Annotated in this window: 56 protein-coding genes (1 of these 56 running past the window's edge); 27 read left to right on the forward strand and 29 right to left on the reverse strand. The window is 70.2% G+C overall.

Annotated elements, in window-relative coordinates:
- Window positions 1–296, reverse strand: partial view of a pirin family protein gene (locus tag LQF12_RS09720; RefSeq protein WP_231052736.1) — the 5' portion only. 691 nt of this gene lie to the left of the window's left edge; the window shows 296 of its 987 coding nt (coding positions 1–296); its start codon is at window positions 294–296; its stop codon lies beyond the left edge, outside the window.
- Window positions 293–709, reverse strand: coding sequence for a DUF488 domain-containing protein (locus LQF12_RS09725; protein WP_231052737.1), 417 nt, complete (start codon window positions 707–709; stop codon window positions 293–295). The genes LQF12_RS09720 and LQF12_RS09725 overlap by 4 nt, the downstream gene beginning before the upstream one ends.
- A gap of 366 nt (window positions 710–1,075) precedes the next feature.
- Between LQF12_RS09725 and LQF12_RS09730 the strand changes: the two genes are divergently transcribed.
- From LQF12_RS09730 to LQF12_RS09740, 3 genes are all read left to right on the forward strand, one after another.
- The gene (locus tag LQF12_RS09730) at window positions 1,076–1,375 is read left to right on the forward strand and encodes a DUF1540 domain-containing protein (protein WP_231052738.1); all 300 of its coding nucleotides are present in this window, start codon (window positions 1,076–1,078) and stop codon (window positions 1,373–1,375) included.
- A gap of 247 nt (window positions 1,376–1,622) precedes the next feature.
- Window positions 1,623–6,035, forward strand: coding sequence for a lamin tail domain-containing protein (locus LQF12_RS09735; RefSeq protein ID WP_231052739.1), 4,413 nt, complete (start codon window positions 1,623–1,625; stop codon window positions 6,033–6,035).
- A gap of 88 nt (window positions 6,036–6,123) precedes the next feature.
- Entirely contained in the window at window positions 6,124–6,900 is a 777-nt protein-coding gene (locus LQF12_RS09740; RefSeq protein WP_231052740.1) for a class I SAM-dependent DNA methyltransferase, read from the forward strand.
- Window positions 6,901–6,950: 50 nt separating this feature from the next.
- Here the strand turns inward: LQF12_RS09740 and LQF12_RS09745 are convergent, their stop codons facing one another.
- Complete coding sequence (locus LQF12_RS09745) at window positions 6,951–7,871, reverse strand: exodeoxyribonuclease III (protein ID WP_231052741.1); 921 nt, start codon at window positions 7,869–7,871, stop codon at window positions 6,951–6,953.
- 70 nt (window positions 7,872–7,941) lie between these two features.
- Between LQF12_RS09745 and LQF12_RS09750 the strand changes: the two genes are divergently transcribed.
- Window positions 7,942–8,355 carry an adenosine deaminase gene (locus LQF12_RS09750; protein WP_231052742.1) on the forward strand — a complete coding sequence of 138 codons (414 nt, stop codon included), beginning with the start codon at window positions 7,942–7,944 and terminating at the stop codon, window positions 8,353–8,355.
- A gap of 32 nt (window positions 8,356–8,387) precedes the next feature.
- Here LQF12_RS09750 and LQF12_RS09755 read toward each other — a convergent pair whose 3' ends face one another.
- The 3 genes from LQF12_RS09755 to LQF12_RS09765 are packed head-to-tail and all read right to left on the reverse strand — an operon-like array spanning window position 8,388 to window position 12,092.
- Entirely contained in the window at window positions 8,388–9,824 is a 1,437-nt protein-coding gene (locus LQF12_RS09755; protein ID WP_231052743.1) for a glucose-6-phosphate dehydrogenase, read from the reverse strand.
- Window positions 9,821–11,644, reverse strand: coding sequence for a glycoside hydrolase family 15 protein (locus LQF12_RS09760; protein ID WP_290370679.1), 1,824 nt, complete (start codon window positions 11,642–11,644; stop codon window positions 9,821–9,823). The genes LQF12_RS09755 and LQF12_RS09760 overlap by 4 nt, the downstream gene beginning before the upstream one ends.
- Window positions 11,645–11,675: 31 nt before the next feature.
- A complete protein-coding gene (locus LQF12_RS09765; RefSeq protein WP_231052745.1) occupies window positions 11,676–12,092 on the reverse strand; it encodes a nitroreductase/quinone reductase family protein in 417 nt (138 codons plus the stop codon).
- Between the two features lie 82 nt (window positions 12,093–12,174).
- Between LQF12_RS09765 and LQF12_RS09770 the strand changes: the two genes are divergently transcribed.
- Window positions 12,175–12,930 (forward strand): M23 family metallopeptidase, encoded by a 756-nt coding sequence (locus LQF12_RS09770; protein WP_231052746.1) that lies wholly within the window; start codon window positions 12,175–12,177, stop codon window positions 12,928–12,930.
- 1 nt (window position 12,931) lies between these two features.
- On the opposite strand, the gene LQF12_RS09775 is transcribed toward LQF12_RS09770, so the two are convergent.
- The 4 genes from LQF12_RS09775 to LQF12_RS09790 form a co-directional block, all read right to left on the reverse strand.
- Window positions 12,932–13,729, reverse strand: a complete 798-nt coding sequence (locus LQF12_RS09775; RefSeq protein WP_231052747.1) for an ABC transporter ATP-binding protein — start codon at window positions 13,727–13,729, stop codon at window positions 12,932–12,934.
- Window positions 13,726–14,814: a FecCD family ABC transporter permease gene (locus tag LQF12_RS09780; RefSeq protein WP_231052748.1), complete on the reverse strand. Its 1,089-nt coding sequence runs from the start codon at window positions 14,812–14,814 to the stop codon at window positions 13,726–13,728. Before LQF12_RS09780 ends, LQF12_RS09775 begins: the two co-directional genes overlap by 4 nt.
- A complete protein-coding gene (locus tag LQF12_RS09785; RefSeq protein WP_231055579.1) occupies window positions 14,811–15,788 on the reverse strand; it encodes a FecCD family ABC transporter permease in 978 nt (325 codons plus the stop codon). Before LQF12_RS09785 ends, LQF12_RS09780 begins: the two co-directional genes overlap by 4 nt.
- 114 nt (window positions 15,789–15,902) lie before the next feature.
- On the reverse strand, window positions 15,903–16,982 hold the full coding sequence (locus LQF12_RS09790; protein ID WP_231052749.1) for an ABC transporter substrate-binding protein: 1,080 nt from the start codon (window positions 16,980–16,982) through the stop codon (window positions 15,903–15,905).
- A gap of 231 nt (window positions 16,983–17,213) precedes the next feature.
- On the opposite strand from LQF12_RS09790, the gene LQF12_RS09795 reads away from it, so the two are divergent.
- Genes LQF12_RS09795 through LQF12_RS09810 form a run of 4 tightly spaced genes read left to right on the forward strand, consistent with a single transcriptional unit; the run spans window position 17,214 to window position 20,039 of the window.
- On the forward strand, window positions 17,214–18,314 hold the full coding sequence (locus LQF12_RS09795; protein ID WP_231052750.1) for an S-(hydroxymethyl)mycothiol dehydrogenase: 1,101 nt from the start codon (window positions 17,214–17,216) through the stop codon (window positions 18,312–18,314).
- Window positions 18,314–18,925, forward strand: a complete 612-nt coding sequence (locus LQF12_RS09800; RefSeq protein ID WP_231052751.1) for an MBL fold metallo-hydrolase — start codon at window positions 18,314–18,316, stop codon at window positions 18,923–18,925. The genes LQF12_RS09795 and LQF12_RS09800 overlap by 1 nt, the downstream gene beginning before the upstream one ends.
- Window positions 18,922–19,353 carry a CidA/LrgA family protein gene (locus LQF12_RS09805; protein ID WP_231052752.1) on the forward strand — a complete coding sequence of 144 codons (432 nt, stop codon included), beginning with the start codon at window positions 18,922–18,924 and terminating at the stop codon, window positions 19,351–19,353. Before LQF12_RS09800 ends, LQF12_RS09805 begins: the two co-directional genes overlap by 4 nt.
- Complete coding sequence (locus tag LQF12_RS09810; protein ID WP_231052753.1) at window positions 19,350–20,039, forward strand: LrgB family protein; 690 nt, start codon at window positions 19,350–19,352, stop codon at window positions 20,037–20,039. The genes LQF12_RS09805 and LQF12_RS09810 overlap by 4 nt, the downstream gene beginning before the upstream one ends.
- A 6-nt stretch (window positions 20,040–20,045) precedes the next feature.
- On the opposite strand, the gene LQF12_RS09815 is transcribed toward LQF12_RS09810, so the two are convergent.
- From LQF12_RS09815 to LQF12_RS09845, 7 genes are all read right to left on the reverse strand, one after another.
- Entirely contained in the window at window positions 20,046–20,585 is a 540-nt protein-coding gene (locus tag LQF12_RS09815; protein ID WP_231052754.1) for a DUF6318 family protein, read from the reverse strand.
- Window positions 20,586–20,648: 63 nt separating this feature from the next.
- Entirely contained in the window at window positions 20,649–21,638 is a 990-nt protein-coding gene (locus LQF12_RS09820; RefSeq protein ID WP_231052755.1) for a class I mannose-6-phosphate isomerase, read from the reverse strand.
- A complete protein-coding gene (locus tag LQF12_RS09825) occupies window positions 21,635–22,837 on the reverse strand; it encodes an ADP-dependent glucokinase/phosphofructokinase (protein ID WP_231052756.1) in 1,203 nt (400 codons plus the stop codon). The genes LQF12_RS09820 and LQF12_RS09825 overlap by 4 nt, the downstream gene beginning before the upstream one ends.
- Window positions 22,837–23,727 (reverse strand): ketose-bisphosphate aldolase, encoded by an 891-nt coding sequence (locus tag LQF12_RS09830; protein ID WP_231052757.1) that lies wholly within the window; start codon window positions 23,725–23,727, stop codon window positions 22,837–22,839. The genes LQF12_RS09825 and LQF12_RS09830 overlap by 1 nt, the downstream gene beginning before the upstream one ends.
- 29 nt (window positions 23,728–23,756) lie before the next feature.
- Entirely contained in the window at window positions 23,757–24,623 is an 867-nt protein-coding gene (locus LQF12_RS09835; protein ID WP_231052758.1) for a carbohydrate ABC transporter permease, read from the reverse strand.
- Window positions 24,620–25,477: a carbohydrate ABC transporter permease gene (locus LQF12_RS09840; RefSeq protein WP_231052759.1), complete on the reverse strand. Its 858-nt coding sequence runs from the start codon at window positions 25,475–25,477 to the stop codon at window positions 24,620–24,622. The genes LQF12_RS09835 and LQF12_RS09840 overlap by 4 nt, the downstream gene beginning before the upstream one ends.
- 163 nt (window positions 25,478–25,640) lie before the next feature.
- Entirely contained in the window at window positions 25,641–26,924 is a 1,284-nt protein-coding gene (locus tag LQF12_RS09845; protein WP_231052760.1) for an ABC transporter substrate-binding protein, read from the reverse strand.
- Between the two features lie 193 nt (window positions 26,925–27,117).
- Here LQF12_RS09845 and LQF12_RS09850 point away from each other — a divergent pair, with 193 nt between their 5' ends.
- Window positions 27,118–27,933, forward strand: a complete 816-nt coding sequence (locus LQF12_RS09850; protein WP_231052761.1) for a DeoR/GlpR family DNA-binding transcription regulator — start codon at window positions 27,118–27,120, stop codon at window positions 27,931–27,933.
- A 445-nt stretch (window positions 27,934–28,378) separates the two neighbouring features.
- On the opposite strand, the gene LQF12_RS09855 is transcribed toward LQF12_RS09850, so the two are convergent.
- The 3 genes from LQF12_RS09855 to LQF12_RS09870 all read right to left on the reverse strand — a co-directional run bounded on the left by LQF12_RS09855 (window position 28,379) and on the right by LQF12_RS09870 (window position 31,048).
- The gene (locus tag LQF12_RS09855; RefSeq protein ID WP_231052762.1) at window positions 28,379–29,212 is read right to left on the reverse strand and encodes a PKD domain-containing protein; all 834 of its coding nucleotides are present in this window, start codon (window positions 29,210–29,212) and stop codon (window positions 28,379–28,381) included.
- Window positions 29,209–29,640, reverse strand: a complete 432-nt coding sequence (locus LQF12_RS09860) for a DUF6318 family protein (protein ID WP_290370680.1) — start codon at window positions 29,638–29,640, stop codon at window positions 29,209–29,211. The genes LQF12_RS09855 and LQF12_RS09860 overlap by 4 nt, the downstream gene beginning before the upstream one ends.
- A 223-nt stretch (window positions 29,641–29,863) precedes the next feature.
- Window positions 29,864–31,048 (reverse strand): MFS transporter, encoded by a 1,185-nt coding sequence (locus tag LQF12_RS09870; RefSeq protein WP_231052763.1) that lies wholly within the window; start codon window positions 31,046–31,048, stop codon window positions 29,864–29,866.
- Between the two features lie 129 nt (window positions 31,049–31,177).
- On the opposite strand from LQF12_RS09870, the gene LQF12_RS09875 reads away from it, so the two are divergent.
- Together LQF12_RS09875 and LQF12_RS16495 are read left to right on the forward strand one after the other, a co-directional pair.
- Window positions 31,178–32,890, forward strand: a complete 1,713-nt coding sequence (locus LQF12_RS09875; RefSeq protein WP_231052764.1) for a carbon starvation CstA family protein — start codon at window positions 31,178–31,180, stop codon at window positions 32,888–32,890.
- Window positions 32,850–33,311 (forward strand): PIN domain-containing protein, encoded by a 462-nt coding sequence (locus tag LQF12_RS16495; protein ID WP_354004668.1) that lies wholly within the window; start codon window positions 32,850–32,852, stop codon window positions 33,309–33,311. The genes LQF12_RS09875 and LQF12_RS16495 overlap by 41 nt, the downstream gene beginning before the upstream one ends.
- Before the next feature lie 12 nt (window positions 33,312–33,323).
- Here LQF12_RS16495 and LQF12_RS09885 read toward each other — a convergent pair whose 3' ends face one another.
- Window positions 33,324–34,139, reverse strand: a complete 816-nt coding sequence (locus LQF12_RS09885; protein WP_231052766.1) for an amidohydrolase family protein — start codon at window positions 34,137–34,139, stop codon at window positions 33,324–33,326.
- 91 nt (window positions 34,140–34,230) lie between these two features.
- On the opposite strand from LQF12_RS09885, the gene LQF12_RS09890 reads away from it, so the two are divergent.
- Complete coding sequence (locus LQF12_RS09890; RefSeq protein WP_231052767.1) at window positions 34,231–34,719, forward strand: cupin domain-containing protein; 489 nt, start codon at window positions 34,231–34,233, stop codon at window positions 34,717–34,719.
- Between the two features lie 115 nt (window positions 34,720–34,834).
- Window positions 34,835–35,668, forward strand: coding sequence for an alpha/beta hydrolase (locus LQF12_RS09895; RefSeq protein WP_231052768.1), 834 nt, complete (start codon window positions 34,835–34,837; stop codon window positions 35,666–35,668).
- A 3-nt stretch (window positions 35,669–35,671) separates the two neighbouring features.
- Here the strand turns inward: LQF12_RS09895 and LQF12_RS09900 are convergent, their stop codons facing one another.
- The gene (locus LQF12_RS09900) at window positions 35,672–36,850 is read right to left on the reverse strand and encodes a XylR family transcriptional regulator (protein WP_231052769.1); all 1,179 of its coding nucleotides are present in this window, start codon (window positions 36,848–36,850) and stop codon (window positions 35,672–35,674) included.
- Window positions 36,851–36,932: 82 nt separating this feature from the next.
- Here LQF12_RS09900 and LQF12_RS09905 point away from each other — a divergent pair, with 82 nt between their 5' ends.
- The 8 genes from LQF12_RS09905 to LQF12_RS09940 all read left to right on the forward strand — a co-directional run bounded on the left by LQF12_RS09905 (window position 36,933) and on the right by LQF12_RS09940 (window position 44,872).
- Window positions 36,933–38,048 carry a Gfo/Idh/MocA family protein gene (locus LQF12_RS09905; protein ID WP_231052770.1) on the forward strand — a complete coding sequence of 372 codons (1,116 nt, stop codon included), beginning with the start codon at window positions 36,933–36,935 and terminating at the stop codon, window positions 38,046–38,048.
- Window positions 38,045–38,890: a sugar phosphate isomerase/epimerase family protein gene (locus LQF12_RS09910; protein WP_231052771.1), complete on the forward strand. Its 846-nt coding sequence runs from the start codon at window positions 38,045–38,047 to the stop codon at window positions 38,888–38,890. Before LQF12_RS09905 ends, LQF12_RS09910 begins: the two co-directional genes overlap by 4 nt.
- A gap of 51 nt (window positions 38,891–38,941) precedes the next feature.
- Window positions 38,942–40,243, forward strand: coding sequence for an ABC transporter substrate-binding protein (locus LQF12_RS09915; protein ID WP_231052772.1), 1,302 nt, complete (start codon window positions 38,942–38,944; stop codon window positions 40,241–40,243).
- A gap of 79 nt (window positions 40,244–40,322) precedes the next feature.
- Window positions 40,323–41,318 (forward strand): carbohydrate ABC transporter permease, encoded by a 996-nt coding sequence (locus tag LQF12_RS09920; protein WP_231052773.1) that lies wholly within the window; start codon window positions 40,323–40,325, stop codon window positions 41,316–41,318.
- On the forward strand, window positions 41,315–42,187 hold the full coding sequence (locus tag LQF12_RS09925; RefSeq protein WP_231052774.1) for a carbohydrate ABC transporter permease: 873 nt from the start codon (window positions 41,315–41,317) through the stop codon (window positions 42,185–42,187). The genes LQF12_RS09920 and LQF12_RS09925 overlap by 4 nt, the downstream gene beginning before the upstream one ends.
- The gene (locus tag LQF12_RS09930) at window positions 42,184–42,978 is read left to right on the forward strand and encodes an SDR family NAD(P)-dependent oxidoreductase (RefSeq protein WP_231052775.1); all 795 of its coding nucleotides are present in this window, start codon (window positions 42,184–42,186) and stop codon (window positions 42,976–42,978) included. The genes LQF12_RS09925 and LQF12_RS09930 overlap by 4 nt, the downstream gene beginning before the upstream one ends.
- Window positions 42,975–43,856, forward strand: coding sequence for an NAD(P)-dependent oxidoreductase (locus LQF12_RS09935; protein ID WP_231052776.1), 882 nt, complete (start codon window positions 42,975–42,977; stop codon window positions 43,854–43,856). The genes LQF12_RS09930 and LQF12_RS09935 overlap by 4 nt, the downstream gene beginning before the upstream one ends.
- Window positions 43,853–44,872, forward strand: coding sequence for a Gfo/Idh/MocA family protein (locus tag LQF12_RS09940; protein WP_231052777.1), 1,020 nt, complete (start codon window positions 43,853–43,855; stop codon window positions 44,870–44,872). Before LQF12_RS09935 ends, LQF12_RS09940 begins: the two co-directional genes overlap by 4 nt.
- Before the next feature lie 46 nt (window positions 44,873–44,918).
- Here LQF12_RS09940 and LQF12_RS09945 read toward each other — a convergent pair whose 3' ends face one another.
- Both LQF12_RS09945 and LQF12_RS09950 read right to left on the reverse strand, forming a co-directional pair.
- Window positions 44,919–45,056 (reverse strand): hypothetical protein, encoded by a 138-nt coding sequence (locus tag LQF12_RS09945; RefSeq protein WP_231052778.1) that lies wholly within the window; start codon window positions 45,054–45,056, stop codon window positions 44,919–44,921.
- Between the two features lie 60 nt (window positions 45,057–45,116).
- Window positions 45,117–46,274, reverse strand: a complete 1,158-nt coding sequence (locus tag LQF12_RS09950) for an MFS transporter (protein ID WP_231052779.1) — start codon at window positions 46,272–46,274, stop codon at window positions 45,117–45,119.
- 104 nt (window positions 46,275–46,378) lie between these two features.
- On the opposite strand from LQF12_RS09950, the gene LQF12_RS09955 reads away from it, so the two are divergent.
- On the forward strand, window positions 46,379–46,987 hold the full coding sequence (locus tag LQF12_RS09955; protein ID WP_231052780.1) for a class I SAM-dependent methyltransferase: 609 nt from the start codon (window positions 46,379–46,381) through the stop codon (window positions 46,985–46,987).
- A 40-nt stretch (window positions 46,988–47,027) separates the two neighbouring features.
- Here LQF12_RS09955 and LQF12_RS09960 read toward each other — a convergent pair whose 3' ends face one another.
- Window positions 47,028–48,716 carry an Ig-like domain-containing protein gene (locus LQF12_RS09960; RefSeq protein ID WP_231052781.1) on the reverse strand — a complete coding sequence of 563 codons (1,689 nt, stop codon included), beginning with the start codon at window positions 48,714–48,716 and terminating at the stop codon, window positions 47,028–47,030.
- Between the two features lie 92 nt (window positions 48,717–48,808).
- Window positions 48,809–49,675 carry a helix-turn-helix domain-containing protein gene (locus tag LQF12_RS09965; RefSeq protein WP_231052782.1) on the reverse strand — a complete coding sequence of 289 codons (867 nt, stop codon included), beginning with the start codon at window positions 49,673–49,675 and terminating at the stop codon, window positions 48,809–48,811.
- 154 nt (window positions 49,676–49,829) lie between these two features.
- Between LQF12_RS09965 and melA the strand changes: the two genes are divergently transcribed.
- Genes melA through LQF12_RS09985 form a run of 4 tightly spaced genes read left to right on the forward strand, consistent with a single transcriptional unit; the run spans window position 49,830 to window position 54,329 of the window.
- The gene (gene melA / locus LQF12_RS09970) at window positions 49,830–51,227 is read left to right on the forward strand and encodes an alpha-galactosidase (RefSeq protein ID WP_231052783.1); all 1,398 of its coding nucleotides are present in this window, start codon (window positions 49,830–49,832) and stop codon (window positions 51,225–51,227) included.
- 51 nt (window positions 51,228–51,278) lie between these two features.
- Window positions 51,279–52,562, forward strand: a complete 1,284-nt coding sequence (locus LQF12_RS09975; RefSeq protein WP_231052784.1) for an ABC transporter substrate-binding protein — start codon at window positions 51,279–51,281, stop codon at window positions 52,560–52,562.
- A complete protein-coding gene (locus LQF12_RS09980) occupies window positions 52,546–53,454 on the forward strand; it encodes a carbohydrate ABC transporter permease (RefSeq protein WP_231052785.1) in 909 nt (302 codons plus the stop codon). Before LQF12_RS09975 ends, LQF12_RS09980 begins: the two co-directional genes overlap by 17 nt.
- A 5-nt stretch (window positions 53,455–53,459) precedes the next feature.
- Entirely contained in the window at window positions 53,460–54,329 is an 870-nt protein-coding gene (locus LQF12_RS09985) for a carbohydrate ABC transporter permease (RefSeq protein WP_231052786.1), read from the forward strand.
- A gap of 9 nt (window positions 54,330–54,338) precedes the next feature.
- Here the strand turns inward: LQF12_RS09985 and LQF12_RS09990 are convergent, their stop codons facing one another.
- The 3 genes from LQF12_RS09990 to LQF12_RS10000 all read right to left on the reverse strand — a co-directional run bounded on the left by LQF12_RS09990 (window position 54,339) and on the right by LQF12_RS10000 (window position 55,995).
- The gene (locus LQF12_RS09990; RefSeq protein WP_231052787.1) at window positions 54,339–55,217 is read right to left on the reverse strand and encodes an HNH endonuclease; all 879 of its coding nucleotides are present in this window, start codon (window positions 55,215–55,217) and stop codon (window positions 54,339–54,341) included.
- A gap of 95 nt (window positions 55,218–55,312) precedes the next feature.
- Entirely contained in the window at window positions 55,313–55,729 is a 417-nt protein-coding gene (locus LQF12_RS09995) for a type II toxin-antitoxin system VapC family toxin (protein WP_231052788.1), read from the reverse strand.
- Window positions 55,729–55,995 (reverse strand): AbrB/MazE/SpoVT family DNA-binding domain-containing protein, encoded by a 267-nt coding sequence (locus LQF12_RS10000; RefSeq protein ID WP_231052789.1) that lies wholly within the window; start codon window positions 55,993–55,995, stop codon window positions 55,729–55,731. The genes LQF12_RS09995 and LQF12_RS10000 overlap by 1 nt, the downstream gene beginning before the upstream one ends.
- Window positions 55,996–56,256: the final 261 nt, after the last annotated feature.

Below are 56,256 nucleotides of genomic sequence, written 5' to 3' on the forward strand. Positions count from 1 at the left end.
CCGGCGCTGTCCCGGTGCTCGATCTCGCCGGAGAAGAGCCAGCTGACGGTGGCCAGCCCGGTGTGCGGGTGCGGCGGGACGTCCATGCCACCGGTCGAGGCGACGTCGTCGGGGCCGTAGTGGTCGAGGAAGCACCAGGCACCGATGAGCGAGAGTGCCCGCTGGGGCAGGGTGCGCCGCACCGACATCGCCCGCGGGCCCCCGAGGGGGACATCGCGCGGCTCGAGCACCTGGATGCCTGCTCCCCGGCTGGTGGTGCACACCACCTCCTGCGGCCGGGCCTCCACATTGCTCATCGCTGCTCCGTTCTGCTCGTCGGTCGGTTCCGGGGTGGGCGGGGTTCGGCGCCGGCTCTCAGCCGGACCGGATGGGCCAGCACCTCGGCCAGCACGACGGCGTGGGAACCCTCGATCTCCCGGGTGGCCGTCACGAGCGTCACCTCGCCCGCGGCGAGCAGCCGGCGCAGATGCGCGAGCGCCTGCTGGCTCTGTGGTGCGCTCAGCTCCTCGCGGTACCGCGCCGCGAACTCCTCGAAGCGCTCACCGGCGTGGCCGTACCATCGCCGGAGCTCGTGGCTGGGCGCCACCTCGGGCATCCACGTGCCCGTACGCGGATCGTCGCGGCGGATTCCGCGGGGCCACAGCCGATCCACGAGCACGCGCGCGCCATCGCCGGGGTCGAGGGCGTCGTGAACGCGAGCGAGGCGCATGGATCCATTGTGCGCGCTCGCGGGGCCCCGCAGGGCATCGATCGCGGCACGGCACCGATCGCACCGGCCATCCCGCGTGACCGCATCGACACGGCTGCGCCGGTCTGCGGCAGCATCGCCCCGCACTCCACGCATGCGTGTCGTACCGGTCGCGCGAACCCGGCGTTGCGGCCGGGCCCACCGCAGAGGCGATTGAATTGCTCAGGTAAGACAAACCTTATTTCCTGAACCGGCCGAGAGAAATCGAAAATGGTGACGTGGACGACGCGAAAAGAAGAATGTCCAGAATTCTGCCCGTTGCACTTTCCGTTCCCTCGATCCGGGTCTATTCTCGACAAAAGTCCCTACGCACGGGAGGTCACCAGAATGAGTACGCTCGCGGATATGCCCACCGTCACCGAGTGCTCGGTGGAGGGTTGCTCCTACAACGATCACTCGCACTGCCACGCGGCAGCGGTCACGATCGCCGGCTCCCCCGGTGACGCGCACTGCGCCACCTTCATCCCGCTCAGTTCCAAGGGTGGCCTGGACAAGGTGGTCACCCACGTCGGCGCCTGCCAGCGCTCGGACTGCGCGCACAACTCCTCGCTGGAGTGCACCGCGCCCTCGGTCCGGGTAGGGGCCGGTTCGGACGAGGCCGACTGCCTGACCTACTCCCCGCACTGATGCCGCACGTGGGCTCAGCCGTGGCCGCGGCTGAGCCCACGCACGACCGACCCGGCCCCACGGACCGAGCAGGCGATATCGCCTGCTCGTCATCGGCCCGTCCCCTGCTGGTCACCGGGCGTTCGCCGGGCCGCTCTAGCGTTCGAGGGTCCACACCCCCGAACCGAAGGCTCCCTCCGTGGCCAGCAGATCAGGCCGGCTCCTCGCCGCCGTCACCGCATGTTCCCTCGCAGCCCTGGGCGCCGCTGTGGCCGCTCCGGCCGCGGCTGCCGAACGGGACGCACTGTTCGTCTCCGAGGTGGTGCCGAACAACGCGAGCTATGACCACTTCGAGTGGTTCGAGCTGCACAACCCGAGCGACTCCGCCGTCGACCTGAGCAGTTATGAGTTCGCCTACATCTACGGCGATTCACCGGACACCAGCGGCGACACCTCTCTCATAGTGGAGGGAGTCACGCAGATCGAGGCCGGCGGCACGCTGGTCGTGTGGCTGCGCTACGACAGCGGCTCCGGCGTCAACTCCTTCGACTACACCGATGCCGACTTCCGCGCCCACACCGGCCTGGCCGCGGATGCACCGCTCGCCCACGCCACCGGGCAGAACGGAATGGCCAACGGCGGCGGCCGGGGCATCCGGGTGACCGGCGCCACCGACACCACGTGGTCGTACTACATCGAGGGCCTGGGCAACGACGAGAGCGCCACCTTCCAGCTGCCGGCCACCACCGAGGAGTCCTCCTACCCCCAGCTCGCCACCGGAGCCACGCCGACACCCGGCACCGTCACCGCCGAGCAGCTGGTGCCGGCCGACCCGCCGGACGGGCCCGAGCCGGAGCCGGCCCCCGAGCCCGATCCGGACCTGGTCACCGCTCCCCTGCAGGTCACCGAGGTCCTCCCGGACTCCAGCAACGTGGGCACCGCGGACGGATACGAGTTCATCGAGGTCTACAACGCCACCTCCGAGCCGGTGGACTTCGCCGACTACGCGCTGACGTACCTCTACCCGCAGGACGTCACGACCAACACCAACGAGGCGCACTGGCCGAGCGTCCCGCGCGATGTGGTCATCGACCCCGCCGACACCCTGGTGCTGTGGATCAAGAACGGCCAGAACGACGAGCTCGGTGACGCCGAGTTCAACGCGCACTTCGGCTCCGACCTCACCCTCGGCGAGGACCTGGTGGAGATCTTCGCCGGTGGCATGGCGAACGGCTCCCCCCGCGGCCTGGCGATCCGGACCAACACCGGCTTCGACGTCAACCGCGCCTACTACAACATGACCGAGACCGACGACACCTCCCCCGACCAGGGCATCCGGTACGCCGTCTCCGACGACCTGCAGCTGCAGACCCTGCTCGACACCGCCCCGGCCACCCCCGGGCGCGTGCAGGCCGACCAGGTCCCCGACGGTCTGATGGTCGTCGAGGCCGACACCACCAACCCGGTGATCGAGGACCTGACCCCCGCCGAGATCGACCCGGCCCAGGACTTCACGCTCGAGTTCGAACTCACCGACGACGTCCAGGTCCGCACCGCGACGCTGAGCCTGACCAACGACGTGGACAGCGATGCCGGGGCCCCCGCGCGCGAGATCAGCCTCACCCACGCCGGCGACGACCTGTACCGCACCACCATCTCGGCGGCCGACCTGACCGGGAAGTCGAGCTACACCTACACCCTCACGGTCACCGACGGCACCAACACCGTGACCACCGACGCCGTCGAGGTGCCGGTGGCGGGCGCGTCCACCGAACCGCTGCGGCTGAACGTGGCCGACGACGAGTTCGTCTCCGGCACCACCAGCATCTCCGCCGCCGGCGAGACCTACCCCCCGACCCTCGACCTCGCGATCGACGGCACGTCCGTACCGACCCAGGCGAGCCTGGAGCGGGCGCCGCAGTTCGTCTTCGAGGTCTCCCAGACCGACTTCTACTTCCGCAACGGGGTGCGCATCGGGGAGGACGTCCTCTACATCTTCGACGAGGGCACCTACGCCGACACGGTCACCATGTCCACCCCGGTGCCGCTGGAGTACCTCAGCCAGGACGAGGACCTCACCGTCAGCATCTGGTCGGGCACCAAGGCCGCACCGGAGATCGACCCGGACGAGAACAATGACGACTTCGTCATATCCGGGATGCGGTTGCTGCTCCCCGACGGGCGCACCCTCACCCCGGCCGGTTACGACGACCCGAACCAGACCATCGCGATGGGTGACTCCACCGGCAAGAACGACTTCTACGACTCGGTCTTCACCATCCCCGACGACGCTTACACCGCCCTCGCCCACGCCTGGGACACCACCGCGGTGGCCGACGGTGAACACGAGATCCGCGCCACCGACGGCGAGCTGGAGGCAGCCGCCACCGTAGTGGTGGACAACACCGCACCGCAGGTGAGGCCGTCGGTGACCGACGGCGAGACCTACCAGGGCGAGATCGTCCTCGACGCCGAGATCACCGACGGGGGTTCCGGTGTGGAGACCGTGACCGCCGAGCTGGACGGTGAGGAGATCGACCTGCCGCACCCCACCTCCTCGGTGGAGTTGGCCACCGGCGAGCACGAGCTGGCCATCACCGCCACCGACGCGCGCGGCAACACCACCGAGTCGGTGACCACCTTCGCGGTCCCCGAGGAGATGCCCACCGGCGCCGTGACCGCACCGACCGACGGCGCCGAGGTGGCTCCGGGCGATGTGGAGCTGACCGCCTCGGTCTCGGACCCGACCGGCGACCCGCTGGACGTGGAGTTCCGGCAGGGCTACCGCTACGACCTGGGCGATGAGCAGATCACCACCACTCAGGGCACCACCCAGGACGCGGGCGCCCTCGAGCGCGAGGGCAGCGTGCTCACAGCGGCCGATCTGGCCACCGACGCCGGCCTGGAGCCCGTCACCTCGGAGTCGGCCTTCCCGTTCACCCAGTTCGAGGTGCAGGTGCCGGCCGAGGCGGGCGAGCAGGCGGATGTGCGTGTGGCCTGGGAGGGCACGGCTGACGCCGATGCCCAGGTGATCCTGTACGCCCTGGCAGCCGACGGCGGAGCCTGGGTCGAGGTGGACCGTCACCTGACCACGGCCGACGGTGAGGAGATCTCCCTGGGCGGAACGGTCGCCGTCGGCGATCACGCTGCCGAGGGTGCGGTGACCGTGCTGGTGCAGCACTCCGAGGGCTTCGCCGGTCTCGACCAGACCCCGCGCGAGGACCTCGAGCCGTACCACCCGGATGACACCCCGCGCAGCGAGTACGACTTCACCCTCGCCTGGGAGTCCGACACCCAGTACTACAACGAGGAGTTCTACAACCATCAGGTCGCCATCCACGACTACCTGCTCGAGCGCCGCGAGGAGCTCAACCTGCAGTACGTGATCCACACCGGCGACATCGTCGACGACTTCGACCAGCCCTACCAGTGGGAGAACGCCGATCCGCAGTACGCGCGCTTCGACGAGGCCGGGCTGCCCTACGGGGTGCTCGCCGGCAACCACGACGTGGGCAGCGGCCTCTCGGACTACACCGAGTACTCGCGGTGGTTCGGGGCGGACCGGTTCTCGGCCAACCCGTGGTACGCCGAGTCCTTCCAGGACAACCGTGGCCACTACGACCTCATCAGTGCCGGCGGGATCGACTTCCTCATGCTCTACATGGGCTGGGACCCGGGTGAGGAGCACATCGAGTGGATGAACGAGGTCCTCGCCGCTCACCCCGAGCGGGTGGCGGTGGTCAACCTGCACGAGTTCATGCTCACCACCGGTGGCCTGGGCCCGATCCCGCAGCAGATCATGGACGAGGTGGTCGCGACCAACCCGAACGTGCGGATGGTGACCTCCGGTCACTACCACGACGCCTTCCTCCGGGTGGATGGTTTCGACGACGACGGTGACGGGGTCGAGGACCGGAAGGTGCACTCGATGCTGTTCGACTACCAGGGCCTGCCCGAGGGCGGCCTGGGCTACCTGCGCCTGCTCCACTTCGACAACGAGTCCGAGCAGATGTCGGTGCGCACGTTCAGCCCGTCGGAGGACCGGTACAACTCCGACGACCCGAACCTGCTCGGGCCGGACGAGGACCCCTACCTGTACCAGGACTTCTCGATCTCCTACGCCGACCTGCGCATCACCCCGCAGGACCGGGAGCTGGTGACGCAGTCCTTCACCGCCGAGGTGCTCGGTGAGACGGTGATCGCCTCCTTCGACGACGTCGCGACTGGGATCGGCGCGGCGAGTGCGCCCGGTGCGGGTGCGGACGGGCAGCGCTCGGTGGCGCGGATGCCGGTGCCGAACCCGGACGGGTCGGTGACGCTCTCGGCGATCTGGACGCTCACCGAGCCGGGTGAGTACGGCTGGTTCGTGCAGACGGCCGACCCGTACGGTGCCGTGAGCGCCTCGGAGGTCATGACCTTCGTGGTGACCGGCGAGGGAGCGGGCGGGCCCGACGGGTCCGATGGTTCGGACGGCGCCGATGATTCGGACGGTGCCGATGATTCGGACGGTGCCGATGGTTCGGACGGCGGCTCGGCCGGCGGCTCGGACGGTGCCGAGGGTGGGCCAGGCGGAGACCTGGCCACCACGGGCGCCTCGGTGGGGGCCCTGCTGGTCGCCGCCGGACTCCTCGCCCTGATCGGCGCGATCCTGGTGCGGCGCCGGAACCGCTCGATGGGCTGACCCCCACCACCACGCCGACAGGCTGCGGGCGGTCCACCTCGGCAAAAGGGGTGGACCGCCCGTCGTCGTGGTGGCCACGATGGCAGTCATGGACGACCACACCGCTGCCCTGCCAGACCCCGGCCTCCTCTGGGACGCGGCCACCGCCGCTCGCTACGACACCCCAGGCGAGGGCATGTTCGCCCCGGAGGTGCTCACCCCGACGGTGGACCGGCTGGCCGAGCTGGCCGGGGACGGACCGGCGCTGGAGCTGGCGATCGGCACCGGCCGGGTGGCGATCCCGCTCGCCGAGCGCGGGGTGCCGGTCAGCGGGATCGAGCAGTCGGCGGCCATGGCCGGGCGGCTGCGGGAGAAGGACGGCGAGCGGATCCCCGTGGTGATCGGCGATATGGCGAGGGACCGGGTGCCCGGTGAGTTCTCGCTGGTCTACCTGGTGTTCAACACCATCTCCAACCTGCTCACCCAGGCCGAGCAGGTGGCGTGCTTCCGCAACGCCGCGGCGCACCTGCGCCCCGGCGGCCGGTTCCTCATCGAGCTGTGGGTCCCCGAGCTGCGCAGTCTGCCGCCCGGAAAGCAGGCCACCGTCGGGGTGGTCGAGCCGGGGTACGTGCTGTTCGACACCTACGACCTGCTCCGCCAGCACGTGGTCTCCCACCACCTGCGTTTCTCCGGCGACGCGAGCCGGCAGGAGGCGGAGCTGGTGCGCTCCCCGCACCGCTACATCTGGCCGGCCGAGCTCGACCTGATGGCGAAGCTGGCGGGCTTCGAGCTCGAGTCGCGGGATGCGGACTTCGCCGGCACCCCGTTCACCGCGGAGTCCGGCTCGCACGTGAGCGTCTACCGGGCTGTGGCTGAACACGACTGACGGTGGAGACGATCGCCGTGCCAGATGTGGCACGGCGTGCGCCAGGAGCGTCAGTTCGGTTCGCCGGCGTAGTCGACCACGACCGGTGCGTGGTCGCTGAGCCTGACTCCGCGATGGTCCCGGTCCACCTCGGCGCTCACTGCCCGGCGGGCGAGGCCGGGGGTGGCCAGGTGGTAGTCGATCCGCCACCCGGTGTCGCGCTCGTAGGCCCCGCCCAGCCAGCTCCACCACGAGTAGGGTCCCTCGGCCTGCGGGTGCAGACGGCGGACCACGTCCACCAGGGTGCGCGGGCTCAGCTGCCGGTCCAGCCAGGCGCACTCCTCCGGCAGGAAGCCCTCGGCCTGCTGCGAGCGGCGCCAGGTCGCCACGTCCAGGCGGGTGTGGGCGATGTTCAGATCACCGGTGAGCAGGAACTCGCGGCCGCGGGCCCGGGCGGCGCGGCGCGACCGCGAGAGCTGGCGGGCGAAGACCTCGAGGAAGTGCATCTTGCGGGCGTACTTCGCTCCATCGTCGGGCGCCTCCCGCATCCGGCCGGGCTGCTGCAGCCGGGCCGGCAGTCCGCCCTTGGGCAGGTAGAGCGTGGCCACGGTGACGGGGGCGTCGGCGAGATCGGCCTCGAGGTAGCGGCCCTCGCGCGCGTACCGGCTGAGGCCGCGCGCCAGCGTGCCCGCGGGATCGGGCTCCCACCACGAGGGCGCCCGGCCCGGCCCGGAGACCAGCACCGGTGCGCCCCAGGTGCGCACCGCGGCCGGGCGCCGGCGGGTGAGGATCGCGACGCCGTTGCGCCCGGCGATGGTGCCCGGTTCGTAGGTCGCGTGGTACCCGCCGAAGGCACCCTCGGGCAGATCCCTGGCGCTGCACCGCACCTCCTGCATCGTCAGGACGTCACAGTCCCGGGAGGTCATCCAGTCACCGAAGCCGCGCCGGTGGGTGGCGCGGATGCCGTTGACGTTGACCGAAGCGATGCGCACAGCTCCACCCTAGACGCGCTGCACCGCGCCTCGGGTTGCCGAGACGGCCCGCCCGTCGCACGGTGGAGGCATGAGGAATCACGACGAGGACGAGACCGGTACCCACGCCCGCACCCCGGAGCAGGAAGCCGAGGCCGAGGTCTACCTGGATCAGCCGGAGTCCACCGATGACGTGCCGTGGAGCCCGCCGGACCGTCAGCCGGTGCATCCGGAGTACGCCGAGAGCGGCAACCTGGACGAGACGATCGAGGAACGAATCGCGCAGGAGGAGCCCGAGGCCGACAGCGCCTACGGTGCCCCGCAGACGCCCGCCCAGGAGCGAGCGGAGGAGCCGGCCTCGGTCGGAGGCGACGACCCGGACGCGATCCCGGCCGAGCAGGACGTGCTCGGTGGACCGGCGGAGATGGGCGCCACGCACCCGAAGGACTACGGCGCCGAACCGGCCGAGGAAGCCGCCTTGCAGATACGCGACGGCGAGGAGTGAGCGCGGTCTGCTGACCGGCGCGACCACTGGGCTCAGTTCAGCGCGGCGCCCCAGGAGCGCGGCACGGGCGAACCGGCGGGGTACTCCTCCATCGGCACCTCGTCCCCGGCCCAGGCCGCCAGCACCTCATCGCAGATGCGCCAGCACTCCTCGGCGGCATCGCCCCGGACGGTGAGCATCGGGTTCGCGTCGAGGATCCCGGCGAGCACCTCGCCGTAGGCCTCGAGCTCGGCCTCGCGCAGCGTGGTGGAGAACACGCTCTGCTCCAGCGCGAACGGGTCCGAGGTTCCGTTGGTGGTGATGCGCAGCTCCATCACATCGGGGCTGAGGCCGATCACGAGCCGGTCCTTGGTATCGGCGCCGCTGAGGCCCTCCGGCAGGTGGCGCACGTCCGCGAAGGTGATGACCACGTGCTTGTGGGTCTCACCGAGCGCCTTGCCCGAACGCAACGTGATCGGCACGCCGGCCCACCGCGGGTTGGCCACCTCCACCGTGACCTGGGCGAGCGTCTCGGTCTCACGCCCCGGGTCGACGCCGTCCTCGTCCACGTAGGCCGGCACCGCTCGATCGCCCACCTGTCCCGCGGTGTAGCGGGCGCGCTTGCTGGCGGCCACCGGGCTCTGCTGCCATAGCCGGGTGGCGCGCAGCACCGCCGCGGTGGCGTCGCGCAGGTCGCGGTCGGTGATCCGGGCCGGCGGCTCCATCGTCACCAGCGCCATCACCTGCAGCAGGTGTGACTGGATCATGTCCCGCAGCGCACCGGCGTGGTCGTAGTAGCCGGCGCGGCTCTCCAGCGCGAGGGACTCGTCGTAGGCGATCTCGATCGACTCGATGTGCTCCGCGCTCCACACCGCCTGGAACAGCCGGTTGGAGAACCGCAGCGCGATGAGGTCCAGCACGGTCGACTTGCCCAGGAAGTGGTCCACCCGGTGCACCTGCTGCTCCGGGACCAGGGTGGCTACGAGCTCGTTCAGCGCTCTCGCGCTCTCCTCGTCCCGGCCGAAGGGCTTCTCCATGGCCAGCTGCAGACCCTCGGGCACGTCCACCTCCTGCAGCGTGCGGCACACCTTCTCGGTCACCGCCGGCGGGAGGGCGAAGTAGAGGACGAGGTGACCGACGCCGTCACCGGGCTGCGGCTGCGTGCGCCGGGCACCCCCGGTACGGAAGCCGAGGGAGCAGCGTGCGGCGCCCTCGAGCACCTGGCGGACCTCCTCGGCGGAGGTGGCGTCGGCGCAGACGTACGCTGCGTCGTCGGCGATCCTGCGTGCCACCGCCTCCGGTGCCCCTCCGGCGGTGAGACTGCTGACCAGCAGGTCGCCGAACTGATCGTCGCTCATCTCGGCCCGGTCCGAGCCCACGATGCGCAGCTCCCGCTCCGGCTCGCGCTCCAGCAACGAGCCGATGCCCGGCAGCAGCAGCCGCTTCGTCAGGTCGCCGGAGGCGCCGAGGATCACCAGGGTGCAGGTCATCGAGAGCTCCGATCAGTGGGGTCGACGCTCTCGAGGGCGTCTGCGGCGCGCACGAGCGCGAGGTGGGAGAAGGCCTGCGGGAAGTTGCCCATCTGCCGCCGGCCGGCCGGGTCGTACTCCTCGGCGAGCAGGCCGAGATCCGTGGTGCACCCCACGAGCCGCTCCATCAGCGCGGTCGCGTCCTCGACCCGGCCGCTGAGGGCGTACTGCTCGACCAGCCAGAACGAGCACGCCAGGAACGGGTACTCATCGCCGGTGAGGCCGTCGGTGCCGTTGGTGCGGTAGCGCAGCAGCAGCCCGTCGTGCATCAGCTCGCTCTCCATCTGGGACACGGTGGCGAGCATGCGTGGATCGTCGTAGGGCACGAACCCGGTCTGCGGGATCTGCAGCAGCGAGGCGTCCACCTCGTCGGTGTCGTAGTGCTGGACGAAGCCCCCGGTGCTGCGGCTGATGCCGTGGGTGAGGATCTCCTGCCGCAGCTCCTCGCGCAGCCTGGTCCATTCCTCCACCGGCCCGGGCAGTCCGAAGTCGGTGACGGCCCGCACGCCGCGGTCCAGGGCGGCCCACACCATCACCCGTGAGTGGGTGAAGTAGTGCGGCTCCCCGCGCATCTCCCACAGCCCCTGATCCTTGCGGCCGATGTGGCGGGCCGCGAAGTCGATCATCGCCCGCTGCAACGACCAGGAGAAGTCGTCCTCGTCCACGCCGGCGCGCCGGAGCTTGTCCAGGGCGATGACGACCTCCCCGACGACGTCGGCCTGGAACTGGTCCACGGCGCCGTTGCCCACCCGCACCGGCCGGGAGTCGAGGTGGCCGGGCAGGTGGTCCAGGATGCGTTCGGGCAGGCGGCGCTCCCCCGCGATCCCGTACATGATCTGCAGGTCGTCCGGGTCACCGGCCACGGCGCGCAGCAGCCAGTCCCGCCAGTGGTGGGCGATATTGGTGCGTCCGTGCGCGAGCAGCGCCTCCAGCGTCAGGGCGGAGTCGCGCAGCCAGCAGAACCGGTAGTCCCAGTTGCGCACCCCGCCGGGGTCCTCCGGCAACGAGGTGGTCGGGGCGGCCACGATGCCGCCGGTCTCGGCGTGGGTCAGTGCCCGCAGGACCAGCAGCGACCGCTCGACGGCGTCCGCCCACGGGCCGGAGGTGCTCGCCTGGCCGATCCACTCCCGCCAGTAGGTGCGGGTCTGCTCCAGCGCGGTCTGCAGGTCCAGCGCCGGGGGAAGGGGCCGGTAGGAACGCGACCAGGTCAGATCCCACGCCGCCTGCTCACCCTCGGCGAGGGTGAGGGAGACGTTGTGGTGGTGGTCGGTGGCCGTCAGGAGGGGGCCGCGCAGCACATAGGCGTCGGGCCCGGCGACGGCGAGCGTGATCGCCTCGCCGTTCTCGTCCCTGTCGCGTCGGACCCACGGCATGGTGTCCGCGTACTCGGGTCGCAGCCGCAGGTCGTGCTCGATCGTGACCTTACCGCGCGTGCAGCGCACCATCCGGACGATATCGGCGCGGTCACCGTCGATCGGCATGAACTCGTGGATCTCGCACGCGCCGGTCGTGGTTTCCCAGGTGCTGCGCAGGACGAACGTTCCCTGCTCATAGGAGCGCTCGGTCAGCGTCCCACCGGCGGGGGCCATCTGCCACCGGCCATGGTCCTCGGTGCCGAGGATGGCGGCGAAGACGGAGTCGGAGTCGAATCGCGGCAGGCAGAGCCAGTCGATGCTGCCGGCGGAGGAGGTCAGGGCCGCACTGTGCAGGTTGGCCAGGAGGGCGTAGTCACCGATGGAAGCCGTCATGCGGCCAGCCAACCACGCGCGAGCACCGGTCACAATCGAGCCACCGGGGGTGGGAGGCGGCTGGTCAGTCCCGCCCGGTGAGGCGGAAGATCGGGAAGACCCTGCCCTCGGCCTTGGCCTCGTAGCCGGCGAAGCCGGGCGAGAGCGCCTTGAAGCGCTCCCACATCGCTGCTCGCGCCGGCTCCTCCAGCTCGCTCACGGTGGCCGTGAGGGTACGGATCGGATCGCCCGGGACCTCGATCGGCACGCTCTGCGCGCGGCGCAGGCCGAACACCCAGGCCGGGTGGCGCGGGGAGCCGGCGGCGGAGGCGACCACGTGCCAGCCGCTCTCCTGCTCGATCGCAGCCAGCGGGGTCACACGCTCGGTGCCGTCCTTCTTGGGCACGTGCACGAGCACGAGCGAACTGCCGAAGTCGACAGGCTCGGTGACCACACCGTGGTTGGCGCGGAACGCCTCGATGATCTGCTGGTTGAAGTCCATGCTGGGAGAACTCCCGGGCGCCGGCCTGCTATTCCGTCTCAGGCGCGGCGCTCGGCCGCGCGGACCCGCTACGGTCGGCACCGTGCCCCCTCGCCCCACCCACCTCGACGACCCGGTCGTGGTCGACTTCCCGCTGCGCGGCTCCGGATGGACCGCGGTGACCACCCCCGCCGCGCGGGTCCCCAGCCACGGCACGGACCTGCTCGGGCAGCGCTATGCCTACGACTTCGTGCAGGTGGACCAGCGGCCCGGCTTCCACGCCCATCCGGCCCCGACGTGGCGGATGCTGGTGGCCGGGGCGCCCACCCGGGAGTTCTACGGCTGGGGCGAGCCCATCCACTCCCCCTGCGAGGCGGAGGTGATCCGGGTCGTCGACGGTGTGCGAGAGCGCGCCTGGGTGCACCCGGCCCGGGAGGCCGCCCGGAGCACGCACACGGCGCTGACGTTCCGGCCCGAGAGCCCGCTGCAGATGGCGGCGGTGCTCGGCAACCACCTGATCCTGCGCGCCGCCGACCACCGCGGCCGGCCGGTGTTCGTCGGTCTCGGACACCTGCAGCGTCACAGCGCGCAGGTGCGCTCCGGGCAGCGGGTGCGGGCCGGGGAGTTCCTCGGCCGGGTCGGGCACAGCGGCAACTCCACGATGCCGCACCTGCACCTGCAGCTGATGGACTCCGCCGACCTGCGGGTGGCCCAGGGGCTGCCGTGCGCGTTCGCCTCCTACGACGTGGTCGACCGGCCCGCGCCGGGCCGCACCGTCATCACACCGGTCACCGAGGGCGTCCCGCGGCGCTTCGAGCGGCTGATCGGGCGAGGGCCGGCCGGGGTGGGCAGGGCCTGACCTAGGAGTGGTGGCGACCCTTCGGCACCATCAGCGGCGTGCCGGAGACCGGATCGCGGATGACCTCGCTGTCGAGCCCGAAGACGTCCCGCACGAGGGCCGGGGTGAGCACCTCCGAGGGGTGACCGGCGGCGCGCAGCACCCCCTCACCGAGGGCGATCAGGTGGTCGGCGTAGCGGGCCGCGAGGTTCAGGTCGTGCAACACCATCACGATGGTGGTCCCGCGGGAGGTGTTCAGGTCGGTGAGCAGGTCGAGCACCTCGATCTGGTGGCTCACGTCCAGGAACGTGGTCGGCTCGTCCAGCAGCAGCACATCGGTGCGCTGGGCGAGCGCCATCGCGATCCACACGCGCTGGCGCTGACCACCGGAGAGCTCGTCGACAGGACGGTCGGCGAGATCGACCGTCGCCGTGGCCTCCAGCGCCTCGGCCACGGCCTCGTCGTCAGCGGATGACCAGCGGGCCAGGATGCGCTGGTGCGGGTGGCGGCCCCGCCCGACCAGGTCGGACACGGTGATCCCCTCGGGAGCGATCGGCGCCTGCGGCAGCAGTCCCAGCTCGCGGGCGAGCTGCTTGGCCGGCATCCGGTGCACCGCCCGCCCGTCCAGCAGCACGTGCCCCCCGCGCGGCGCCAGTAGCCGGGACATCGCCCGCAGCAGCGTGGACTTGCCGCACGCGTTGGCGCCCACGATTGCGGTGATGCGGCCCGGGGGAACGGTCAGGTCGAGCGCCTCGATCACGGTGCGCTCGTGATAGCCGACGCTGAGCTGCTCCACGAGCAGCTGACGGTCCCGCGTCACAGGGCGCCTCCGGTGCGGTTGGTGCGGATGATGAGGTAGACGAGGTAGGGCGCGCCGAGCACCCCGGTCACCACGCCCACCGGGAAGCGCGTGCCCACGGCGAACTGGGCGACGAGGTCGGCCACCAGCACCATCGTGGCGCCCACGAGTGCCGCCGGGACCAGCAACGATCCGCGGGGGCCGACGATGCGGGCGGCGATCGGGCCGGAGAGGAAGGCGACGAACGCGATCGGGCCGGCGGCCGCCGTCGCGAAGGCGATCAGGGCGACGGCAGCGATGATCGCCACCACGCGGGTGCGCTCGACGGTGATCCCCAGCGCGGCGGCGGCGTCGTCGCCGAGCTGGAGGCCGCCGAGGTTGCGCGCCTGGGCCAGCAGCAGCGGGCCGGCCACGAGCAGGGCGGCCAGCACCGGGACCACGTCGTCCCAGCTGGCGCTGTTGAGGCTGCCGGTAAGCCAGCGCATGGCCTCCTGCAGCTCGTACTGCGGCGCACGCTCGAGCACCCAGGAGATCACGGAGTCGAACATCGCCCCCACGCCGATGCCGATCAGCACCAGGCGCATCCCCGCCACGCCGCGGCGGTAGGAGAGCAGATAGACGGCGAGGGCCACCGTGAGGCCGGCGACGATCGCCACCGCGGAGACGACCGGTCCGGTCAGCCCGAGCACCACGAGGGAGAACACGGCGGCGGCGCTGGCGCCGGAGGAGATGCCGATGATGTCGGGGCTGGCGAGCGGGTTGCGCAGCATCGTCTGGAAGGTGACCCCGCCCAGACCGAAGCACAGGCCGGTCAGCAGGGCCAGGCTTGCGCGGGGAAGGCGGAGGGTGCCGACCGTGAACGTGGCCCCGTCCACCTGCTCGCCGAGGATGACCCGCACCACCTCGCCGGGGGTGTAGAAGGACTGACCGACCATCAGGCTGACGGCGTAGAGCACCACGATCAGGGCCACCAGCACCCCGATGACCACCCGGCGGCGGCGCGTGCGATCGAGCCGGCTGCGGCGGGCGAGGGAGACGGTGGCCGGGCCGGCGGCGATCCGTACCGAGGCGGCGTGTGCGGCGCGGGCGGGGTGCAGGTCGGTCATAGCGCCCGCACCCGCTGCCGGCGCACGATGGCGATGAAGACCGGCGCGCCGACGACGGCGGTGATGATGCCGACATCGACCTCCTCCGGGCGCGCCACGACCCGCCCGAGGACGTCGGCGACGGTGAGCAGGATGCCCCCACCCAGCGCCGAGAGCGGCAGCAGCCAGCGGTGGTCCGGCCCGGCGAGCAGGCGGCACACGTGCGGCACCACCAGGCCGACGAAGGCGATCGGACCGGTCACGGCGGTCACCGCCCCGGCCAGCACCACGGCGCCGAGCGCGGCCAAGCCCCGGGTCAGTGCCACCCGCTCCCCCAGTCCGGCGGCCAGGTCGTCGCCGAGGGCGAGGGTGTTGAGGCCCTTGGCCATCAGCAGGCACAGCGCGAAGCCGACGACGAGGAAGGGCAGCACGGTGGTCAAGGAGGTCGCGGTGGCCCCGCCGACGCCGCCGATCTGCCACGAGGTCGCCCCCTCGGCGATGTCCTGACGGGGCAGCACCACGGCCGTGACCAGTGAGGCCAGTGCCGCGGCCGTGGCGGCTCCGGCGAGGGCGAGCTTGAGTGGGGTGGCACCGTCGCGCCCGAGCGAGCCGACGAGGTAGACGAACGTGGCGGTGACTCCCGCGCCGACGATGGCGAAGGCGATGTAGGCAGTGGCCGTGGCGATCCCGAACCAGGCCAGGCCGATCACGACGGCGAGCGAGGCGCCGGTGGTGACGCCGAGGATGCCGGGGTCGGCCAGGGGGTTGCGCGTCACCCCTTGCATCACGGCGCCGGAGACGGCGAGCCCGGCCCCGGCCACCACGGCCAGCCACGTGCGTGGGATCCGCCGGGCCACAGCGCCGGCGTCGAAGCCCTCGGTCGATCCTCCGAGAGCGGCGAGGATGTCGTCCAGGCCCACCTCACGCGAGCCGTAGGCCACGGAGACCACCATCGCCGCGGCCAGGACCGCCGTCAGGACGAGCAGTGCCAGCACGCGCACCCGCCGCGAGCGTCGGAGGACGCTCGCGGCGGGTGCGGCGGTGATCGCGCTGGTGATGGGATCCTCGCGGGTGGTCAGGTGCCGGTGGTCAGGCGGTCTCGATCAGGGTCACTCGCCGGCGTTGTCGGCGGCGTCGGCCAGCAACGCGACATACTGCTCGACCAGGTCGGTCTGCAGCACCTGCAGCGGCGTCGGGTTGGCCGCCGTGCCGAGCGGGGAGTCCCCGGGCAGGTCGACCACGGAGTCGTTGGCCACGGCCGGCAGCTGGGAGAGCAGCGGATCGGCCTCGAGGGCGTCGACGAGCTCCTGGCCGCCGTAGGTGACGAAGACGTCGACGTCGGAGAAGATGTCGGCCTGCTCGGTGCTGACGCTGCCGTTCCATACGGTCGGGTCGGTGGATACCTCGACCAGGCTCTCCGGGATCGTCATGCCCAGGTCCTCGAAGAACTTGGTGCGGGTGTCGTAGGCGTTGTAGAAGCTGACCTCGCTGAGGTCGGTGGGGTCGACGTGGGTGACCATCATCGCGGTGGCGCCCTCGAGCGAGGGGTGATCGGCCACGGCGGCGGCGATCTTGTCCTCGATCTCGGTGACGATCTCCTCGCCTTCCTCCTCCATCCCGAGGCCGGTGGCGTTGACGCGGACGATCTCGCGCCACGGGGTGCCCCACGCGCTCTCCGGGTAGGCCACCACCGGGGCGATCTCGGAGAGGGTGTCGTAGTCCTCCTGCGACAGGCCCGAGTAGGCGGCGAGGATGACGTCGGGCTCGGTGTTGGCCACGCCTTCGAAGTCGATCCCGTCGGTCTCGTCGAACAGCGGCGGGATCTCGGCGCCGAGCTCACTGAGCGTGGACTCCACCCACGGGTGCACGCCGTTGCCGTCGTCGTCGCCCCACGCGGTGATCGGCATGCCGACCGGCACGATGCCCAGGGCGAGGGCCACCTCGTGGTTGGCCCAGCCGATGGCCGCGACGCGCTCGGGCTCCTCCTCGATGGTGGTGGTGCCGAGGGCGTGCTCGATGGTGACGGGCTGCCAGGCGCCCTCAGCGCTGTCGGCGCCGTCACTGCCATCGGCAGACCCGGTGGCGGCCGGGTCCTGCTCGGAGGAGTCGGCGGCGCCGGAGCATCCGGCCAGGCCCAGGGCGGCGAACGCGGCCACGGCGATGGCGGCACGGCGAGAGGTGCGGAACATGAGGTCCTTCCGGCGGCCGCGGGAGGGTCCTGGCGGCCGTGCAGGTGTCGGGAGTCGAGGCGTCACCTCCGTCCCCGACGGCGATCCCGGGGAGACTGGTGAGGTTTGCCTTGCCGAACTTAAACCCGCGCACGACCAATATGCAACTTACGAGGCGCGTATTTCTTCCCGACTGCCCTGCCCCTCCCCGACCGTTAGGCTCGGGCCAAGGCCCACGTCGCAGGAGGCAGCATGCAGCAGGTCAAGGCAGTGATCGCCCGGAGCAAGGGAGTTCCGGTCGAACTGGTCACCATCAACGTCCCCGACCCCGGCCCGGGCGAGGCCGTGGTGGCCATCCAGGCGTGTGGCGTGTGCCACACCGACCTGCACTATCGCGAGGGTGGGATCAATGACGAGTTCCCGTTCCTGCTCGGGCACGAGGCAGCCGGGGTGGTCGAGGCCGTCGGTGAGGATGTCACCTCCGTGGCTCCCGGGGACTTCGTGGTGCTGAACTGGCGCGCCGTGTGCGGGCAGTGCCGGGCCTGCACGCGCGGGCAGGCGCAGTACTGCTTCGCCACCCACAACGCGACGCAGAAGATGACCCTCGAGGACGGCACCGAGCTCAGCCCGGCGCTGGGGATCGGCGCGTTCGCCGAGAAGACCCTGGTGGCCGCCGGCCAGTGCACCAAGGTCGACCCCGAGGCCCGCGCCGCGGCGGTGGGCCTGCTGGGCTGCGGCGTGATGGCCGGGATCGGCGCCGCCATCAACACCGGTGCGGTCACCCGCGGGAAGTCGGTCGCCGTCATCGGCTGTGGTGGCGTGGGCGCGGCGGCTGTCGCCGGCTCCGCCCTGGCCGGCGCGAGCCCGATCATCGCCGTCGACATCGACGACAAGAAGCTCGAGAAGGCGCGAAGCCTCGGCGCCACCCACACCGTGAACTCCTCGGCGCAGGATCCGGTGGAGGCCATCAAGGCCATCTGCGGTGAGCGCTTCGAGGGCGCCGAGGGCGCGGACGTGGTGATCGAGGCGGTGGGCCGGCCCGAGACCTGGAAGCAGGCCTTCTACGCCCGCGACCTGGCCGGCACGGTCGTGCTGGTGGGCGTGCCCACCCCGGAGATGCAGGTGCCTGACATCCCGCTGCTGGACGTCTTCGGCCGCGGCGGTTCGCTGAAGTCGAGCTGGTACGGCGACTGCCTGCCCAGCCGCGACTTCCCGATGCTGGTCGATCTCTATCAGCAGGGCCGGCTCGATCTGGATGCCTTCGTCACCGAGGAGATCGGCATCGACGGTGTCGAGGCTGCGTTCGAGACGATGCACCACGGTGACGTGCTGCGTTCGGTGGTGGTGCTCTGATGGCGGCGCGCGTGGACCACGCCGTGACCAGCGGCACGTTCAGCCTCGACGGCGGCACCTTCGACGTGGACAACAACGTCTGGGTGGTCGGTGACGACACCGAGTGCGTGGTGATCGACGCCCCGCACTCGGTCGAGGACATCCTGGCCGTGGTCGGCGATCGCACGGTGACGGCCATCGTGTGCACCCACGCCCACGACGATCACGTCCGGGTGGCACCCGAGCTCGCCGAGCGCACCGGCGCCCCGATCTGGCTGCACGCCGACGACGAGCCGCTGTGGGAGCTCACCCACGCCTCGCACCGGTGGGACGACAACCTCGTCGACGGCCAAGAGATCACCGTGGCCGGGATCACGCTGCGGGTGCTGCACACCCCCGGTCACGCCCCGGGTGGCGTGTGCCTGCACGCCCCCGAGCTGGGCTGCGTGTTCACCGGGGACACCCTCTTCAACGGCGGCCCCGGAGCGACGGGCCGGTCCTATTCGGACCTGCCCACGCTCGAGGCCTCCATCCGGGCGAAGCTGTTCGCGCTCCCGGAGGAGACCGTCGTGCACACCGGTCACGGGGACGACACCACCATCGGCGCGGAGGCGGAGCAGCTCGGCAGGTGAGCTCCTCCCCCGGCCGACGGCGCAGCCTCCCCTGGCGCGTGATCGGCAGCTGGGCCCTGGGCCTGGCCGCCCTGGCGGCCTGCCTGCTGCTCGGTGAGCTGTTGGTCGCCGTCACCGGACTGCGCCTGCCCGGGACGGTGCTGGGCCTGGTGCTGGCGGTGGCCGGGCTCGCCCTCGCCCACCGGCGCCGCCACCCGGCGGTGCGGGTGCTGCGCGAGTCGGCCCTGACGGTGGCCCGGCCGGCGAACCGGCACCTGCAGCTGTTCTTCCTGCCGGCGGCGGTCGGGATCACCAGCAGCGTGGCGCGCGTGGCCGAGCAGCTGGTGCCGTTGATGCTGGCGCTGGTGGCGACGTTCCTCCTGGTGCTCGTGGTGATCGGGCACCTCGCGCAGCGGTTGCTGCGCCGGCCGGGCCAGGGCGCCCGGTGACGGGCCTCGCCTCGATGCTGGTATGGACGGCGAGCACCGTGCTCGCCTACCTGGGTGCGCTGTGGCTGTACCGGCGTTCAGGCCGTCACCCGGTGCTCTCCCCGGTGGTGACGGCCACGGTGGTGCTGACCCTGGCGCTGGAGGTGACCGGTACCGCCTACCCCGACTACCTGGCCGCGGTGGCACCCGTGACGATCGGGCTGGCCCTGGCGACCGTGGCGCTCGCGGTGCCGCTGCATACGGCGAGCGGCGCGCTGCTACCGCTCTGGCCCCGGCTGTTGCTGACCTTCCTCTGCGCGGCGGCGCTGGCGCTCGTGCTGGCGGCCCTGCCCCTCGTCGTCGCCGGGGCGCCCGAGGTGGTCAGGGCCTCGGCGCTGCCGCTGTCGGTGACCACACCGGTGACGGTGGAGATCTCCGCGCTCGTGGGTGGCGACCCGTCGCTGGCTGCCGGCCTGGCGATCTGTTCCGGGATCCTCGGTGCGGTGCTGGCGCCGCGGCTGCTGACTCTGGTCGGCGTACGCGACCCGCGGGCCCGCGGGATCGCCATCGGGGTGACCTCGCACGGGATCGGCACCTCCCGGGTGCTGCTGGACGAGCCGGAGACCGGGGCCTGGTCGAGTGCGGCGATGGTGGTGCACGCGCTGGTGATGACGGCGGCGGTGCCGGTGGTGGCGGGGGTGCTGTGAGCCCCGCTACCGCCAGCGGCCCACCGCACGCACCTGCCAGCCGCTCCCGGCCCAATCGAGCTGGACCTCGATCCGGTCCGTGCTGGCGGGGATCGGCTCGACGGTGCCGTCGAGATACGTCGTGGCCGCGTCGGTCCGCACCTCCAGATACACCGAGTAGCCGGGAGCGTCACCGGCCACCGTCTCCCCCACACTGAGCGGCTCGGCCGTGATCGCACCGCCGACCACGTAGCCATCCCGCTCGTGGGCTTCCACCGCGCCGGAACCCGTGGCGTGACAGAAGTCGCATCCGTCCCCGCTCACCGATTCCCACTCGGCCACGTCACCGGTGGCCTGGATATAGGGGATCATCTCCATGAAGTGCACGGCGGCGAGCGCTGCGCCATCGATGGTCTCCTCGTCCATCGAGTCCGGGCGTACCGGCGAGGGCGGAGCAGGGGGCGGGCTTGCCTCGTCATCGTCAATCGCCCAGGCGGAGCATCCCGCCAGGACCGCACTCGTCACGACCACGACGATGACCCTGAGCAGGCGCGCACCACGACCCATGACAGGAGCCTGGCAGGATCGGCCGCTCAGTGCAGACAGCCTGTGGACAACTGTCGGATCGCCTCAGGGCGCCGGCGGGCGGCAGATCAGTACCTCGGCGTCACCGGTCAGGGTCAACGTGCCTGCCGCGTGCGGGGCCAGCGCGGTCGCCCCGCGCCGCAGGGTGGTTCGTGCCCCCGAGGCGTCGGTGACCTCCACCTGCCCCTCGGTCACGATCACGACGGCGAAGCCCGCCTCCACCTGCACCTCGCCCTGGACGCGCTCGCGCCCGAGCCGGAAGAACGGGTCGGCGGCGTCCGGGAAGACCGAGGGCCCATAGCCGGCCGGTCGCACCAGCTCGGCCATCTCCTCCGGTGTGCGGGCCCGGCGCTCCATCGCCTGCAGCGCCACGTCGTAACCGAGGCCGAGGTGGCCGTCCCTGGGACCGTCGATCGGGTAGCCCTGCCACTCGAGCATGAGCGAGAAGTCCTCCGGCTCCTGCAGCTCCACCAGCAGCAGTCCGCCACCGATGGCGTGCAGCACCCCGGCCGGGACGAAGACCACATCCCCGGCCTCGACCTGGACCTCGTGCATCAGGCCGAGGATCTCCGCAGCGTCCTGGCGCTCCAGTACGCCCGCGAGTTCCTCGGCGCTCAGGTCCCGTTGCAGTCCCAGGTGCAGGCTTCCCCCGGTGAACAGGAACCATGCCTCGGTCTTGCCGTGGGGCGCTGCGAAGTGGGTCCGGGCGAACTCGCGATCGGGATGGGCGTGCACCGGAAGGCGCTGCCCCGCGTCCAGCAGCTTGACCAGCACCATGGCGTCGGCTCCGTAGCGTGCCACGTGCGCGGCCCCGAGCCACCAGTACGGCTCGGCCCCGATGGCCTCGCGCAGCATCCGCCCGTCCGGTAACCGGGTCAGCCCGACCGGGCCCTCGCCGTGGACACAGGTCATCGAACCCACCCAGTCCTCCGGCTCGTACTCCCCCACCGCCTGTTCGCCCCGCAGGTCCGCGAGCCGGCGACCGCCACGGTAGAAGCGCTCCGGCGGGCGATTGGCGGAAACCTCGATGATCACGCGTGGACTCCTTCGGTCTGTCGCTGCGCGGCGTAGGCCGCGAGCAGGCCGCCGACGAAGGTGTCGCCGAGGCCGATGGTGGTGGGGGTGGTGGTGTGTAGGTCCAGGGCCGGCACGCACGTGAGACCGGCACGCTCCAGCGCGGCCGCCACGACGGCGGCACGCGCCTGCACCGGGACCGTCGCCGTGCGCTCGTGGTTGGCCCGGGTGGCGCCGTCCCCGATGAGGTAGCGGGTGCCGGCGGCCACGACACCCGCGTGCAGCGCCGGGCGCAGCTCGGCGGCGCGAGGCCCGAGAGCGCCGGCCCAGTGCTGGGTGTGCACCACGAGGGTGCGCGCGCCGATCTGCCGGCGAGCGCTGCGCAGGGCCTGCTCGACGGCGGCGGCGTCGTGCAGGTCGACCCGGCGGCCGAGGTGCCCGAACAGCTCGTCCTCGTTCATGCTGATGACGTCGGCGATGCCGGCCATCTGCGTGAGCACCTGCCTGCCCAGGGCCGGCACGTGCTGGCCGGCATCCTCGAACAGGACGAGTGCGCCGTCGGGCATGGCGGCGGCCACCGCCGCGATGCGGCGGAGCCGGTCGGTGACCAGGTCCGGGTCCTGCATGGTGTTCAGGCCCGTCACCAGCAGCACCTGCAGCGTGGGTGCCACCTCGTCGATGGCGTCGCTGAGCACCAGGTCCCGGTTGGGCGGGTCGTTGACGTAGATGAGCCGGTTGGCGCGCGGGGCGGTGACGTCGAGGCGATCGGTGCGCACGCGGGCGCCGTCGGGGAACTGCACGATCAGGTGCGGATCGAGCGAGTCGGGGCCGGCGCTGCTCAGGCAGTGCAGGCCAGCCGGAAGCAGCTCGCGCATGACCGGGTTGGTGCTGACCAGGTGCACCATCGCCGGCACCCCCAGGGTCTGCATCACCAGGCCGGCGCGGATCCCGGTGCCGCCGAGGGTCCAGCGGTGGTCGAAGCTCGCCGGGAAGGTCTCCAGCACGGATCGATCGGCCACGTACCGCTCGCCGCCCTCCCCGGCCCGGGCGAAGGCCAGGATCGAGATCAGCAGGGTGCGCTCGTCGGTGATCTCGGTGGCGGTGTCGAGCTCGCCCGAGGCGATGCCGTGCTCAGCGGCCAGGCGCGTGAGCACGGCATCGTCCCAGGTGATCTCCACGTCGACGTTGCCGCCGAAGCCGAGCAGGACCTCAGGTGTCATCAGACCCGTACCTGCACGCCGGTGATCGCCGCCACGCTCGAGGCCTGACCGTCGGCGCCGAACAGCCGGATCTTGTGCGCGGCGACCACCTTCATGGCCTCGATGCAGCGAGGCTGGATCGCGTTGGGTTCGCGCACCTTGGGGTCGGCCAGCACGGCGCGCATCTCGTCGTGATAGGCCACCTTGATGTCGCTGGAGATGTTGATCTTGTTGATGCCCAGCTTGGCGGCTTGGCCGATCTCGGCATCGGGGTTGCCCGAGCCACCGTGCAGCACCAGTGGGATCTGGACCGCCGCCTTGATGTCGCGCAGCAGGTCGATCTTGAGCTCGGGGGTGAACTCCGGCGGGAACAGCCCGTGGGAGGTGCCGATCGCGACGGCGAGGCTGTCCACTCCGGTCTGGCGCACGAACTCCACGGCCTCGTCGGGGGTGGTGTAGATGATCTCGCTGGCGCCGCTCTCTCCGTAGCTGTCCGCGGCACCGATGGTGCCCAGCTCAGCCTCCACGCTCACGCCGACGGCGTGCGCCGCCTCGACCACGCGGCGGGTGATCCGCACATTCTCCTCGAAGGAGTCCATCGAGCGATCGATCATCACCGAGGTGAAGCCGGCCTGCATGGCGGTGAGCATCTGCTCGTAGCTGGCGCCGTGGTCCCAGTGGATCGCCACCGGGATGCTGGAGCGGTGGGCACGTGCGCGGATGGCGGTGACGGCGTCGACCCCGAAGTGGGCGAGCTCGTCGGGGTGGATGGCCACGATCAGCGGGGCCTGCTCGGCCTCGCAGATCTCCATGATCCCGTTGAACATCGCATAGTCGCTGATGTTGAACGCCGGAACGGCATAGCTCCCCTCGTGGGCGGCGGTCAGCAGGGCGTTTCCGTTGGTGAGCACACTTTCTCCTTGTGGTGGTGGTGGTTGCGTCAGTTCTTGACCGCGCCCGAGGTCAGGCCGCTCATGAAATACCGCTGGAAGAACAGGAACAGGGCCAGTACGGGAATGGAGCCGAGAATGCTCATCGCCATGATCTCGTTCCACTCGTAGGAGTGCTGGCCCATCAGCAGCTGCAGGCCGATCGGAACGGTGCGCATCGATTCGCTGCTGGTGAGGGTGAGGGCGAAGAGGTATTCGTTCCAGGCGATCATGAAGGTGTAGACGCCGACAGAGACGATCCCGGGCACCGAGACGGGGACCAGTACTCGCCACAGCGCCGTCATCGAGCTACCGCCGTCGACGCGCACGGCTTCGTCCAGCTCCCGCGGAAGTGAGTTCATGTAGCTGGTCATCATGATGATCGCGTACGGGAGCGTGAAGAGCATGTAGGTGAAGATCAGTCCCGGATAGGTGTCGTACATCTTCAGCGCCACGATGATTCCGAAATAGGGAATCAGCACGGTGATCGGCGGTACCGCCTGCACGCTGATGATGAGCAGCTTGAGCGGGTGCTTCATGCGGAATGCGAACCGGCTGAATGCGTAGGCGGCGTGGATCGCCACGATCAGCGTCAGGATGGTCACGCAGATGGCCACCACGTAGCTGTTGGTGAAGAATCGCAGCCGGCTCGGGTCCCCGAGAATGGCGAGATAAGCATCGAAGCTGAAGGATTCGGTGAGCAACCGGGGCGGGAGCTCGAAGATCTCCTGGTTGGACTTGAACGAGCTGGAGAGCATCCACAGCACGGGCAGTCCGGCGAACGCGGCCCCGGCGAGCAGGCCGAGCCAGACCAGGATCCGGCCCGGGATGTCCCGTGAGGGTGTGCGGGTGGGCTTGGCGGTGGTGAGCGGGGTCATGACTCCCTCGCCTTCTCGTGCCGCACGTAGAAGAACGCGAGCACCATGGACACGAGCAGCACGAGGACGGCGCTGGCCGAGGCGAGGCCGAACTCGTAGTCGTCGAAGGCCAGCTTGTAGGTGTAGGTGGAGAGCATCTCGGTGGAGCTCAGCGGCCCGCCGCCGGTGGTCATCCAGATCAGCGCGAACTGCTGTGCCGAGGTCCAGATCATGTCCAGCAGCAGGAGGCTCACGATGATCTGCCGCAGTTGCGGGAGCGTGACGTGCAGGAACTGCTGCACGGGGGAGGCGCCGTCGACCCGGGCCGCCTCGTAGAGCTCACCCGGGATCCCCTGCAGGCCGGCCAGCAGGCTGACCATGAAGAACGGGTAGCCGGCCCAGATGTTGATCACGGTGACCGTGCCGAGCGCCAGCCGCGGATCGGCCAGCCACTCCACGTTCGTGGAGAGCAGATAGTTGATCACGCCGCTGGGCGCCAGCAGCATCCGCCACAGCACCGCGATCACCGCCACGGTGAACAGCCACGGCATCACGTAGATCGCGCGCAGCACCGCGCGGCTGGTGACCGAGACGCGCTTGCTGTTGAGCAGCATCGCGAAGGTGAGGCCGAGGATCATGTGGGCGAGCACGCTGACCACGGTGAAGACCACCGTGTTGCGCAGGGCGATGTGGAACGTCGGGTCGGTGGCGATCTGGATCAGGTTGGCGGCGCCGACGAACTCCGGATCCGGGTTGGTGACCACGTTGTCCATGAACGCGTAACCGATCACCAGCACGATCGGCAGCACCATCAGCACGGCGAGCAGGATCAGCGTGGGCGAGAGGAACGCGAGTGGTTCGAGTGCGCGGCCCACGTGGCCGCGTCGCCGCGCCCGTGGCGCCGAGCCTGGCGACGGCGGAGGGTCGCCCTGGCCGTCGGGCCTCGCCCGCGAGGCGGATTCAGATGCGAGGGGTGTGGTCATGATGGTCCCTTCCCCGGCCCGCCGCCGGAGCGGCGGGCCGGGTACGGAGTGCCTCCTAGAACTCGTCGGACCAGGCGGCCTGGGTCTGCTCGAGCGTCGCCTCGACGCTCTGGTCGCCGTTGAGGCCGGCCTGCAGCTGCTCGGCGAAGCCGCGCATCAGCTGTTCGGCGGAGGGCAGCCCGGAGAACTCGTTGGTCGGCGTGGTGTTCTGGTAGATCTCGAAGGCGTCGGCCATCAGCGGGTCGTCCTCGACGAAGTCCGGCACCGCCTCGGTGTTCCCGGGGAAGCCGTTGGCGATGGTGGCCAGGTCGCCGTTGGTCTCGGTCTCCATCAGGTACTCGATCAACGCCCAGGCCTCCTCCGGGTGCTCGCTGCTCTCCGAGACGCCGATGCCCCACGAGGCATAGGTCAGACCGGACTCGCCGGAGTAGCCCTCCTCGGTCGGGATGGCCGAGACGCTGAAGCTCAGGTCCGGGTTGGTCTCCTGCAGCAGGTTGATGTGCGCGAGGGAGGAGATCATCATGCCGACGCGGCCGTTCGTGAACTCCTCGACCTTGTCCTGCTCCTTCATCGTGAACGAGCCCGGGGCCACCGCGCCGGCGTCCCACAGTTCCTGGACGTACTCCACGCCTGCGGTCATCTCCGGGTTGGTCAGGTCGGGCTGGCCGTCGGCGAGCATCGACCCGCCGGAGGACCAGACCCACGGCATCACGTCGTTGAGGATGCCGTTGGGCTGCTCCAGCGAGAGCGGCAGCGCCCACCCGCTGGTGTCGCCGCCGAGGTCGGAGATCGCGACGGCTGCGTCGAGGAACTCCTGCCGGGTGGTGGGCGGGGCGTCCACGCCGGCCTCGGCGAGCAGCTCGTCGTTGGTGAACATCGGGTAGATGAAGTTCACCACCGGGATCATGTAGGTGGCGCCGTCGACCTGCACCTGGCTGGAGAGCTGGCTGTCGTCGTAGTCCTGCTCCCCCATCAGGGCGGTCAGGTCGGCGATGGCTCCCTGGTTGGCGAAGTCGTTCACCCAGACGGCGTCCAGGCCCATGACGTCGGGCATCGTGCCGGAGGCCGAGCCCGCGAAGAGCTGCTCCTGGGTGGAGGCGTAGGGCGCCGAGACGAGCTCGACACTGACGCCGGGGTTCTCCTCCTCGAAGCCGTCGATGATCTCGGCGAACGCGCCGTCCGGGAGCTCGGGCTCCCACCACTGGGCGAACTGGATGGTCACGTCACCGTCGGACTCAGCGTCTCCGGCTCCGCTGCAGCCCGCGGCTGCGACGAGACTCAGTGCGGCCACCCCGGCTGTGCCGGCAAGCCGCCGTGTGCGTCGAGCGCCCATGCTCATGTCGTACTCCTGTCGTCTTCGATCAGTGCACTCCGATGGAGCCTGCAACCCTGTGCGTCTCCATGCTGTTTTGTGCTGTGTTCTGCGAGATTAACGAGCGATCTGCGTGTCGTCAAGCCTCGACCTGGCCGCACGTTCGCCTGCTTGTGCCGCTTTCTGCACGATCTGGCCCGCGTGTGCTACCAATAGGTGCATGTCGACCGCAGGCGCTGATACCCAGGACCGTTCCCGGCACCTCCCTGCGCACCGGCGTGGAGCGTTGGCGGACTACGTCGCCGAGCGCGGTCAGGTGGCCGTGGCCGACCTGGCCGAGCGGTTCGCGGTCTCCATCGACACGATCCGCCGCGACCTGGATCAGCTGGATGCCGACGGGTTGCTGATCCGCACCCACGGGGGTGCGGTGAGCAAGTCCGCGGCTCCGGTGGGAGATCGCAAGCTCGACATGCGGCTGCACCTGCACACCGAGCAGAAGGAACAGATCGGTGCCTTGGCTGCCCGGCTCGTGCAGGACGACTCGGTGATCATGCTCAACGGTGGCACCACCACGCTGGCGGTGATGCGGCACCTGCGGGATCGGCGCGGGCTGACGATCGCGACCAACAATCTGCGTATTCCGGCCGAGTTGCCACCCGGGATGGAGTGCGAGCTCTACGTCTTCGGTGGGCACGTGCGCACCGTCGCGCAGACGACCACGGGTGCAGTCTCCTTCGGTGTGACGAATCGTCCGGACGAGATCACCGTGAGGGCGGACATCGCCATCGTGGGGGTCGGTGCGGTGGCGACGTCGGGCTTCTCGACGAGCAACGTCGGTGATGCGGCGATGATGGCCGAGATGATGGACCACTCCGAGCAGGTCGCCGTGGTGGCCGACTCCTCGAAGTTCTCACGCCACCTGTTCGCGCAGATCGCCTCGCTGGACCGCGCGACCTATCTGGTCAGCGATGCCGCTCCCCCGCCCCCCATCGCCGCGAGCCTGAAGGAGGCCGGGGTCTCGCTGATCACGCCCTGAGCAGCGTGGCCCACCGACCCAGCGTCGCCTCGCCGACCCAGGCTCGCCCCTCCGACCCAGAATCGCCCCTCCGACCCAGGCTCGCCCCTCTGACCCACCTTCCAGGCGAGGACCGGACTTCCACTTTCCCTCGATGCATGGAACCTGTGTCGGAAGGGGTTGGGTGCCGGGTGGGCGGGGCGGTCCGGACGGTGCGGGCATGTACCGGGCTTGGGACCGGGAGATCCGGCTGGTCACTCATGCCGTTCCCACCGTCCAGCGCTGCCAGCGCCGGGAACCTGAAGGAGGCCGGGCTCTCGCTGATCACGCCCTGAACTCCCAGAGTGGCGGGGCCCCGCCGACCCAGGATCGCCCCTCTGACCCACCTTCCAGGCGAGGACCGGACTTCGGGGCTCCCGCGATGCCTGGAACGTGGGTCGGAGGGGCGGGCGCCCGGCGGATGGGGCTATCCGACCGGGGCGGGCACCAGTCGGGTGCGGATCTCCTCCACGCTGAAGGGGTCGGAGACGCTGGTGGTCTGTGCGGTGCCCGCGATCGGGATCCAGGGGCCCTGAGCGGCAACCTGGAACTCCCCCACCCAGGTGGTGGTCAGCGCGACCGAGACCTCCTCGGCAGCTGCTGCGTAGATGTGGGAGACGGTGTGATCGGGATAGGGCAACCCCGGATCGGTGGTGACAAGCGGGTCCGAACCGTCGCCGAAGTCCCAGGCGAACTCCACCGGCGTGGCCCGGACCGCGACGTCGAAGCCGAGCACCTGGGTGCTCAGGACCTGCGGATCACCGGAGGTGTAGGCGATCGTGTCGATGTTGACGGCGGTCCACGAGCGGTTCTCCGGCTGGATCTGGACCCCGCCCGGGACCAACGGCAGTTCCGCGAAGTCGGATGCGGAGACGGTGATGATCACCGGTGCCGGCTCGTCCGGAGCGTCCTCAGCTTCGTCGTCCTCGGCGGGTTCCTCGTCGCCGGGGCGGTCGTCGCACGGGACCAAGCCAGCGACCGGGGCCACGTCGTCGGTCACGACGCACATGCCGTCGGGGCCATCGATTGTCACGGGGACGCCGACACTTACCGAAGGCACGGCCCACCCGTTGTAGCTAGTGCTCGACGGAACGTTCTCCTGCACTGCCTGTTCCCGAACGTGGGTCTCCTTGGCCCACTGGAGAAAGCCACCCTCTGCCGCGTCCGCACCGAAGGAGGTGCCATCGTCGCCACCGCTCGGGTCGTCGCCACCCGGCGCCGCGAGCATCAGCACCACACCTGCGGCTGCCAGCAGGCTCATGAGGCTGCCTCGCCCACCTGGACTCCCATGACGGACCATTGTTGTCGGTTCCAGGCCATCGTGAGACTGAAGTCCGGGCGATCGTCGGCTTCGAAGCTAGCGTTAGATCCGTCGCTCTGAAGGTGGCGCGACTCCGCAGTTCTCACTCCGAGTGTCACGCTGTAGAGGCCGTCATAGGGCCCACCACCATCGCTCGAGTAGACCTCCACCTCGCCACCCTCGGCATACCCACCGTCCGCATGAAGCTCCGTTGCCCGGTCTCTCACATTGGTGCAGAAACCACACCCCTCGTCGCTGAGAGCGTCCCACTCCTCCAGGTCGCCGCTGGCATACACGTACGGATACAACTCAACGAAGTACTCCGCCGCCGCGATCGCCCCCTCGACCGTCTCCTCCTCCATCTCCGCGGGCCGCTCGGGAGGGTCCACCTCATGCACCTCGGCCGTCGGCTCCTCACTGGGCTCCTGCGAGGGGGAGGCACTCGTGGTGGTGGGCTCCGCCGTCGGGCTGGGCTCATCCTCGGGGGGCGTGCACGCCCCCAGCATGAGAACGCACCCGACCAGCGCCCCGACCGACCACGCGCTCCCCCGAGAAGTCATGCGCTTGAGACTGCCATAACCGGCCTCGCCGCGGAAGGCGCCTGTGGATATCTCAGTCCGCGGGGCGAATCGGCGCCGTCTCCGGTGCGCGCAGCCACGGCAGCGTCGCCGCGAGCGCCACTACGCCGGTCACGGCGAACGCCCATCCGAAGCCCGCCTGGTCGGCCACCACCCCGATGAGGATCGGCCCGAGAATCGCTCCCGAATCCTGCGACATCTGGAACGCGGCGAGCACCTTGCTGCCGCTGCGCTCATTGCCCACCACATCCGCCAGCGACGCCTGCTGGGCGGGATTGAGCAGCCCGGCCCCCACCCCGGAGAACACCGACACCGCGATCAAGGCGGGCAGCGACGTCGCCACGCCCATCACCCCGATCCCGACCGCCGTGACCACGAGGCCCATCAGCACCACGGGCCGCCGTCCGGCCCGGTCGGCCCACCGGCCCGAGAACTGCAACGCGCCGGCCGTGCCCACCGAGGCGCTCGCCAACGCAGCGCCCGCCACCCACGTGGTGTCATGCACGGCCACCGCGAGCTGGGGCAGCACGGCCACCCGCACCCCGAAGTTGCACCAGCCGTTCGCGAAGCCCGAGGCCAGCGCCGCCCGGAAGGTGCGGTCGGCCCACGCCTCGGAGACCCGCATCGCCGGCCGCTGGGGATCATCCGGCGCCGGCCGCATCCGGGCACCGCGCAGCCGGACCGCCACGATCGCGGCCGCGGCGAACAGGAAGATCGCATAGACCACGAACGGCACCCGCAGGCCCAGTTCGGCGAGCAACCCACCGAGCACCGGGCCCAGCATCCCGCCCAGCAGGAACGCCGTCGCGTAGGCCGAGGAGCACCGTCCGCGGATCTCCGGCGGCGCGAGCCGCACCACCAGCGCCATCGCCGAGACGGTGAACATCGTCGAGCCGATCCCACCGACCCCACGCAGGATCAACAGCTGCACGTAGGACTGGGCGAACGCCGTCGCCAGCGAGCTCAGCGCCACGATCACGAGTCCGGCCAGGTAGATCGGCCGCTCCCCCAGGCGCGCCACCAGCGCGCCGCCGGCAGGCGCGAACACCAGCCGGAAGAAGGCGAAGGCACTCACCACCACCGAGGCGGCGGCCACCCCGACGTCGAAGGAGCGTGCGTAGGCGGGCAGCACCGGGGAGACGAGACCGAACCCGATGGCGATCACGAACGCCGCTGCCACCAGCACCTTGATCTCGGTAGGGATGGGTGGCCGGGTCACAACGATCGAGTCTAAGCAGCCCTCGAGGGCGCCGCTGACCGTCGTCGGTGGGTGCGCCGCCCGGGTGCTGATTCGGCCGGCGTCGGTACAGTGACCTCACGGATCATCTGCACATGGGGGTGCACAGACATGAACGCGATCGTGCTGCTCATCGTCGGTCTGGCCATCTTCGCCGGTGGCTACTTCGTCTACGGGCGCTACCTGAGCAGACGCGTGCTGCAGCTCGACCAGGGGTTTCGCACCCCGGCCCACACCTGGCGCGACGGCGTGGACTTCATGCCCACCAACAAGCTCGTGCTGTGGGGCCACCATTTCACCTCGGTGGCCGGTGCCGCACCGATCGTGGGGCCGGCGATCGCGGTGATCTGGGGGTGGCTGCCGGCGTTCTGCTGGGTCACCATCGGCACCGTCTTCTTCGCCGGCATGCACGATCTGGGCTCGCTGTGGGCCTCGGCCCGCAACGACGGGAAATCGATGGGATCGCTCTCCGAGCGCTACATCGGACGCCGCGGGGCCAATCTCTTCCTGATCGTGATCTTCCTGCTGCTGCTGATGGTGATCGCCGCCTTCGCCGTGGTCATCAAGGACCTGCTGATCTCCACCCCCACCGCTGTGATCCCGGCGTGGGGCGCGATCCCGGTGGCGTTGCTGGTCGGGGTGGCGATCTACCGGATGAAGTGGAACCTCGTCGCCGTCACGGTCGGCGGTGTGCTGGCCCTGTACTCCCTCATCCTGCTCGGCGACCGCTTCCCGGTGGTGCTGCCCGAGCAGATCCTGGGCCTGACCCCCGAGACCTTCTGGATCCTCGCGCTGTTCCTCTACGCCGGCATCGCCTCCCTGCTCCCGGTGTGGGTGCTGCTACAGCCGCGCGACTACATCAACGGGGTGCAGTTGTTCGTCGGGCTCGGCATCCTGTTCACCGCCGTGCTGCTCGGCGCGCCCCAGCTGGTGGCCCCGGCCTGGAACTCCGCGGTGCCCGAGGGCACGCCCAGCCTGGTGCCGCTGCTGTTCGTGACCATCGCGTGCGGTGCCATCTCCGGATTCCACGGCATGGTCTCCTCCGGCACCACCTCCAAGCAGCTCGACACCGAGCCCGACGCACGGTTCGTGGGCTACTTCGGCGCCGTCGGTGAGGGCATGCTCGCCCTCGGCGCGATCATCGCCACCACGGCCGGGTTCCAGAGCCTGGCCCAGTGGGAGGAGGTGTACACGGCATTCAACGAGGGCGGCGTCGCGGCCTTCGTGCAGGGCGGCGGCAACCTCGTCAATGCCGGTCTGGGCCTGCCGGTCTCCCTGAGCGCAACGGTGCTGGCCACCATGGCCGTGCTGTTCGCGGCCACCACGATGGACACCGGCGTGCGGCTGCTGCGGTTCGTGATCCAGGAGGTCGGCGAGGTGGCCGGGGTGAAGGTGAACAACGTCCTCGGCACCGTCCTCGTGGTGGTGATCGCCGTGGCCCTCGTCTTCAGCCAGGGCGCCGACGGCTCCGGTGGCCTGACGATCTGGCCGCTGTTCGGCACCACCAATCAGCTGCTCGCCGCCCTGACACTGTCCATCGTCGCCATCATGCTGATGCGCCGGCGGAGCAACCCCTGGCCCGCGCTGGTCCCGCTGGCGATCGTGTTCGTGATGGCGTTCTACGCCGCCGCCGTGCAGGTGGGCACGTTCGTCACCGACGGCAACTGGCTGCTGCTGGGCCTGGACCTGGTCATCATCGTGGCCACGCTGCTGGTGGGGCTCGAGGCGGCGCTCGGGATGCGCCGGGCTCGCCGCGACCCTCCCGACGACGCAGCTCACCCGGGTGAGTCCGCCTCGGCCGAGACGGACTCCCGGCGGCGATAGGCCGACAGCGCCCGCACGACAAGACCGACGTCGATCCCGATCACTAGCGTTCGCACGGGGTTTCCACACCTGGCTCTCCGATCACCAGCATGACATCGCGATCACGACGGTCTCGATCGCCGAACTGCTCCACGGTGCCCAGCGGCTACCTCCCGGACGCCGCCGCAGCGGCCTCTTGGCCGCGATCGAGCACCTCGTCATCTCAGCCGGGAGCCGGGTCTACGACTTCGACGCGGCCGCAGCGAGCGCCTACGCGGCGTTGCGGACCGAGGGCGAGCGACGCGGCCGGCCAGGGACCACCGAGGACCTGATGATCGCCGGCATCTGTCAAGCACGGGGAGCCACGCTCGCCACGCGCAACGTGCGCGACCTCGCCGGATCCGGTCTCGACCTGCTCGACCCCTGGCAGCAGGAGCACTGACGCCGCTCGCCATCACCGCGCGAGTTCCGGGCGCGGGCCGAACCGCTCGTGGACCTCGGCGTTCAGGCGACCGTCCGCGCTCAGGTGGGCTCCGCCGTCGTCGGCCACCTGCTGAGCGCCGACGTAGACGGCGCGCAGGTTGCGCAACGTCATCGAGAGCACGTAGGAGGCCAGCGGATCGTGCAGCGGGCCCACGTCGGGGCGGCGGGGGTCGACCACGAGCAGATCGGCGCGCTTGCCCATCTCGAGGCTGCCGACCTGGTCGGCCACGCCGATGATCTCGGCGGCGCCGAGGGCCTGCATCCGCAGCACGTCGGCGGCCGCAGCGCGGTGGTGCCAGTGGCAGCGCGGGACTGGTACAGGCCCCACCCGCATGTTCTGCCAGGCGTCGCTGACGTCGGAGCAGGCATGGTCGTCCAGACCGAGCCCGAGGCGCACGCCCCGATCCCGGAGGCCGATCACATCGGCGGCGCCGGAGGCCAGGCGGCCGTTGGCCACCGGCTGCCGCGAGACGACGCAGCCCGCCTCGGCGCAGGCGTCCACGATCTCCTCGCTCGGGTGGACGAAGTGCCCGACGATCATCCGCTCACCGCGCGCCCCGGCGCGCACGTACCAGTCGAACTTCTCCCGCTGGGCGGCCAGCTGTTCGTCGGTCTCGAGCAGGTGCGCCTGGTTCACCAGGCCGAAGGTGCGCATCGCCTCGGCCTCGGTGACGGCGAGGGTCTCGTCCACCGCCCACTGCGCTACCCCGCAGATGGCGGCGTCGAGCAGGTAGTCCCGGTCGCCTGCGCGCACGTAGGAGACGGCGTCGCTGAGCCTACGAGGCACGGTCGGCGAAACGCAGGTGTTACCTGATGGTCATACCGCGGCATCGACGCCTCCATAGCCTCGGTCTGACCACTGACCAGGAGGACCCGCCATGGCTGAGATGCCCACCGTCAAGGACACCCGCGAGCTGACCGCCTACCGGATCACCGCCGAGGACACGGTGGTGCTGTGCCCGCTCACCGGCCCGGTGGACGGCTCCCCCACCAGCGTGTTCTTCGAGGTGTGGGATCCCCTGGGGGTCCAGTCGGACAACTCCCACCCGGCCTCGGTGGAGATCTTCTTCATCGTGCAGGGCGAGGGGCTCGCACAGTCGGACGAGCACCGCGTGTCCGTCTCAGCCGGGGACGTGCTGGTGCTGCCGGCCACGTCGGTGCACCACATCCAGAACACCTCGGCCACCGAGCGGCTGTATGCGGTGACGATCATGTGCCACGACCTCGGCTCCCAGCCGCAGGATTCCCCCATGTCCGGCTTCTACGAGTTGGTCACCGCCGGTGTGCCGGTGGAGCTGGACGCCCAGGCGCGGGAGGTCTTCCACCGCAACGCCGGCCGGATCGCCTCGTTCGCGGCCGCCCACTGAGGAGCGCTGACCGGGGCGACACGAATGCGTGGGGTGCGGGGCCATAGCGCCGCAGACTGACGCAGCCGTGTCGATGGCGACAGGGCCGCTGTCCGGCTGCCCGTAAGGTCATGCCATGCGACACGCGCAACTCCTGACGGCGGTACTCGCCGGCCTGCTCGCGCTCGCCGGGTGCACCGGCACCACCGAGCAGCAGGAGACCGGCCCGGTGCGGGTCGAGTACGGGTCGGCGCCGGAGCAATTCGGCGACCTGAGCGTGCCCGAGGGTGCGGCGCCGGACGAGCCCCGCCCCGCCGTCGTACTCATCCATGGCGGCTTCTGGCAGGACGCCTACGAGCTGGGCCTGATGGAACCGCTGGCCGCGGACCTGGCGGGGCGCGGGTACGTGGTGTGGAACATCGAGTACCGCAAGGTCGGCGAACCGGGCGGTGGATACCCGGGCACGATGGAGGACGTCGCCGCCGCGGTCGACCACCTGGCCGTACTGGCCGAGGAGCACCCGATCGACCTGGAGCAAGTCGCCGTGGTGGGTCACTCGGCCGGTGGCCACCTGAGCCTGTGGTCCGGCACCCGCGAGGACCCGGCGGTGCAGCCGGCGCTCGTGGTCGGGCAGGCGCCGGTGGCCGATCTGGCGGCCGCGGCCGGCGCGGACCTGGGCGGGACCGCCGTCACCGATTTCATGGGCGCCGCCCCGAACCAGGACCCGGAAGCGTATGCGGCGGCCTCCCCCGCACAGCGGCTCCCCGGCAACGCCCCGCAGCTGATCGTGCAGGGCGGTGTGGACACGATCGTTCCGCCCGCCTACGTGGCCGGGTACGTCGAGCAGGCCCAGGAGGCCGGTGCCGAGATCGAGTACGTGGTGAGCGAGAGCGCCGACCACTTCGCGGTGATCTCCCCCGAGCACGCATCGTGGGATGCGGTAGTCGAGCGGCTGCCCTCGGTGGAGTGAGGCTCAGCGCCACCCGTCCTGACGTCCGATCGAGCCGGTGACGTCGCGCCGGTAGCGCCCGGGCGAGCGGCCCATCTGCTTCTTGAACGCGGCCCCCATGTACTCGGCGTGGCGGAAGTCCAGGCGCTCCGCAATCCGGGGGAGGGTCCAGTCGGTGGTGGTGAGCAGTTCGGCCACCCGGTTCATCCGCACGCGCAGGATCTCAGCGTGCACCGTGCGGCCCACTTGCTTGACGAACCGCAGGTCCAGCGCCCGGCGGGACAGGCCCACCTCGCGCAGCACCTGCGGCACGGTGATGTTGATGTCAGCGCGGTCGCGCACGTACCGCAGCGCGTGGGCCACGAGCTCGTCGTCGACCGAGAGCAGGTCCGAGGACTGGCGGGCCACCACCCGCACCGGCGGGATCAGCCGCAGGCCGGGCTCCACGGGTTCGCCGGCCATCATCCGGTCCAGCAGCTCCGCGGCCAGGTAGCCGGTGCGGCGGGTGTCCGGCTCGATGCTCGACAATGCCGGGGAGGACAGGGTGCCGAGCAGCTCGTCGTTGTCCACGCCGACCACGGCGACCTCGTCGGGAACGGCCAGATCGGCTACCTTGCACGCCTCCAGCACCTCGTGGCCGGCGATGTCGTAGCAGGCGAGCACGCCCACGGGTTTGGGTAGGTCCATCAGCCAGCCGGCGAGCCTGTCCCGGTCGGCGGCGCGGGTTCCGGTGGGGCGCATCGTGAACTCGTGCGCGGGCGAGCCGTGCCGGTCGGCGTGCTCGGCGAATCCGCTTCCCCGCTTGACCGACCAGCCGTACCGCGGGTCCCCGCAGAAGGCGTAGTTGGTGATGCCGCGCTCGGCGAAGTGCTCCACCGCCCAGCGTGCGATGTGGTCGTCGTCGGTCTCGGCCCCGGGCAGCTCGGGTAACAGCCGGCCCGCGCTCAGATCCACCGTGGGCAGCCCGAGCCGTCGGATGAAGGCGGCCGTCTCCGGGTTCTCGATCCGGGCCAGCACCCCGTGCCCGTGCCAGCCCTCGAGCCAGGAGAAGTCGGTGTCGAGCCGGGAGTGCTCGACCAGGTACAGCGACCAGTCCCGATGGGCGGCGACGTACTCGTGCACGCCGCGTAGCAGCCCTCGCGCGTAGGCGTTGGAGGTCTCCACGAGGAGCGCGACGTGAGTGGAACGGACGTCATCGACCATGTAAGAATTCTACGTATCCATGCGCAATCACGCATGGTCTTCCCATGCACGGCTGCATAGCGTGGACGTCAGGAGGTCAACGATGACAAACACGATCCGTGTAGCACTTGCAGGGCTCGGCTTCGGAGCCGAATTCATCCCCATCTACCAGGCGCACCCCGACGCCGAGCTAGTCGCCGTGTGCCAGCGCTCCGAAGGGGCGCTGACCACGACGGCCGACCGGTTCGACATCCCGGGCCGGTACACGAGCTTCGATGCGATGCTCGCCAACCCGGACATCGACGCCGTCCACATCAACACCCCGATCCCCGATCACGCGGCCCAGTCGATCGCAGCTCTGCGGGCCGGCAAGCACGTGGCGTGCACGGTGCCGATGGCCACCACGGTCGAGGAGTGCCGGGCGATCGTCCGCGCCGCGCAGGAGAGCGGGCGCAACTACATGATGATGGAGACGGTCGTCTACTCCCGCGAGTTCCTCTACGCCAAGCAGCTGGTCGAGGAGGGCACGATCGGGCGCATCCAGTTCATGCGCGGCGCGCACCACCAGGAGATGGCCGGTTGGCCCGGCTACTGGGAGGGCCTGCCGCCCATGCACTACGCCACGCACGCCGTCAGCCCGATCCTCGCGCTCACCGGCACGCTGGTCGACAGCGTGGTCTGCCAGGGGTCGGGGCGCATCTCCCCCGAACTGACGGCGAAGTACGGCTCCCCGTTCGCCGTCGAGTCGGCCCTGCTGACCCTGCGCGACTCCCCCGTGGCCGCCGAGGTGGCCCGGTCGCTGTTCGAGACCGCACGTGAGTACGTCGAGAGCTTCACCGTCTTCGGCGAGAAGGCCACGTTCGAGTGGGAGCAGACCCAGGGTTCGGGCCACGTGCTGCACGTCGGCGAGGACCCACGACCGGTCGAGATCCCCGACTTCGCCCACCTGCTGCCGGCCGAGATCGCCCCCTTCACCACCCACGGGGTCTACGACGCCGAGACCAACCAGCACCTGTCCTTCACCCAGGGCGCCGGCCACGGGGGCTCCCACCCCCACCTCGCGCACGAGTTCCTGCGCAGCATCGTCGAGGAGCGACCCAGCGCCATCGACGCCCCGACCGCCGCGAACTGGACCTCGGTCGGCATCTGCGCGCACGAGTCGGCCATGGCCGACGGCGCCCGGGTGCAGCTCCCCGACTTCGCCAAGGTTCCCGCATGAGCACCAGGCCAGGAAGTCACGACGACGGCCCTCGCCTCGCGATCGCCACGATCTGTTTCGACGGGTTCGGGGACGAGAACTTCGAGCCCACCTTCGCTCATGCGCCCGAGATCGGGGTCAGCGAGATCGAGTTCAACGCCTGGTACCCGCGCACGCTCACACCGGCGGGCCTGGACTCGATGCTCGATCGCTGCGAGCAGACCGGCCTGCGCCCGGCCACGCTGCAGGTCTCCCCGATCGCCCCCGGCCCGGACAGCGCCGACCTCACCCGTGAGGTCTCGCGCTGGCTGTGGCTGATGGCGGCCGCAGATCGGCTGGGCGTGACGATGATCAAGGCCACCGGCTCGGGCCGGGACACCCGCGGCGGGCTCGCCGGCGTGATCGACCTGATGCGCGAGATCGTCCCGATCGCCGCCGAACGTGGGCTGGTGATCGCCGCGGAGAACCATTTCGGCAACGTGCTCGAGCATCCCCAGGACTATGACGAGCTGTTCGCGGCCGTGGACTCCCCCGCGCTGGGGATGTGCCTGGACACCGGGCACTTGGTCGCCTCCGGGCACGACCCGGCCGCGATCGCCGAACGCTACGCCGGCAAGCTCATCCATCTCGACCTCAAGGACTGCGCCGCCCCGGACGGGCACAGCGCGAACTTCGTCCGCTTCGGCGACGGCGTCGTCGACTTCGACGCCACCCTCTCCACCGCCATCGACGGCGGATACACCGGGTATCTCGTGATCGAGCTGCCCCTCATCGACCGCTCGACGATGGCGGCCGATCTTCGGGCGGGAGCCGAGCTGGCCTCCCGTCACATCCCCTCCCCCCACCCCCTCAACAGAAAGTAGGGAACTGCCATGTCGCACGTTGGCAACGAAGCCACCGGCCGGAACCGTCGCATGCGTCTACCTGTCGCAGCCGCGAGCGTCGGGGCCCTGGCCCTGCTCGCCGCCTGCAGCGGCGGAGACGACGATGCCCCCTCCAGTGACGAGGTCCCCTCCGAGGGACCGATCGCGATCACCTGGTACGGCTCGGACGCGCGCAACGCCGCCGTCCAAGAGGTGATCGACAACTGGTCCTCGGAGAACACCGACGTGGACATCACGTCACAACCGACGACATTCGACTCCTACTGGGACCGCGTCTCGGTGCAGGCGGCAGCCGACAACATCGCCTGCGTGGCCGCGATGCAGTCGCGCTACCAGGCACGGTATGAGGAGCGGGACAGCCTGCTCCCGCTGGACGGCCTCATCGAGGACGGCACCATCGACGTCTCGGGCATCCCCGAGGCGGTCCTGGAGAGCAACCGCAACGACGACGGCAACCTCTACGTGATCCCCTACGGGATCTGGTTCGAGGGTGCCACCCTGAACGTGCCCCGGATGGAGGAGTTCGGCGTCACCCCGCCCGACGCCGACGGCTCGTGGACCGACTACGTGGACTGGGCGATCGAGGCGCAGGACAGCTTCCCCGACGACGCCTGGGCGATCGCCGACCGTGGCGACCAGATCACCCAGTTCCAGGCCTACGCGATGGGTGAGGGCGAGGACCTCTACGGCGACGGTGAGGTCGGCTTCTCCCAGGAGACCCTGACCAGCTGGTTCGAGCTGTGGACCCGGGCGGTGGACGAAGGCGCGGCACCGCCGCCGGAGGTCAACGCCGAGTACGCCGGGGTGCCGACCTCGCAGTCGCTGATGGCTGAGGGCCGCATCATGGTCGGCAGCACCGGTGACAACAACATCTCCGACATCCAGATCGCTCTGGACCAGAACGAGCTGGGCACGATCTCGATCGTGCGCTCCCCCACCGACGGCGTGCCGCAGGTGGTGGGCGCGAACGGCTGGTCCATCGCCGCCAACTGCGAGAACGTGGCCGACTCGGCGTCCTTCATCGACTACTTCATCAACACTCCGGAGAATGCCCTCATCCTCGAGACCCAGACGGGTCTGCCGCCGGTCACCTCGGTGCTGGAAGGGATGCAGGAGAACCCGGACGTGTCGCAGGCCATCAAGGACCGCATCACGCTCTACTTCGACCTGCTTGACCAGGGCGCCACGGTCGACATCTGGCCCGACGGCACCCAGACTCTCGTGAGCCAGATCGCCACCAACTACGAAGAGGTCGCGTTCGGGCAGACGAGCCCGGAGGACGCCGCTGCCAGCTTCATCGAACAGGCCAACGCGGCCTTGTCCGGGTTCTGATCCAGAACCTCACCACACTGGGTTCTCAGTGACGGGTGGGGCCCGCTCCGGCGGGCTCCACCTGCGGAAAGGATCGACGATGATCGACACCGACCGTTCCTCCACGGGGGGCACGGCCTCAGGAACCGGCCGGACCGCGGGCTCCTCCGGCGGCTCGTCCAGGCGCCCGGCCCGCAAGCCGTGGACCGAGGCGCAGCGCAGCACCGCCGCCGGCTATGCCTTCCTGACGCCCTGGCTGGTGGGCTTCTTCGGCATCACGCTGATGCCGATGCTCGCCTCGCTGGTGCTCTCCTTCACCAATTTCTCCGGCTCCTTCCGCAACGTGGAATGGATCGGGCTGGAGAACTACCGCTTGATGTTCACCGTGGACCCGGCGTTCTGGCAGTCGGTCCGGGTGACGTTCGCCTACGTGCTGATCTCTGTCCCGATCATGCTCGTGTTCGCCCTGGCCATCGCGACGCTGCTCAACAAGGGCATCGCCATGCTGGGGCTGTACCGGACCATCTTCTACATCCCCTCCCTGCTGGGCACCAGCGTGGCGGTGGCGGTGCTATGGCGCTTCGTCTGGGGCGAGACCGGCCTGCTCAACGGCGTGCTCTCCGTGGTCGGGATCGCGGGCCGGAGCTGGATCGGACACCCGGACACGGCGCTGTTCACGATCATGGTGCTCAACGTGTGGACGTTCGGCGCGCCGATGATCATCTTCCTCGCCGGGTTGCGCCAAGTGCCGGCCGATCTGTACGAGGCCGCCGCCCTGGACGGCGCCGGCCGCTGGCAACGCTTCCTGCGCATCACCCTGCCCTCGATCTCGCCGGTGATCCTGTTCAACGGGATCCTCTCGGTGATCGGCGGCTTCCAGGCCTTCACGCAGGTGTACGTGGTCAGCGGCGGCGACGGAGGCCCAGCCGGCTCCACTCTCTTCTACACGCTTCTGCTCTACCAGCGAGCCTTCGGTGAGCTGCGCTTCGGCTACGCCTCGGCGATGGCGTGGGTGCTGCTCCTGGTGATCGGCGCCGCCACCGCGGCCGTGTTCGCCAGCGGACGCTTCTGGGTGTTCTACGGAGACGAGAAATGACCAGCGCCATCAGCATCCGCCGCCGGCAGGGCACCGTGCCCTACGTCGCTCGGCGCACGTTCATCCACGTAGGCCTGATCGGGGCCGCGTTCGCCATGGTCTATCCGCTGCTGTGGATGACCTCGACGGCCTTCCGCCCCTCCGAGCAGGCGCTGATCGAGGACAGTCTGTGGGTGCCCAGTCCCACCCTGGAGAACTTCGTCGGTGGCTGGAGCGCCGTCGGCCAGCACGGCTTCGGGGTGTTCTTCGCCAACTCGCTGATCATCTCCATCCTGGTCATCATCGGGAACCTGCTCTCCTGCTCCCTGGCCGCCTACGCGTTCGCGCGGCTGCCGTTCAAGGGGAGGAAGATCTGGTTCGCCTTGATGATCGGCACCATCATGCTGCCGATCCACGTGCTGCTGATCCCCCAGTACCTCCTGTTCAACTCCCTGGGCTGGGTCGATACGTTCCTTCCCCTGGTCGTACCGAAGTTCCTGGCCACCGAGGCGTTCTTCGTCTTCCTGCTGGTGCAGTTCTTCCGGCTCATCCCCCACGAGCTCACCGAAGCAGGAAGGATCGACGGATGCGGGCACCCCCGCATCTTCGCCCAGCTGATCCTGCCGCTCTCGGTCCCGGCACTGACCACAGCGGCGGCCTTCTCCTTCATCTGGTCCTGGAACGACTTCCTCAGTCCGCTGATCTACCTGACCAGCCAGGACAACTACACCGTGCCGATCGCGCTGTCGCTGTTCGTGGACTCCACCGGCACCTCGAACTACGGCGGCCTGTTCGCCATGTCACTGCTCTCGCTGCTTCCGGTGATCGGGTTCTTCCTGGCCTTCCAGAAGCTCCTCCTCGACGGCATCTCGACGACGGGAATCAAATGACCACTGCCACATCCCCACGCTTCACCGACCGCACCGTGGCCATCACCGGTGCCGCCTCCGGCATCGGCCGGGCCACCGCGGCCCGGGTGGCCGCCGAGGGCGCCCGGGTGCTGCTGCTCGATCGGGACGAGGAAGGCCTGGCCTTCACGGCGCAGGCCGTGCGAGCCGCGGGTGCCGAAGCGCACACGTGGCGCCTCGATCTGGCCAACACGGACTCGGTGAGCGAGGTGGCCCGGGCGATCGCCGCCGATCATCCGCAGCTGCACGGGCTGATCGGGTGCGCCGGTCTGGTGCACATCGACGGCGTGCAGCAGAACCCGTTCCTCGAGAAGGGTATGGCCGGCTTCGACCTGCTGTTCGCCGTGAACGTGCGCGGGATGGCCCAGCTCGTGCATGAGCTCGTGCCGGCGCTGGTGGCCGCGAAGGGGGTGGTGGTGACGGTCTCCTCCGAGGCCGCCTACCGCTCGCGGGCGGGCCGGTGGGTCTACGACGCCACCAAGGCCGCCCTGGTGTCGGTGACCCGGTCCATGGCCGCGGCCCTGGCCCCCGACGGCGTCCGCGTGGTCGGCGTGGCACCGGGAGGCACCATCACCGAGATGCACCTGCAGGATCACGATGATCCCGAGTCGGTGCGAGCCACGATGCGCACCGGAGGCGGATCGAACCTGCTCGGCCGACTCGCCGAGCCCGAGGAGATCGCCGGGGCGATCGCGTTCCTGGCCAGTGACGACGCGAGCTTCGTCACCGGCACCACGCTCGCCGTCGACGGCGGAGGGGCGGGAAGCAAGTGAGCGCCAGGTATGCCCTGATCGGGCTGGGAAACGTCGGCTCGGACCTGACCACGGCGGCCGTGGCCGCCGGGCTGGACCTGCACGTGTTCGACATCGACCCCGCCGCGCGCGAACGCGCCGCGCAGGCCGGTGCGGTGGTGCATGAGAGCGCGGCGGAGGCGGCCACCGGCGCCGATGTGCTGGTGCTCTCCCTGCCGAACGCCGAGATCGTCCAGGCTGTGCTCGACGACGGCGCGCTGGAGGCGCTCGGCGAGGGCGCCGCGCTGGTGGACATGAGCACGAACCTTCCTGAGAACGCCCTCGCCCTGGCCCAGGTCGGCCGCGAGCGCGGCCTGGTCGTACTCGACGCCCCGGTCAGCTACGGACCGGAGGGGCTGGTCGCCTTCGTCGGCGGCGGCGAAGCGGAGGTGAGCCGGCTGCGGGAGTGGCTGGACGCCGTCGTGGTCTCGTGGGAGCACGTGGGCGGGCACGGCCACGGGCAGTACGCCAAGCTCGTGCAGAACATTCTCAGCGGGGTGCAGATGGGCGTGATCGCCGAGGTGCTCGGGTTCGCGTCCAAGGCGGGCACGGATCTGGATGCCCTCGCCCGGGCGCTGCGGCCCACGGGTGCGCACTCGCGGATGCTGGAGCGCACGTTCCCGGCGATGCGGGAGCGGCGCTACGGCGCCAGCGGCACGATGGCGCTGCACGCCAAGGACATGGGTTACGCGGTGCGTGCCGGGGAGGCGATCGGGGCGCGGATGCCATTCACCTCGGCACTGCTGACGGTGTTCTCCGAGACCTTGGCGGCCGGGGACCCGCGATGGACACAGTCGGCGTTGATCGAGTGGTTCGATCCGGTCAAGCACCACGACACGACGGACGAAGGAGCACGATGAGCGAGCGGATCGGTGTCGGCATCGTCGGCATGGGCAACAGCGGCTGGTTCTACCACGCCGAGGGCAGCCTGGAGCACAGCGAGGACTTCCGCCTGGTGGCGGTCAACGCCCGGACGGCGGAGCGCACCGAGGCGGCCGCGCAGCGGTTCGCAGCGCGCGGGCACGAGACGTGGGAGGCGCTGGTCGGCGATCCCGAGGTGCAGGTCGTGGTGGTCGCGACCCCGCACGACCTGCACGCCCCGATCGCCATCGGCGCGCTGGAGGCCGGCAAGCACGTGGTGGTGGAGAAGCCCATGGCCACCACGGCGGCCGAGACGGAGGCGATGCTCGCCGCCGCCGAGCGCAGCGGGACGATGCTGACCGTGTTCCAGAACCGGCGCTGGGAGCCGACCTTCCGGCTCATCCGCGAGCTGGTCGCGGCCGGCGAGATCGGGGATCTGTGGCGCGTGGAGGAGCGCCGGATGCACGCGGGCAAGTACGTGGTCTCCGGCGAGCGCGCGCACGCCGGGTCCGAGCTCGCGCAGTGGGCGCACACCACCGGGGGTGGCGGCGGGGTCGGGTACCTGATCGCCCCGCACCTGATCGACCATCAGGTGGTGCTGCACGGCGGGGCGCCGGAGACCGTCTCGGCGATCACCCACACCTACCCCGGGGACGAGGTGGAGCACTACCTCGACCTGCGGCTGCGCTTCCCCGGTGAGCGGGACGCCCGGATCGAGATCTTCCGTGAGAACGCGGTGGACATGCCCAAGTGGGCGGTCTTCGGCACGAAGGGGACGATCATCTGCCCCGACTTCCAGACGTTGCGGCTGGACCGCGCCGACGGCACGAGCCGGCTCGAGACCGGCCTGCAGCCGCTGCAGGCGTGCGACGAGTTCTACGACGCGCTCGCCGTGGCCCTGCGTGACGGCGGGCCGCCGCCGGTGGATGCCGCCGAGGCGGGCGTGGTGGCCGCGGTGCTGGAGGCGGCGCATCAGTCGGCGGCGCAGGGTGGTGCGGTGGTCAGCATCAGCTGACGGATCGAGTCCAGGAGAGCGTGTCATCTTTGGCTCGGCTCAGTGGCTACTCAGCGAGCCCGAACGCGGTCTCCACCTGCTCGATGGTGAATTGGTTGCGCAGCCGGCACGCGCTGTTCTGGTTGGCGAACATGCCCGGCTTCCAGAACGCCTCCTCGCGCGGAACGGTGTGTATCCAGCGCACGGGGAGTGGCCGAGTGCATGTGACACACCCCCGGCAGTTCGACCCACCCCCGACGGCGACTCAGACTGCCGTAGGTGTGTCAGTCGGCCCGGGCGGAGCTGCCCGCATCGCCCGGCCGAGCACCACCACCGCCACCAGCCCGCTGAGCACCCCGCCGAGCACCAGCACGAGCGTGATCGACTGGCCGGCCAGCAGCCACGCCGCTGCCACCGGTCCGAGCACCTGCCCGGTGCGGGCGCAGCTCTGCCACCACCCGAACCACTCCCCCTCGCCGACGGCGCCGATCCGGGCCGCCAGCACCGGGTTCAGGACCCCGTAGAACAAGCCCGTACCCACCAGTGCCCCGACGGCGAGCGCCCCGGGCAGGACGCCGGCACCGACCAGGAAGAGCGCTCCCGCCGCCCAGCCGGCCATCGTGAGCAGCGCGAACCGTCCCCCGCTGCGCCACCGCCCGGTCGCGAACGTCGCGGCCGTGGCCAGGGCGGACTGGGCGGCGAGCGCCCACCCGCGCCAGGTCAGGTCGACCCCGTTCGCATCGAGCAGCAACGGCGTCAGCAGCAGCATCCACCCGAACACGAGCACGTTCATCAGCACGGTCATCGCCAGGATGCCGAGCACCTCGCGCGGTGGGCCGCGCCGGGAGGCGGGGGACGCCGTCGGGCTCTGCTCGGGCGTGGTGGCCGGCAGGGCCCGCCAGACCAGCGCGGCGGCCGGCAGGGCGAGGCCGTAGAAGGCGAAGGGCGCGGCGGTGCTGAACCCGCCGAGTGTGGACCCGATCAGCGGCAACACCACCATCATGGCGCTGACCACGGCCGCGTTGTAGCCGATGGCGCGCACCCGCCGGCCAGGCGAGACCGAGCGGACGATGAGGAAGGACAGCGCCACCAGGCCGCCACCGCCGATCCCCTGCAACGCCCGCAGCAGCACCGCCATCGGGAACGTGGTCACCGCGGCCAGCGCCAGGCCGGCCGCACCGAACAGCAGCAGGCACAGCGTCAGGGCCGCGCGACGCCCGCGCGCTCGCGCCAGTCGGGTGGCCAGCACCCCGGTGACGATGCCCGGCAGCATCACCGCGGTCTGCACGTAGGCCATCCGGTCGACGCCGACGCCGTACCGGACGGCGAGCTCGGGCAGCACCGGCGCCAGCAGGGACACGCTGGAGACGCCGAGCGCGGTGGCGCCGAAGGCCACGGCCATCGTGGTGGCGTCGCGCGTCACGATCCTCCCCTGCTGCCGGTGTCGTCCTCGATGATCTCAGGTGGCCGCGCGGTCGCTGCCTCGCCCTGGTCGTCGCCGTCGCCGCCATCGACGAGACTGGTGCCATGGTGGAGAAGAGCTTGTGGACCCGGCAGGTCGAGCGCGATCCGAACCACTCGCACTGGTACGTGCAGCGCTTCAAGGACATGGCTGCGAAGGGCGCGGACCTGCATGGCGAGGCGCGGATGATCGACGCGGTGCTCCCCCGCAGCGGCCGGGTGCTCGACGCCGGCTGCGGCCCGGGCCGGCTCGGCGGTGAGCTCGCCCGGCGCGGCCACACCACGGTCGGCGTGGACGTGGACCCGGTGCTCATCGAGGCCGCCCGCGCCGAGTTCCCCGAGTGCACCTGGATACTGCAGGACCTGGCCGAGCTCGATCTCCCGGCGGCCGGGGTCACGGAAGCCTTCGACGTCGCCGTGGCGGCCGGGAACGTCATGGCGTTCCTCGCACCGAGCACCCGCCGGACGGTGCTGACCAATCTCGCCGGTGTGCTGGCCGAGCAGGGCCGGCTCGTGATCGGCTTCGGCGCGGGCCGCGGCTACGCCGTCGAGGAGTTTCTCGACGACGCCCGCTCGGCCGGGCTGGCCGAATCCGTGCGCCTGGGCACATGGGACCTGCGGCCGTGGACGCCCGAGGCGGGCTTCCTGGTGGCAATCCTCGAGCGCTCGGCCTGACGGCCGCGGGGCCCGCTCGGGCCCCGCGGACCGATCCGCGTCAGCTCACTCGAGCGCGGCGGACCAGCAGCAGCACGGCACCGGCCGCGAGCAGACCGAGCGTGAGCAGCGCCGGAATCATCGGCTCGCCACCGGTCTCGGGGAGCTCGTCCTGGGCCGGAATCTCGCTGGGCGTCTCAGCAGGTGTCTCAGCAGGCGTCTCGCTGGGCTCCGGCGTCTCCGTCGGCGAGTCGGTCTCGGTCGGCGTGGGGGTCGGCGTGGGAGCAACGTCCACCGTGACGACCGCCTGAGCCTCCGAGGCGGAGTAGGTCGCATCGCCCGCGTAGCTCGCGCTCAGGTCGTAGTCACCCGCCGCCGGCTCCCAGGTGAGGGTGGCCACGCCGTCGACGATCTCCGCGCTTCCGATCGTCGTCTCGCCCTCGACGAACGTCACCGTTCCGGAGACCGGTCCGATGCCCTCTCCCGCGGTGGTCTCGGCGTCGTTGACAGTGGCCGTCAGCACCACCTCCTCGCCCTCGACCGGCGACTCGGGGTCGGTGGTGAGCGTCGTGGCAGAGGCGCGCGGGCCCGCCACCAGCGTGAGGGCCTCAGCGGTGGTGTCGTAGTGCCCGCCGTCGTCGGTGTAGACCAGATCGACGACGTACTCCCCCGTCTGCGGCGGAACGAACTCGACCTCCGCGGATGCCGTGAAGGGACCCGACCCCTCTGTGGTGACGTCCACGGTCTCGATCGTCGTCTGCTCACCGCCGGAGGTGACGAGGAAGGCGAGCGTGCCCGAGCCGCCCGCTGCATCGAACTGACCGATCTGGCCCGTGAGCGTCACCGAGTCACCGGCAAGCGGGGCCTCCGTGGAGGCCGAGACGGTGGCCGCCGTGTGGAGGTTCACGTAGCTGACCTCGATGAAACCCGCTGCTTGCTCGTTGGCGGATTCGGTGACCGCGACGTCTGCCGCCGCGAAGCCGGAGCCGCCGCCGCCGCCGCGGTAACCCGAGCCGGCAGCCGCACCACCGTAGTAGCCGCCGCCACCGCCGCCGGCGCCGGTGCCACCGTAGTTGGCGGCAGTCTGGCCCGAGCCGGGCGTGAAGGTCGCGCCGTCGAATGACGCCTGGGGCCCGCCCCGGTATCCGGCAGCCGACACGGTCGCGCCGGCGGCGTGGTGGTCCGGATCTGCGGGCGCTGCGTCGGGGCCACTGCCGGTGAATCCGCCATCGCCGCCGTAGCCGTCTCCGCCGAACTCAAAGTCCGCGTCCTGGTCGCGGGAGCCGCCGCCACCACCACCGGCGATCAGCAGCGGTTCCCACGAGCCTGCGTCCTCGGCGAACACGAAGCTGCCGCCACCGCCGCCGGCGCCGTAGCCGTTGCCGAAGCTGCTGGCACCACCGCCGTACCCGCCTGCGCCGCCGTCGCTGCTGTTGTGCCCCCGGTCGCCGACGACGAACGCGAGCTCATCTCCGGGCTCCACGCTGAGGACGGTCTCGATCCGGCCGCCGGCGCCGCCGTCGGAGAAGTAGTTGCCGCCCGCTCCTGCGGCCACGGTCAGGGAGAGCTCCTCCACGCCGTCGGGAACGGTCCAGAGCACAGGCTCGCCGGTGACGTTCAGGAGTTCAGTACAGGTGGGCGCCTCGCCGCATTCCTCCGGCGGCGCGGCGGTGGCGGAGACCGGCCCGAGGGCGGCAGTCACCACCAGGGCACCCAGTGCGACAAGGGCAGGCTTTCGTGCGCGCTTCATCGAGGTCGATCTCCCAGATCTGGCGTGGCGGTGCCGGCCAACCGCCAGCAGGGCTGTACGACTGTATCAATGCTCCCAAGTGATGGAAAGGGTCAGACCTCCACCTGCCGGCGATACTCCCGCGGTGTCATCCCGCACGCCCGCGTCACGTGCGCGTAGTAGCTCGACAGCGAGCCGAAACCGGCCGCCTCGGCGATCTCGGTGGAGGACATCGCCGACGTCAGCAGCAGCCGCTGCGCCTCGGCCACCCGGCACATGGTCAGGTACTCCCCGATCGTGACGCCCACCGCCCGGCGGAAGACCGTCATGGCGTGCGACGGCGTGAGGTGGACCGAGCGGGCGACGTCGCCCACGCTCACCTCGCCCCGGAAGCCGTCGACGACGTATTGCGCCATTCGTAGGGCGTGCCCCGCCTCCCCGGCACGGCCGCCCGCCCGGGGCCGGGCGCCGTCGGGGCCCTCGGGACGGTGGGTGCCGCCGTCGGAGAAGCCGGCGACGACGGGGTTCGCGCGCAGGATCCGGCGCACCGCCGCCTGGATCTCGAGCAGGGCGATCCCTGCGGTGGCCTCCTCCCCGATCTCTTCCAGCCAGGTGGAGACCATGGCGGCGAGCCGGTCCCGCAGCGCCGGCTCGTCGGTGACGAGCGGCATCGCCTGCATCAGCCGCTGCATGTCCGCCTCGGCGAGCCCCCAGCTGAGCACCGTGGAGAACGGCACATGCACCCAGCAGGTCTCCCCCGCCATGTCGGACTCCGCGCGATCCTCGACCAGGCCGTGCGGCTGCGTGGCCCAGAACATCGCGATCTGCCCCTCGCGCAGCACCAGCGGTCGGCCGGCGTAGAGGTAGCGCAACTCCCCCCGCAGGACGATGTTGATCTCGAGATCGTCGTGGCGGTGCAGCGTCAGCATCGCGGGCGGCTCCCCGCGGCGGCACCACAACGCCGGCTGCTCGGTGATCACCCGGCGGGGAGCACCCGTGCTTGTCCGGCCCGTGCTTGTCCGGCCCGGGCTTGTCCGATCGGCGCGCATCTGCCGATCCTAGGATCGAAGGATCCTGGAAGAATGACGAACCAGGCCGCGAGATTCCGAGAACCGGCCTGCGTACGTTGACGATATGAGTACAACGACGTTCGTCACGAACCCGAAGATCGCCATCATCGGAGCCGGGGGCTTCGTCTTCCCGTTCCGCCTGATCGGCGACATCCTCAGCTTTCCCGCCCTGCGCGAGTCGACCCTGTGCCTGATGGACATCGACCCGGCACGGCTGGACCCGGTGGCCGATGCCAGCGAGGAACTCGTGGCCCACCACGGCTTCACCACCACCGTCCAGCGCACCACCGACCGCCGCGAGGCCCTGGCCGGCGCCGAAGTCGTCATCATCACCTTCCAGGTGGGCGGCGTCGCCTCCTACAAGCACGACGTGGAGATCCCCCGCACGTACGGCATCGACCAGACCGTCGGGGACACCCTCGGCCCGGGCGGGGTGTTCCGCTTCCTGCGCTCGGTGGATGCCTACGACGAGATCGCCGACGACGCCCGCGAGCTCTGCCCGGACGCGACCTTCATCAACTACGCCAACCCGATGGCCATGGCCACGGCGTACCTGAACGCGAAGGGGCTGAACGCCGTCGGGCTCTGCCACAGCGTGCAGGGCACCACCCGCATGCTCGCGCGCACCCTCGGGGTGCCGTACGAGGAGGTCAGCTACCGCTGCGCGGGGATCAACCACCAGTCCTGGATCCTGGAGTTCCGCCACGGTCAGGAGGACCTGTACCCGCGGCTGCACGAGGTGATGGGCGAGCGTCACCAGCGCGGGCGCGGCGCCGCGCAAATCGCCGGGGACGACGGCGATCACAGCGAGGCGGCCGAGGAGATGAGCTCCTACGAGGGCGGCAACGAGCAGGTGCGCACCGCGATCATGTCCCACTTCGGCAAGTTCCAGACCGAGTCCTCCCACCACGCCTCGGAGTACCTGCCCTACTTCCGCAAGGACGCCGCGACCGTCGAGGAGTACATCCCGCAGCGCTGGGACTACTACGAGATCTGCGCCGCGCACGATGAGCAGGGCGACATCGCCGGGCAGCTGGAGAAGATGAAGGAGCAGCTGAAGGCCTCGGTGGAGTACGGGGCGATGATCGTCAACTCCCTGGTCACCGGCACCCCGAGCGTCGTCTACGGCAACACCCCCAACCGCGGGGTGCTGATCGAGAACCTGCCCGCCGATGCGTGCGTGGAGGTGCCCTGCCTGGTGGACTCCCGTGGCGTGCAGCCGACGGCGGTCGGTGCGTTGCCGCCGCAGCTCGCCGCGCTCAACCGCACCAACATCAACGTCCAGACGCTGGCCGTGGAGGCCGCGCTCCACGGCGATCGCGAGCACATGTTCCACGCCGTGGCGCTCGACCCGTTGACCGGGGCGAAGCTGACGCTGGAGGAGATCCGGGCGATGACCGATGAGCTGGTCGCCGCGCACGGGGACATGCTGCCGGAGCGGTTGCGAGGGGTGGCCGGCTGAGGCGAGAGGCCGAGCCCGAGAGAACGACGCGACTCGACGGAGAGGACCAGCGTGAGCACTCCACCCATCCCGCGCCGCACGATCCTGGCTGCGGCCGGGATCTCCATGGCCGGGGCCCTGGCCGCGTGCAGCGGCGCGGAGACCGGTACCAAGCACCTACGGCTGTCTTCGTGGAACATCCCGCCCGACCTGGTCAGCTACCAGGAGATCGCCGACGAGTTCGTGGCCGCCCACCCGGGCACGTCGGTGGCCGTGGAGGTCACCACGGGCGCCTTCCACCAGTGGTTCATCACCCGGCTCGCGGCGGACATGGCCCCCGACGTCATCCGCCTGACCCCGCAGCAGATCGGCCGGTACGCCGCCAACGGCAGCCTGGTGGATCTCTCGGGGCAGGTGCCCGGGGACTACGAGCAGGACTGGTCGGAGGCCTTCTGGGCGATCGGGCAGCGCAACGACGGGTTGTTCGGGGTGTTCCAGCACACCGACAACTTCCTCACCTACTACCACCGCCCGATGATGGAGGAGATCGGTGTCACCCCGCCGGAGCGGCTGGAGGACGCCTGGCACTGGGACGAGTTCCTCGAGATCGCCCGGGAGGTCAAGCAGGTCACCGGCCGCTACGGCTTCGGCTACGGCTGGAGCGGCGCCGAGACCGCGTACCGCTGGATGCCGTTGATCTACCAGAACGGTGGCGCGTTCCTCGGTGAGGACGGGCAGACGCCGTCGATGGACACCGAGGAGGCGATCGGGGCCCTTGCCTTCGGCCGCCAGTGGTACGAGGAGGGCCTGGTCAGCCCCAGCAACATGGCCAAGTCCGGCGGCGGGCACGTCGCCCACGACCTGTTCACCACCGGCCAGATCGGCATGGTGCTGACCAACCCCGAGGGGATCGGCGACTTCGAGGAGGCGATGCCCGGCGAGTGGGGCGTGGCCCCGATGATCCGCAACGTCGGGGAGGCCTCGGACCTGGGCGGCAACGCCCTCGCCGTCACGAAGTCCTCCAAGCACCCCGAGCTGGCCGCCGAGCTCGTCGCGCACATCACCAGCCGGGCGAACATGCAGAAGTTCTGCCAGGACGGCAACTGGATCCCCACCCGCAGCTCCCTGGACGCGGCCGACATCGGCTACGCCGACCACGAGGACGTCATGCAGTTGTTCATCGATCAGGGCGCGACGATCCCGCTGTCGATGGTGCGCGCCCAGTCCGGGCAGTACTTCAGCTCCCTGAACGCGGTGTTCGCGGACTACCTGGACCTGTGCCTGCTCGGTCAGCTGAGCCCGCAGGAGACCTCGAACCAGATGATGGAGGCGATGCGCAGTGTCACGGCCCGCTGAGACCGCCCGGCGCGCGAAGACCGGTGGCCGGACGGGCAAGTTCACGCCGTACGTGTTCGTGGGCCCCGCCGCGATCCTCTTCGCCGCCTTCTCGCTGATCCCGATGATCATCGCGATCACCCTGAGCTTCCAGGAGACCCAGTCCCTGGGCGACGGGCAGTTCGTGGGCACCGCCAACTTCGAACGGATGGCGGGCGATCCGCTGTTCCACACCGCGATCGTGAACACGCTGCTGTTCACCCTCGGCACCGTGCCCACGTCGATGATCGTGGGCTTGGCGCTCGCGGTCGCGCTGAACCGGCCGCTGCCGGGGCGCGGGCTGCTGCGGGCACTGTTCTTCGTACCGATGGTCGCCGCCGGCGTGGTGGTCGGGGTGGTGATGTCGTGGATCTTCAACGTCGACTACGGCGTGGTCAACAACCTGCTCCGGACACTCGGTCTGGACGGCGTGCCGTGGCTGACCTCGCCGAACCTGGCGATGGTCACGCTGATCCTGGTGGTGGTCTGGACCCGGGTGGGGTTCTGCATGGTGATCTACCTCGGAGCCCTGCAGTCCATCCCGGCCGAGCTGAAGGAGGCCGCAGCGATCGACGGCGCCAACCGGTGGGCGCGCTTTCGCAGCATCACCCTGCCGATGCTGACGCCGACGACGTCGATCCTGATGATCCTCAACGTGGTCTTCTCCCTGCAGGCCTTCGACATCATCTACGTGATGACCGGCGGCGGGCCCGGGTTCTCCACCACCGTGCTCATCCAGTACGTCTTCCGCTCGGCCTTCCAGGACGCCAGCCTCGGGTACGCCGCAGCGCTGGGCTTGGTGCTCGTGGCGATCCTGCTGGTGTTCACGTTCTTCCGGCAACGCATCACCAAGAGGGCGGAGGCCTACCTGTGACCGCGATGACCCGAACCCCCAGCCACACCACCGACAGGGACCGGCGGCGGCAACGCACCAGTCCGAGGACGTGGCTGCTGGTGGCCGTGCTCGCGGCCGTCGCCATCCTGATGGTCTTCCCGCTGTACTGGATGGTGGTCTCCGCCTTCACTCCCGGCGGGCAGTCGCAGAGCTCGGACTTCTACCTGTGGCCGAGCGAGCCGACGCTGACCAACTACGCGGAGGTCTTCGAGACCCAGCCGGTATGGCGCTGGATCGGCAACTCGCTGTTCATCACCATCGTCACCACGGTGATCTCGGTGGTGGTCTCCCTGGGCGCCGGGTACGCGCTGGCGAAGTTCCGGTTCTGGGGCAAGGGGCTGCTCTACACCGCGTTCCTGCTCACCATCATGATCCCGATCCAGGTGACCCTGGTGCCCTCGTTCCTGGTGGTCGCCCGGCTGGGGCTGGTGGACTCACCGTGGGCGGTGATCCTGCCGACGGCGTTCGATGTGGTCGGGATCTTCATCGCCCGCCAGTTCATGCTGTCGGTGCCCGACGCCCTCGTGGAGGCCTCCCGCCTGGACGGCGCCGGGGAGATGCGCACGTTCCGCTCGGTGGTGCTGCCCACGTGCGGGCCGCTGATCGGGGTGCTGGTGATCCTGTCCTTCATGGCCAAGTGGAACGACTTCCTGTGGCCGCTCGTGGTGCTGCAGGGCAACGAGAGCTTCACCGTGCCGGTGGGGCTGTCGACCCTGACGAACAACCCGGCCTTCGGCTCCCCATGGGGCGCGGTGATGGCGGTGGCCTCGTTGACGGTGCTGCCGGTGCTGGCCGTGTTCCTGGTGTTCCAGCGTCAGTTCGTGCAGGGGATCGCGAGTACGGGGATCAAGTGAGGTGGCGCCTCAGACGCCCTGCAGGAAGGTCTCATACCGGCGAGCGAGATGATCGCGGTGCGGGCGATCCCGAGGGCGCCGCGGTAAGGACAGAGTCTGCCCGTGCATCTCTTGCAGGCCGTGCCGCAGCATCGGGCCGTCCTTCTCCTCCAGCAGTCGCCACGCGATGTGCACCCGGTAGTCGGGGCTCACCCCGAGCATGTGCTGGTCGTAGGCCGCGTGGTGGATCTTGCACATGGCGAGGCCGTTGTCCACGGTCGGGGCGCCATCGGGGTGGCCGTCCGGAAGGATGTGTGCGGCGTCCAGCAGCGATCCATGGTGCAGCCGACAGACGGTGCAGCGCGTCTCGTATGCCAGCAGTACCCGGGTGCGGAACGCCGGCTGGTGCAGGCGCTGCCGAGCGAGTCGCAGGGCGTACCGACGCTGCTCGGCCGAGAGCGCGTCGAGGCGCGAGAAGAAGCGAAACGACTCGTCCAGCGCGATCACGAAAGCGCGTTCGTCCGGCCGGTCGTCCACCACGTACACAGGAGCGACCGGCGTGTAGACGTTCGGCACCTCCTTGCGGAAGAGCAGCAGCGGCATCCCGGTCTCGTAGGCGACCCGGAGCTTCCGGTTGTCACCCGACCACGGGTCGCCAGATCGGTAGGCATAGTGCAGGAGCCCGTCCTCGGACTCGACGTCGTCGTACGGGCCGGAGGTCGAGCTCACGATCGACAACGTGGCGGACAGTGCTTGCGGGTTGCGAATGCCCCGCGAGTAGTCGATCACCGGGAGCTTCTCGCCGCCGTGGCGGTACGAGAGGAGCTCCTCGCGGAAGACGAATCCGCCGTTGGCCTCGGCACGCTCGGCCACCCAGCCGATGATGTGCTCCCGGAGCGCCCGCTCCATCGATGACTCCACATGCTGAGCTCAGCAGAGCGCCGGCCGGGGCGCAAGTGTCTGGTGGGCGAACGTCCCGACCGTGCCAGAGGTCTCCTCACCGTCTATCGCCCGAGGAGGCGCCATCCGAGGCTGTCGGCCGCCTTACGGTCGAACGTCACGGTCTCCGTGGCACCGAACTGTTCCATCGAACCTTGGATGAGCGCATCGGGGAAGTCGGCGCCCTGCTCGGCGAGATCCAGCGCTCTGACGACGGTCTCCCCGTCCTCGAACTCGAGGCAGTCGGTCTCGACCAGTTGTCGAATCACGGCAAGGGATCGCGCACGGTGCAGGCGCACGGATCGGGTGAGCACCCAGTACACCTCAGCCAAGGTCACGTGCGTGATGAAGCCTGGCTCCTGCGCGGTCAACGAGCCGAAGACCTCATCGGCGAGGCGGAACTGGTGGTCGTCGTCTCGCAGCAGGTAGCGCAGAAGCACATTCGTGTCGATCCCGACGAGGCGCGTCTCGCCCGCTGCCATCAGTGCGTGGACGATCCGCGCATGGCGTGTTCGGTAGCACCGGCGGCGACCGCTTCGTCCATGTCCTCTACCGTCACCGTGGCGCGGTCGGGATCATGGAGGACGCCGGCGAGATCCTCGATCTTGCCCGTCCGGGCAACCATCTCGTAGTGACCACTAGGGAGCCGGACGAACATCACCTTCGCACCGGGGGTGAGGTGCAGGTCGTCTCGCACGTCCTTGGGGATCGTGATCTGGCCCTTGCTGGTCATGGTGGCGGTGGACATGGGAGCCTCCTGTCATTTCTCAGCAAATCTTACCTTCTGCCCGATGTAAGGCCAGAGCGCGAAAGTGTCTCAGCGCCTCGGTGGGCGACTGCGAAAGCGTCGTCACCCATCTCGACTACAGATTCGTAGTCGCCCATCACGACTACGAAATAATCATCAACAGGAGATCGGGATGGCGATTCTGGGCACTGTCTCCAGGCCGGAGCCCCTGGGCAGGATCCTGCAACAAGCCCGGCTCCTTGTGTGAACCCCAGGTCGAGC

Origin of the sequence: Ruania suaedae (assembly GCF_021049265.1) — a bacterium.
Taxonomy (GTDB): Bacteria; Actinomycetota; Actinomycetes; order Actinomycetales; family Beutenbergiaceae; genus Ruania; species Ruania suaedae.

Excerpts from the sequence above, each read along its gene's own strand:
- LQF12_RS09800 (WP_231052751.1), top strand. The coding sequence starts at position 18,314 with ATGGCGGCGCGCGTGGACCACGCCGTGACCAGCGGCACGTTCAGCCTC.
- LQF12_RS09940 (WP_231052777.1), top strand. The coding sequence starts at position 43,853 with ATGAGCGAGCGGATCGGTGTCGGCATCGTCGGCATGGGCAACAGCGGC.
- LQF12_RS09780 (WP_231052748.1), bottom strand. The coding sequence starts at position 14,814 with ATGACCGACCTGCACCCCGCCCGCGCCGCACACGCCGCCTCGGTACGG.
- LQF12_RS09850 (WP_231052761.1), top strand. The coding sequence starts at position 27,118 with ATGTCGACCGCAGGCGCTGATACCCAGGACCGTTCCCGGCACCTCCCT.
- LQF12_RS09990 (WP_231052787.1), bottom strand. The coding sequence starts at position 55,217 with ATGGAGCGGGCGCTCCGGGAGCACATCATCGGCTGGGTGGCCGAGCGT.
- LQF12_RS09910 (WP_231052771.1), top strand. The coding sequence starts at position 38,045 with ATGAGCACCAGGCCAGGAAGTCACGACGACGGCCCTCGCCTCGCGATC.
- LQF12_RS09925 (WP_231052774.1), top strand. The coding sequence starts at position 41,315 with ATGACCAGCGCCATCAGCATCCGCCGCCGGCAGGGCACCGTGCCCTAC.
- LQF12_RS09960 (WP_231052781.1), bottom strand. The coding sequence starts at position 48,716 with ATGAAGCGCGCACGAAAGCCTGCCCTTGTCGCACTGGGTGCCCTGGTG.
- LQF12_RS09835 (WP_231052758.1), bottom strand. The coding sequence starts at position 24,623 with ATGACCCCGCTCACCACCGCCAAGCCCACCCGCACACCCTCACGGGAC.
- LQF12_RS09750 (WP_231052742.1), top strand. The coding sequence starts at position 7,942 with ATGAGGAATCACGACGAGGACGAGACCGGTACCCACGCCCGCACCCCG.
- LQF12_RS09825 (WP_231052756.1), bottom strand. The coding sequence starts at position 22,837 with ATGACACCTGAGGTCCTGCTCGGCTTCGGCGGCAACGTCGACGTGGAG.
- LQF12_RS09985 (WP_231052786.1), top strand. The coding sequence starts at position 53,460 with ATGACCCGAACCCCCAGCCACACCACCGACAGGGACCGGCGGCGGCAA.
- LQF12_RS09740 (WP_231052740.1), top strand. The coding sequence starts at position 6,124 with ATGGACGACCACACCGCTGCCCTGCCAGACCCCGGCCTCCTCTGGGAC.
- LQF12_RS09995 (WP_231052788.1), bottom strand. The coding sequence starts at position 55,729 with ATGGCAGCGGGCGAGACGCGCCTCGTCGGGATCGACACGAATGTGCTT.
- melA (WP_231052783.1), top strand. The coding sequence starts at position 49,830 with ATGAGTACAACGACGTTCGTCACGAACCCGAAGATCGCCATCATCGGA.
- LQF12_RS09755 (WP_231052743.1), bottom strand. The coding sequence starts at position 9,824 with ATGACCTGCACCCTGGTGATCCTCGGCGCCTCCGGCGACCTGACGAAG.
- LQF12_RS09815 (WP_231052754.1), bottom strand. The coding sequence starts at position 20,585 with ATGGGTCGTGGTGCGCGCCTGCTCAGGGTCATCGTCGTGGTCGTGACG.
- LQF12_RS09790 (WP_231052749.1), bottom strand. The coding sequence starts at position 16,982 with ATGTTCCGCACCTCTCGCCGTGCCGCCATCGCCGTGGCCGCGTTCGCC.
- LQF12_RS09765 (WP_231052745.1), bottom strand. The coding sequence starts at position 12,092 with ATGGACTTCAACCAGCAGATCATCGAGGCGTTCCGCGCCAACCACGGT.
- LQF12_RS09900 (WP_231052769.1), bottom strand. The coding sequence starts at position 36,850 with ATGGTCGATGACGTCCGTTCCACTCACGTCGCGCTCCTCGTGGAGACC.
- LQF12_RS09915 (WP_231052772.1), top strand. The coding sequence starts at position 38,942 with ATGCGTCTACCTGTCGCAGCCGCGAGCGTCGGGGCCCTGGCCCTGCTC.
- LQF12_RS10000 (WP_231052789.1), bottom strand. The coding sequence starts at position 55,995 with ATGTCCACCGCCACCATGACCAGCAAGGGCCAGATCACGATCCCCAAG.
- LQF12_RS09890 (WP_231052767.1), top strand. The coding sequence starts at position 34,231 with ATGGCTGAGATGCCCACCGTCAAGGACACCCGCGAGCTGACCGCCTAC.
- LQF12_RS09930 (WP_231052775.1), top strand. The coding sequence starts at position 42,184 with ATGACCACTGCCACATCCCCACGCTTCACCGACCGCACCGTGGCCATC.
- LQF12_RS09955 (WP_231052780.1), top strand. The coding sequence starts at position 46,379 with ATGGTGGAGAAGAGCTTGTGGACCCGGCAGGTCGAGCGCGATCCGAAC.
- LQF12_RS09855 (WP_231052762.1), bottom strand. The coding sequence starts at position 29,212 with ATGAGCCTGCTGGCAGCCGCAGGTGTGGTGCTGATGCTCGCGGCGCCG.
- LQF12_RS09875 (WP_231052764.1), top strand. The coding sequence starts at position 31,178 with ATGAACGCGATCGTGCTGCTCATCGTCGGTCTGGCCATCTTCGCCGGT.
- LQF12_RS09845 (WP_231052760.1), bottom strand. The coding sequence starts at position 26,924 with ATGAGCATGGGCGCTCGACGCACACGGCGGCTTGCCGGCACAGCCGGG.
- LQF12_RS09725 (WP_231052737.1), bottom strand. The coding sequence starts at position 709 with ATGCGCCTCGCTCGCGTTCACGACGCCCTCGACCCCGGCGATGGCGCG.
- LQF12_RS09895 (WP_231052768.1), top strand. The coding sequence starts at position 34,835 with ATGCGACACGCGCAACTCCTGACGGCGGTACTCGCCGGCCTGCTCGCG.
- LQF12_RS09730 (WP_231052738.1), top strand. The coding sequence starts at position 1,076 with ATGAGTACGCTCGCGGATATGCCCACCGTCACCGAGTGCTCGGTGGAG.
- LQF12_RS09795 (WP_231052750.1), top strand. The coding sequence starts at position 17,214 with ATGCAGCAGGTCAAGGCAGTGATCGCCCGGAGCAAGGGAGTTCCGGTC.
- LQF12_RS09905 (WP_231052770.1), top strand. The coding sequence starts at position 36,933 with ATGACAAACACGATCCGTGTAGCACTTGCAGGGCTCGGCTTCGGAGCC.
- LQF12_RS09920 (WP_231052773.1), top strand. The coding sequence starts at position 40,323 with ATGATCGACACCGACCGTTCCTCCACGGGGGGCACGGCCTCAGGAACC.